We start from the raw sequence: 57,671 nt of genomic DNA, 5'->3' as shown, positions 1-57,671 counted from the left end.
TGAGGACGACTACGAAATCCTGAACTTATTAAAAGACGTACTGGAGAGGGAAGGCTATGAAGTCACAGCGCTGAATTACACCGAGTCCATCATTAAAAGTGTAACTCAACATAATCCCGATTTGGTAATGCTTGATTTTTTGCTGGCGGGCATTAACGGAGGTGAACTTTGTCACGAGATAAAAGCGAATCCCGGAACCGCGTTGCTGCAGGTCATTATGCTTTCTGCATTCCCCAGGGTACTCGATTCATTGGGAAACTATGGTTCGGACGCTTTTATTGCAAAACCGTTTGATATAGCAGTAGTGTTAAAAAAAGTGAAAGAATGCCTTGAAGACCGGATGGCACACGCATAAAAGCTACAATGATATACAATAATGAATTCGAATATCAAACCGGCCGGCTATTTTCATTTTATTATTCGATATTAAGCGTTCAGCATTCAACTTTTTTGCAGGCTGCTGTGTAACAACTGGCCAAAAAACTTTATTATCCAAATGCCAACTATCTGTAAATATTCCTAATACAAGATAATAAATAAGCCTCAATACAAATTTAACGCCGAAATTTAAACAGGTGTTATAACTTTACCCATACCATTACCACAAAATAAATGGCTCATTCGCTAACTTATATTCTTACACTTTTAGCTGCCGGCATTGGGCTGATTGTGCTGCTTACTACAAAATATAAGGTTCCTGCATTTTTTGCATTGTTTCTAGCCTGTTTGGTTGTGGGGCTCGGTATCGGCCTGCCTTTAAGCGGCGTGATAACAACGATGAAGGACGGTTTCGGCAATATTTTAAAATCGTTGGGGCTGATAGTTGTATTGGGCACAACGCTGGGCCTGCTGCTTGAATACACCGGTAGCACAACAGTGATGGCAACTTATTTGATAAAGAAATTAGGTAATAAACACGCTCCCTGGGCCATGAGCCTGACAGGTTTTATAGTTGGCCCGCCCATTTTTTGCGACTCTGGATATATTGTACTTAGCGGACTAAATCGCTCAATGGCGCGGCGGACAGGCATCCCAATAACCATCATGTCCGTCTCCCTCGCTACGGGTTTATATGCCGTACATTGTTTAATTCCGCCACACCCCGGTGCTTCGGCAGCGGCAGCCACCATAGGGGTTGATTTCGGCAAGCTGATTCTAATTGGAATCGTAGTAGCCATCCCAGCCATGATTGTTGGCAATTTATGGGCGAAATATGCGGGTAAAAAAACAATTGAACACGTAACAGATGAAGTTTTTGATATCGATGATGAACACGCACGCCCGTCACTGATAAAAGCTTGCCTGCCCGTTTTTGTCCCGATAGTTTTAATCGGTATAAAGTCGTTTTTAACAGCGGGCGCGCATACTTACCCGGCCTGGGCTACGTTTTTACTTACCCTGGGCGACCCAGTAACGGCCCTTTTGATTGGGGTGCTGCTGGCATTTAACTGCAAACGCGGCTGGAAAAAAGGCGAATTGAGTAAATTATTGCAGGAAGGGGCAGAAAAAGCCGGCGGCATATTGGTTATAATTGGTATGGGTGGCGCGTTTGGCGCTATTTTAACCTCGGCAAATATCGGTGCACATTTTAGCCAATCGCTGGCACTGGGCAGCATGGGTATTTTCTTTCCGTTTTTATTGACGTCGGTTTTAAAAACGGCACAGGGTTCATCAACGGTTGCCATAATTACCGCCGCTTCAATAATGCTGCCCTTGCTGCCTGCATTGGGGCTGAATACCGAAAACGGCAAACTGTTTTGCGTGCTGGCTATGGGTGGCGGATCTATGATGATATCGCACGCTAACGACGCCTATTTTTGGGTGATCGCAAAGTTTTCAGGGTTGGAAATGAAGACCATGCTGAAGGTTTATTCAACTGCTACCATATTGATGGGCACCACAACGATAATTATGGTTTATATTTTATCAAAGGTTTTATAACATGCATATCCTCATCGCCCCAAATGCTTTTAAGAACAGCCTTGATGCCGGACAAGTAGCTCTGGCAATTGAAAAAGGCTTAAAGCGAAGCAAACTGGATTGCACCACCCAATGCTTTCCCATCGCCGATGGCGGCGATGGAACAGGAACCCTCATTGTTGAAAGCTGCAATGGTAAAGTAGTTTGGAAAGAAGTTACCGACCCGCTTGGTCAGAAAATCAAATCCTCTTTCGGGTTGATCGACTATGGCAAAACAGCGGTAATTGAAATGGCGGATGCATCGGGTTTGCGGCTGCTGAAAAAGGAAGAGCTAAACCCTTTAAAAACCTCATCATACGGAACAGGGGAATTGATAAAATTCGCTTTGGACGAAGGCGCAAGCCGAATAATTATAGCCATGGGCGGCTCTGCAACTGTTGATGGCGGCTGCGGAATATTAAGTGCTTTAGGTATTCGTTTTTTGAATAATGGCGGGGATGTATTACAAGCCGTCCCCGAAAGCCTGGTTAATATGGCTAAGATTGACGCATCTGACCTTGATAAAAGATTAAGCAATTGCGAAATAGTTATTCTTTGCGATGTTGACAATAAGCTGCTCGGCCCACAGGGAGCGGCAACCGTGTTTGGCCCGCAGAAAGGGGCATCGATTAAAGATGTCCCGTTTTTGGCGAATTTTCTGGCGAATTTTGCAAAGATATCTACCGCTCAAACCGGCAAAAACATGGCCGATATTAAACATGGCGGCGCGGCAGGCGGCGCCACGGCTGGCCTGAATACCTGGCTGAACGCGAAACTGGTAAACGGTATAGAATATTTTTTAAAGCTCACCAGCTTTGCCGAAGCGCTGCAGCACGCAGACTTAGTCATCACCGGCGAAGGCAGCATTGACCGGCAAACACTACAGGGTAAAGGACCTTACGGGGTTGCATTGCAGGCGAAGCAGGCTGGTTTAAAAGTTATCGGCGTAGGCGGTGTTATTCCGTCTAAACCGGATGAAGAACTCGATCGATTTTTTGACCAGCTGATTTGTATCAATGAGCCTGGTACCGATCTGGCTACTGCGATGGCCAATACCAGGGAAAATCTTGTTAAAACCGGCAACAAAATTGGTGATATGCTGGCTTAAAAAACCAGGCTTTGCTTTCGTCTTTGGTGGTATTGTCGCCAATCATGGCGTAAATTTACACGCAAAAGCGTTCCATTTTTGCACATGGAACACCCGGAACGCTGTGAAACATGCTGATTTTCAGATATTTTACTTTTGCCTTGATTTACAACGTAGAGACGTAATGTGTCTCCCGCTGACAGGTTGCAAACATGCGCAGTGACTACCAGTCAGCGGGAAACGGGAAGCATCCCGTCTCTACAGGGGTTCGTTTTAATTACCTCCCTATTTTTCCAACACCACCAAACTTACCGCAAACGGCTTCAACTCAATTGTATCGCCCTTAACAGTGCTCTCAATAGCAGCGTTATCACCCGACGCCGCATCAATGGTGCTTACTTTGGCGCCTGCAAAGCCTGCGGGCAATTTAATAGTTATCGTTTTGTTCCGTTTGTTAAGTACCAGTACTTTTTTGCTCCCTGCACTGCTCACAAACCCCTGCGCATGTACATCGCCATTACCGTTATTACCTATACCCGTTTCTACCAGTTTATCGCCCGCATGGATGTTATCCTTTATGAGCTTCAGCACCCAAAAGCGTGCATTCGGTTTGCTGTTGGTGTAGTTGATCATGCTCACATCCGGGTATTGTGTGGGGAAACCGACCAGTTGCGATTCGCCGATATAATCAATCCCCTGCCTGGTCAGATCGATGAAGAAGTAAGCATAAACGGATGCCGACAGGTTCCAATATTCCTGGGTTATCGGCTGCGCGCGCATAGCGTTGCTTACAAACGTACCCAGCTCGTTGATATCCGTTTTGGTTTTTGGCGATAGGCGTTTGCGGACGCTTTCAATAAAACCCACCTTTTCTAAAAACAGGTCGGCCTTATCAAACAGCGTATACTCGTAGGCGTCGAATTTCTGCCCGTCGTTTGCATTGGCGTAACAGTGGTATGATATTACCTCCAGCGGGATGCCCGGCTTATGGTGTTTCGGATTTAAAAAGTATTCAAACCAGTATGGCTTTTCATAGGCCAGGCCAAGTCCGACAATTTTCGTTTTTGGCGATACTTTATGAATTGCCGTGTACATTGCATCATAAACTTTGGTGTACATCTCCGGGGTGAAATTATGCTCCAAATCCGGCTCATTTAACACTTCCCAATACTGAAACTCGTATTGATAGCCCGATTTATGATATTTTCCCAGTTCGTCGGTAAATCCGCCTTTGGTATACCAGCTGATCAAACGCTCGTAATAGCCGGTTAGTTCCTTCATGGTTGGGTCCCTGAATTGGGTGCCACCGCCGTAGCCCCAGCCAACTTCATTTGGGTCGGCAGGGTAAGTTACTTTTTTGTCGGTTTTAAACATCCATTGCGGTATGGTGCTAAAATTCATGATAATGGAATGCCCTTTCGTGGCTTCCAAAAAATCGATAGTCATGGGGTCTATCAAACTAAAATCCCAGGATGTTGTGGAGGCAGTCGGAGGCTCCAGTTCGGCTACAGCCAGCTTTGGATACGGAAACCACGGCACATAACGCACATAATCGGCTCCTAAGTCCTTCAACGCACCGAACGAACCATCGTGCATACTGGCTCCACGGCGCAGCATAGGGTTGCCCACAACCTGCAGCGTGGCAGTTGACTTTGAAACCATGGTGGTTTTATCCCATTTTACCGAGAGGTCCATATCCTGTGCCATGCCAATTTGTACTGCAAAAATCAATACGGCTATAAGTGTGAATTTTCTCATATGCTTTGTTTAAAATCAATCCGGTTTAAATTTTTGATCCCGTATTGCCCGGTGTACACAGCCGTTTTTCTTAGTCGCGAATAAGCGTCAAAGTATTATTGGCAAAGTTTTATTAATCAAATCTAATTATCTGTCGGCTACATCGTTAATAAATTATCCATGGTTTACTTAATTTTCGATAGTTAAGTATTAATCCTGCATTTCTTTATCTATCAACAATGTAATACATTTGCCCCTGACATTAAGCAAATCACTTTTAAAAATGCATAAATACTCTAAACAAACCCGTCATTTATTAGCAGTAGATTGTATCATTTTCGGGTTTGATGGAGAAACTTTAAAAATACTATTAATAAAACGTGGCTTTGAGCCCGAAAAAGGCAACTGGAGCCTTATGGGTGGCTTTGTGGAACAAAACGAAAGTCTTGACCAGGCGTCAAACCGCATATTAAAGCAACTTACCGGTATTGACGGTGTTTACCTGGAGCAATTGCACACCTTTGGCGATACAAACCGCGACCCGATTGAACGCACTGTATCAACCGCCTACTTTGCTTTAATCGACATTCATCAATACGAAACGCAACTCAGCAATGATTATCATGCAGAGTGGTTTCTATTGAAACAGGTACCAAAGCTTATTTTCGATCACCAGGAAATGGTTGAGGCGGCTAAAAGGCGCATAAGGTACAAGGCAGCCCTTCACCCTATTTTATTTGAATTGTTGCCGGCAAGGTTTACTATACCACAATTACAAATACTTTACGAAAGCGTGTTTAACACCACCATTGATAAAAGAAATTTCAGCAAAAGGGTTTTAGCTACCGGCTTATTGATAAAGCTTGCCGAAAAAGACAAAGCAGGTTCAAAAAGAGGAGCATATTATTACCAGTTAAACATGCAGAACTATTATGCTAAGTTCCAGGCATTTTTAAACTTTATCCCAAATCCGGATACCCTGATACTTTAATAATTACGAAAGTAAAAACATTAATTTTTTTTTCTAAATTTCGTTTTGTCAAAAAATAAGTGTTATTTCGACACTAAAAATAAAACCAATTATGACCACCCACCAATTTGTGATTGGCGTTGACTATGGAACGGATTCTGTTCGCTCGGTTTTAATCGATGCCGCTAATGGCGACGAAGTTGCCACTTCGGTATTTAATTACCCGCGCTGGCAGCAGGGATTATATTGCAATGCCGCCGAAAACCAATTCAGGCAACACCCGCTTGATTATATTGAAGGGCTGGAAGCGACAATTAAGGATTGTTTAAAGAAGGCTGGCCGGGACGTTGCAAAGGCCGTTAAAGGCCTGGCGGTGGACACAACAGGTTCAACCCCCGTTGCTGTTGACAAAACCGGCACCCCATTAGCTTTAACGCCTGGTTTTGAAACCAACCCGCATGCCATGTTTGTGTTGTGGAAAGACCACACCGGCGTTAATGAAGCGGCGCAGATAAACGACCATGCTACAAAATTCGATACAAATTATTTAAAATATGTGGGTGGCATTTACTCGTCCGAATGGTTTTGGGCTAAACTGCTGCGCACCTTAAGGGCCGATGACCAGGTTGCGAAGGCTTGCCATAGTTGGGTAGAGCACTGCGACTGGATACCGTTTTTATTAACCGGCGGAACCGATGCTGAGCAAATAAAACGCGGCCGCTGCTCAGCTGGGCACAAAGCCTTGTGGGCCGAAGAGTTTGGCGGGTTACCGCCTGATGAATTCTTTTCATCGCTCGACCCGCTATTATCCGGTTTTACCGAACGTTTATTTAAAGATACTTATACATCCAACGAAGCAGCAGGTACTTTAAGCCCTGAATGGGCCCAAAGGTTAGGCCTCTCAACCGATGTGGTTGTTGGCGTAGGCGCGTTTGACGCCCACATGGGTGCCGTTGGCGGGCAAATTGAACCGTACCACCTGAGCAAGGTAATGGGTACCTCAACTTGTGATATTTTAGTGGCTCCGGCTGCAGACATTGAAGGCAAGCTTATCCGCGGTATTTGCGGGCAGGTAAATGGCTCGGTAATTCCGGGAATGGTGGGGCTTGAGGCAGGGCAATCGGCTTTTGGTGATACTTATGCCTGGTTTAAAAATATTTTGGCCTGGCCGTTGAATGCTTTGACGTCGTCAACCCTTATCGACCAAAAAACAGCCGAAGCTTTGAAAGATGAACTTGTGGCGAAGATAATTCCTGAACTAAGCAGACAAGCGGCATTGTTACCTGTTGACGAAGATAATGAACTTGCGATAGATTGGTTTAATGGCCGCCGCACACCCGACGCCGACCAAACACTTAAAGGTGCAATAACCGGGCTGGGGTTGGGCAGCGATGCCCCGCGTGTGTTCCGCGCATTAGCCGAGGCCACCTGCTTTGGCGCAAAAAGTATTGTAGACAGATTTGTAGAAGAAGGCATACCGGTGAAAGGGCTGATCGGCATTGGCGGCGTTGCTAAAAAATCGCCCTATATCATGCAAATGATGGCCGATGTATTGGGTATGCCTATCCGGATACACCAGTTTGAGCATACCTGCGCATTGGGTGCAGCCATGTTTGCAGCAGTGGTGGCGGGTATTTATCCGACAGTTGAAGATGCGATGCAGGCAATGGGCCGTGGGTTTGATGCAGAGTATTTTCCGAATGAAGGCTTGCAAGAGGTTTATCAAAAGAGATATGAGCAATATGCCGGGTTGGGGAAATTTATTGAGGGCACTAAATAAATAATTATCGCGAATTTCGCGCAGGGCGGTGCCCTGCGCTGACGAATTTGACCCTTTCAGGGTCAGCAGTAATTGGTAGAACCCAAAGCTAAAAGCCCTGAAAGGGCGAAATCCACCAGCACAAGTCGCAGGCCTGTGCGATAACGAATTGAAAATATACTAATGAGCAAATATCAGCGTATAAAACAAAGCGCGTACGATGCAAACATGCAGCTGCCCAAACTGGGGCTGGTGCTGTTTACCTTCGGCAATGTAAGCGCCGCCGACCGTGAACTTGGTGTTTTTGCTATAAAGCCGAGCGGCGTGCCTTATGAAGAGCTTTCGCCTGAAAAAATGGTGATTGTTGATTTCGACGGCAATACCATCGAGGGAGACTTAAGGCCTTCGTCGGACACAAAAACCCATGCTGTGTTGTATAAAAATTGGGCGGGTATTAATGGAATAGTGCATACCCATTCAACCTATGCAACGGCCTGGGCACAATCGCAGCGGTGCATACCAATATTTGGCACCACCCATGCCGATCATTTGACGGTTGATATCCCCTGTGCGCCGCCGATGGATGATGAAATGATAAGGGGCGATTATGAATATCAAACCGGCTTCCAGATTATCAATCATTTTGAACAAGCCGGATTGGACTATAGAGAAACAGAAATGGTGCTGGTAGGTAACCACGCCCCTTTTACATGGGGCAAAACTGCCGAAAAAGCGGTTTACAACAGCGCGGTATTGGAGTCGGTAGCGCAAATGGCCTACTTAACAGAGCAGATAAACAACAACGCACCCCGATTAAAGGATTCGTTAATAAAAAAACATTTTGAGCGCAAACACGGGCCGGATTCTTACTATGGACAGAGTTGAGTTAGCAGTTTTGAGTAAGCAGTTGGCAGTAGATAACTAAGTAAATGGCTTTTTCAATCACTAATTCACTAATTCGCTAATTCACCAATTATAAAAAATCGCTAATTATAACATGATAGATCTTAAAGCATTTGAAGTGTGGTTTATAACCGGGAGCCAGCACTTGTATGGAGAAGAAACTTTAAAACTGGTTGCAGAGCATTCTCAGCAAATTGCAAAGGGTTTGGATGGTGCGGCAGGTACGCCTGTTCGTGTGGTTTACAAACCGGTTGTTAAAACCCCGGAAGAAATTTACGCCACCCTCCAGGATGCAAATACCACTGCAAATTGCATCGGTATCATAACCTGGATGCACACCTTCTCCCCTGCCAAAATGTGGATTCGCGGCTTAAGCATCCTGCAAAAACCAATGCTGCACCTGCATACGCAGTTTAACCGCGATATCCCGTGGAGTTCTATCGATATGGATTTCATGAACCTGAACCAAAGCGCCCATGGCGACCGCGAGTTTGGTTTCATCGTATCACGCATGCGTAAAAACCGCAAAGTTGTGGTTGGCCATTGGCAGGACCCGGAAGTATTGGGCCAAATAAATGCCTGGGCAAGGGCCGCAGCCGGCTGGCACGACTGGCAGGGCGCAAAATTCGCCCGTATTGGCGACAACATGCGCTATGTTGCCGTTACCGAAGGCGATAAAGTTGAAGCAGAACTAAAATTTGGGTATTCAGTAAATACCTACGGCGTTGGCGATTTGGTGAAAGTTATTGACAGCATTAGCGATGATGCGATTAATGAATTGCTTACAGAATATGAGGCAACTTACACCATGGCTGCTGATTTGCAAAAAGGCGGGGCCAAGCATCAATCAGTTTATGATGCAGCAAAAATTGAGCTGGGCTTAAAGAAGTTTTTGGAAGAAGGCGGCTTTAAGGGCTTCACTGATACTTTTGAAGATTTACACGGCATGATACAGTTGCCGGGTATTGCAGCCCAGCGGTTGATGGCCGCAGGCTATGGCTTTGCCGGCGAGGGCGACTGGAAAACTGCCGCGCTAGTGCGTGCCTTTAAGGTAATGGGCAGTGGCCTTAAGGGAGGCAATGCATTTATGGAAGATTACACCTATCATTTCGACCCAAATAATCAGTTGGTCTTAGGTTCACATATGCTGGAAATTGATGCTTCATTGGCTAATGGCAAAGCTGCCCTGGAAGTTCACCCGCTTGGAATCGGTGGCAAAGCCGACCCTGCAAGGCTTGTATTTAATGTGGCAGGTGGCGCGGCATTAAACGCTTCGATAGTAGATATGGGCAACCGTTTCCGTTTGTTAATTAACGAAGTGGAAGCCGTTGAGCCGCAAAATGATTTACCTAACCTGCCTGTTGCGCGTGTACTTTGGAAACCGTACCCGGATATGAAAACCGGTTGCGCAGCCTGGATTTACGCTGGAGGCGCGCACCATACCGCTTACAGCCAGAATTTAACAGCTGAACACCTGCAGGACTTTGCTGATATAGCAGGATTGGAATTTATACGCATTGGGAAGGAAACTAAACTGGACCAGTTACGGAATGAATTGCGGTGGAATGATGCGAGTTATAAATAAACACGATTAAAGGATTGCCAGGATTTGCAGGATTAGCTTTTCGAAAACTTTTGGCTGTTAAAACTGTCATAGTTGTATGAAGTATTTTAATTTAAGTTTGATTTTAATCTCGTTGCTGGCGGCGGCGTGCACATCAAATAACACCAAAACCGAAAGCAAGGATGCTGATAGCCCGGATTCTTCAACATTGAAGACTGCGACGGCTACCGACACCTCGCGTTGTTTTTTATTAACTGAAGGCACTAAAAACCAGGACAGCACAACTATTGAGCTTGCTATAAAAAATAATAAAGTAACCGGCCAGATGAACTGGCTACCTTATCAAAAGGACAGCCGCAAAGGAACGCTTACAGGCACTGCAAAAGGCGACACCGTTAACGCTGTGTGGAGTTTTATGCAGGAAGGCATGACAGATACCATCGGTTTGAAATTGGTGTTGAACGGTAACAGGCTAATGCAAAAACCGCTGACATTTGACGCAAAAACAGGCCGCGAGCATACCGATGAAAAGGCTGGATATACGGTTGTTTATAAGGAAACGGGCAAAGCAAAGAAATAAAATAGCCTCGTAGAGACGCAATGCTTCGCGTCTCCCGCTTGCAATCTGCGAGGTGCCTAAACAGCTTTTTTAAAATCCGCAAAAAAAATCCCGGCCAACCTTACGCCAACCGGGATTTTTCACTATTAACTCTGTTAACACGCTTTCAACGCTTTGCCGTTGGCTTGCAAATCAGTAAGTTTAATAACCGGCGCTTCGGGTTTCTTTTCTTTGATTGCGTTGCGGTATTTATCAAGGTTGATGAGCAGCACACTAAACAAGATGATCGCCAATCCGGCTATTTGCAGCACAGAAATATGTTCCCCTGCAAAAAACATCCCCAGCAAAAGTGCGATAACCGGGTTAATGTATGAGTGTGTGCTTACCTGTGTAACCGGACGCACCTGCAACAGCCATATATACGCACTGAACGCACCGATGGAACCGAATATTATTAAATAAACCAAAGCCATCCACGCCTGCGTTGGTACGTGTTGAATGTTAAAGCTGCTAACCTCGTGGTGAGCAAAAGCTGCAGGTACAAAGGCAAGGCCGGCAATAATCATCTGCCAGGCGGTATTTAAAAGGGCAGGGCTGCTGCTGCCTTTCCTTTTCGAAAACAACGACCCTGCCGACCATGCAACTGTTCCAAGCAATAACAGGCCAACCCCGAAAAGCATTGAAGGGTTATAATTACCGCCAAGGGCTTTACTTAGCTGCTCACCAAACAATAACATAACACCCGCAAAACCAACTAGCACCCCTAAAATAACGGCCTTGTTTTTAAAATTGGTGCAGTAATTTACTTTGTCCATCAAAACAAACCATATGGGGCTTGCCGAAACCAATATGGCAACCATGGCGCTGGGTAAAGTTTGCTCAACCCAAATTACGATGCCTGTTGCCACAAACAGGGTAAGCAAACCACTGATGCCCGAGTTGATAATGTCCCGTTTTACCCAAATTTTATCACCCTTAATAGCGCTGTAACCGAGCAATAATAAGCCCGCAGTGGTGAAACGGAATGCTCCCATCAACATAGGGGGGAAACCGTTTACAGCCATTTTTATAAAAAAGTAGGTTGAGCCCCACACGATATAAACCGTTGCGAATGCAATTATCACCAATAATGCAGGCGCTTTTTGCTGAATTGTTTTCATGATTGTTGATTTTTATTTAATAGTGAATCTATACTCCATTTATAATCTGGCAGACTTGCCAGTAACAGGCTTGCTGCGCTAACCGTAAAAACTGAATAGCCCAGCGGCGACTCAATCCCAAACGATATAGCCATTGAAATGCCGAAGGCGAGAGCCAGCAAGCCACTGCCTACAGCAGCAACCCTGGTAAAAAATCCGGTTAACAGCATCAGTCCGAATAACCCCTCGCCTAAAGTGGCAATCGCTGCAAAAACAGGTATTAGCCCAGCAGGAATAAAGGCCATTGTCTGGCGGGCATAATCTATAAAATGGGCCCAGTCGCCCCAGCCTACGTGCGGCTGGCCGTGTTTGCCAATGATACCAAGGCGGTCGGCAACTTCCCACAGGTAGCTGAATGTCAGCCCTGCCCTTAGGTATACCGATGAATATTTTTTGATGAGTTGCATATTATTTTTGTTTGCTGATGTAAAATTAATACATCATTGGACTATCTTTATAGTCCAGAAAACACAAACAAGGTAGTCCAGTATGCAATTTCCTAAGGGCCTCATAATCATCGACAAAAACTCGCATGTGCCGGTTTATTTGCAGATAGCAAACGGCATTATCAGCCACATAAGGCGCGGCACGTTAAAGCCTGCATCGGCACTGCCGGGAAGCAGGATACTGGCTGCCGATTTGCAGGTACACCGCAAAACGGTGGTAGCAGCTTACGACGAACTGTATGCCCAAAACTGGGTTGATGCCTACCCGCGTAAGGGCATTTTTGTTGCCAAAAACCTGCCTGATGTATCGCCAAGGAAAATCAAAGATGAGTTACAGCAAAACGCTTATCCAGATAAAACATTTTTTGAAGTACCGGTCAGTTCTTCACCGTTTTCACAGCCTTTCCAAAAAAAGCCAGAACATAACCTGGTTTTTGATGATGGCTTCCCCGATACGCGCCTTGCTCCTATTGAGTTAATGGTACGCGAATACCGCCGTTTTGCCCGGTATCATTTCACGTCGAAATACCTGTTGTACGGCCCCGAACAGGGTTCAGAAAACTTACGGAATGAACTTGCCCGTTTTTTTGGCGAAACACGCGGCTTGCAGGTTAAACCCGAAAATATTTTGATAACCAAAGGCGTGCAGATGGCCTTGTATCTCATCGGGCAGGTGTTAATCAGTAAAAACGACATTGTTATTGCAGGAGACCCCGGTTATACCGTAGCCAGCGAGATTTTTGAACTGGCCGGCGCTAAAGTACAGTTGTTACCGGTTGACGAAAACGGCATCAATGTTGACGCTATCGACGACATCTGCAAAAAGAAAAAAGTCAGGCTGGTTTATGTAATCCCACATCACCATAGCCCAACAACCGTAACCCTCAGTGCCGAGCGTCGCATGCAATTGCTCGAACTGGCACGCAAACATAAATTTGCCATTGTTGAAGATGATTATGACTTTGATTTTCATTACGCCAGCAGCCCTATATTGCCATTGGCAAGTGTTGATTATTGCGGTTCGGTTGTTTACGTAGGTTCATTTTCAAAAACAATTGCACCCGGCATCCGCATGGGTTTTATGATAGCACCTGTAAATTTAATTGTGCAGGCTACCCGTTTCCGTAAACTGGTTGACCGGCAAGGCGAGCAACTGATTGAAGAAGCCATGGCCACCCTGATAAAAAACGGAGACATAAGCCGTCACCTAAAAAAAGCCAACAAAGTCTACCACGAGCGGCGGGATATATTGTGCCGTTTACTACAGGAAAAATTAGGCGAATACGTGAAGTTCAAAATACCTGATGGGGGATTTGCTATCTGGATGGAATACTTAAGAGGGCTAAAGCCAGCAGAAGTAGCAGCAAAGGCGGCAACCATGGGGCTCACCATAAGCGACGGCACCGATTATTATCATGACCCTGCCTATCTCCAAAATCACGTAAGGATTGGCTTTGCATCATTAAACCCGATAGAGCTGGAGCAAGCTATTGATATACTAAAACGAGCCATTATAGCGATTAGTTAATTATCAATAAAAACTCATTCTTTTTTAGATTCTCGAAAAATAACCAGGAATAATTCTCATCTTTTTTAACACTTAAGTACTTTGTATTTGTTAGCAATTTTTGACAACGCGTAACCGGACGTTGCCTGTTATAGCTGTCACTTATTTATTATCTTTGCCAGCATCGTTACATACTTATGGAGCAAACCCAAATTGTTAAGGGACTTAATGTAAATTTCAGGGAAACAGGTGAAGGTAAGCCGGTTGTTCTTCTGCACGGCTGGGGCTCAAACCTGGAGGCTTTTACAAGGGTACAGCAAAACCTGGAAAGTGAATTTCACGTTTTTTCAATCGACCTGCCAGGTTTTGGTAAAAGCCAGGAACCTAAAGAGGTATGGGGTGTTTACGAGTACACCGCGTTTATCGAAGAATTTTTCAAGCTTAAAAACATCAGCAATCCAATTTTGGCTGGGCACTCCTATGGTGGCCGGATATCTATTGTTTACGCATCGCGCAACCCGGTTTTAAAGCTGGTTTTGTTGGATAGCGCAGGCATTAAACCGCACCGTCCCTTAAGCTATTACATAAAAATTTACACCTACAAATTTGTCCGGGCGGTACTGCCCTATTTGGTTGGCCGCACAAAGGCCAACGAGATAATTGAAAATTACCGCAAGCAAGCCGGGTCGAGCGATTATAAAAGCGCATCGGCTATTATGCGGCAGGTGCTGGTAAAATCGGTTAACGAAGATTTGAAGGCAGAAATGCCAAACATAAAAGCCCCCACCCTGCTGGTTTGGGGCGAAAACGACACGGCCACCCCTGTCAGCGATGCCAAAACAATGGAAAAGCTGATACCCAACGCCGGCCTGGTGGTGTTAAAAAATGCAGGTCACTTTGCCTTCGTTGAAAAACTGGGCGAGTTTTTAATAATATTGAATAATTTTCTGCAGCCCGATAAGAAGAACAGTTAATGGAGAACATACTATTTTTTGCCGCACTGGCAGTAATCCTGGTTTATGCTTTTGCCAAATTAAGGTTCGAACTGCACATGATGCAGCTCAACTCGTACCGCAACGAACGCTATTTTAATTGGCTTAAAACCAACCTGGTAATTACAACCCGCGTGCTCGAGGCTATTGCGTTGGTTATCACAGGCGTGTTAATCCTGCTTGCAGGTGCAACTGTGGCAACTGTAGCAATCATCCTTTTATTTGCATTACTGGCCTATCTCCTTTTCATAAAAAAACAGAAAAAGCCGGTAGTGTTTACCAAACGGGCGCAAAGGTTGTTCGCGCTTACGTTTTTACTTTCAATAATTGCAGGTGGCGTTTACTACATACTAACCGGCAAAGCGTTGTGCACCCTTTGGGTAGGCGGTTTTGCACTGTTGTTGAGTTTCGCAATCATCGCGATAGCAAACGTTTTAATAGCCCCGGTTGAAAAAGCGGTTAACAACTGGTACTATAACGATGCAAAAAAAATACTGGAAAGCAGGACTGATTTAATTATAATCGGCATAACAGGCAGCTATGGCAAAACCAGCACCAAGCACTTTTTGCACCGCATGCTCAGCGAAAAATACAATGTGCTGATGACGCCCGGCAGCTACAACACCACCATGGGCGTTATAAAAACCGTGCGCGAGCAATTGCAGGCCACCCACCAGGTTTTTATTGTGGAAATGGGCGCCAAACAGCCAAACGACATCAAAGAAATCTGTGATTTGGTACACCCGCAAATTGGCATACTTACCGCGGTTGGCGAGCAGCATTTGGAAAGCTTTAAAACTATCCAGAATGTGCAAAAAACCAAATTCGAACTGATCGATGCTTTACCATCCGGCGGGCTGGCTGTGTTAAATGCCGACTACGAGTTTATTGCCAACCGCCCGGTGAGCGACAGGGAAACTGCCCTTTACTCCTCGGATAATGAAAAGGTTGACTATTATTTAAAAGATATCAGTTACTCTGCCCGCGGCTCGGCGTTTTCGGTTTATCATAAAGGCGAAAAACTGGCTGCTTTTGATACCAAATTGGTGGGCAGCTACAACCTGTCGAATATATTAGCCGGTTATATTGTAGCCCGGCATTTGGAAGTTCCGGATAGCAGCGTTGCTTTTGCCATAAAGAAACTGGAACCGGTACAACACAGGCTTGAGGTTAGGGTTCATTCAAATGGTGTTACTGTTATTGACGATGCTTTTAACTCAAACCCGGTTGGCTCAAAAATGGCGCTGGAAGTTTTAAAAGCAATTGAGGGGCAACGCAAGATAATTATCACTCCTGGTATGATTGAGCTGGGCGAAAAACAGGAATATTATAATACTTTATTGGGCGAACAGATTGCAGATAGCTGCGATTATGCTATACTTGTAGGCAAGAATATTACATTACCAATTATGGCCGGGTTAAAAAACAAAAATTATCCCGACGAAAAAATATATGTTGCCCAAAACTTTAAGGATGCCGTTAACCATTTAAACGGCTTTACCAAAGCGGGCGATGTATTGTTATACGAAAACGATTTACCCGATACATACGAACTTTAGAACCAATTACACAGCTAGAAAAAATGAAAATTAAAGTTGGCGTTATTTTTGGCGGTCGGTCGGTTGAGCATGAAATATCAGTTATTTCTGCACAGCAGGCCATCGCAGCATTTGATAAAAACAGTTACGACATTACTCCCATCTACATTACCAAAACCGGCAAATGGTATACAGGCGACGCGCTTTTAACTGTAGATAACTATAGAAATACCGACTCGCTTTTAGCGCAGTGCACCGAGATTTATTTAACGCCAACCTTTGGGGATTTCACCATCAACGCTGTACAAAGTTCGATATGGAAAAGCAGGGAATTGGGTAAAATTGACATTGCGTTCCCTATCATCCACGGCACTAACGGCGAGGACGGCTCGCTTCAAGGACTACTTGAATTGAAGGGTATTCCTTACGTTGGCTGCGATGTACTTTCATCGGCCATCGGTATGGATAAGATAATGATGAAGATGGTGCTGAAAGAAAGCAAGCTGCCCGTGGTTGACTATACCTGGTTTACCGACCGCAGCTGGCACATGGATAAAGACGCCATTATCGAGAACATCAAAAAAATTGGTTTCCCGGTTATCGTTAAACCATCAAACCTGGGCTCGAGCGTTGGGGTTTCAAAAGCGGCCGACGAGGCCGCGCTGATTGAAGCTGTAGAGCTTGCCGGGCGTTTCAGCAGCCGTATTTTGGTTGAGCGGATGGTAGTTGACCTTAAAGAAATCAATTGCTCTGTATTGGGCGATTCGGCCAATCAAACTGCATCAGTATGCGAGGAACCGCTTGGTGCAGGTGATATCTTAAGCTATAAAGACAAATACGTCAGCAATACCAAAGGAGGCTCATCAAAAGGCATGACGAGCACTAAGCGCCAGATACCGGCCAATATCCCCAAAGAACAAACCCAGCTGATACAGGAACTGGCTAAAGAAACGTTCAGGATCTTATCCTGCTCGGGTGTATCGCGTATCGACTTTTTGGTTGATAAAAAAGACAACAAGGTATACGTAAACGAAATAAACACCATCCCCGGCTCATTATCATTTTACCTGTGGGATGCCACCGATAAAAACTTTGCACAACTGCTTAAAACACTTATCGACGTGGCCTTAAAACGCCAGCGCGAACGCGATAATTTAGTGGTAAGCTACGGCGAAAATATATTTAGCATGGGTGGCGCAGGCGGATCAAAATCGGGCAAATCGTAAAATTGTAATCAAATGGCTGCCAAATACGTATCCATAAATAATGAGCTTGTTTTAGCAGCCGATGCCAAAGTTGGCGTTGGCGACCTGGCCATGCACCGGGGCTATGGCATTTTCGACTACTTTAAAGTGGTTGATGGTCGCCCGGTATTTATGGAGGACCATTTTAACCGGTTTTACAACTCGGCGAAAGAAATGCACCTGGAGGCAACGCTTAACCGGGACGAGCTGAGAAAAACCATAGCTGAGCTAATGGAAAAGAACAATATGCCCAACTCGGGTATAAAATTGTTACTTACCGGCGGCTACTCAGAAGATGGTTACAAAATGGGCAAACCAAATTTGATCATCCTGCAATACCCCCTCAGTTTTAAGGAAGGGAACCAGGTAGAAACAGGGTTAAAACTGGCTACTGTGAATCACCAGCGGCAGCTGCCATCAATTAAAACCATTGATTATTTAATGGCTGTTAGGCTTCATCCTTTTATGAAAGAAAACGGCTTTGATGATGTTTTGTATCACAACAACGGCACTATTACTGAATGCCCGCGGGCCAACTTTTGGATTGTATCTGGTAACGAAATTATAACCGCTGCTAATAATATTTTGCGTGGCATAACCCGCAGCAAGGTGTTGAATTTTAAAGTAGATGGATATACCATCCTTGAAAGAGACTTTACCCTGAATGACCTTGCAAATGTGCAGGAAGCCTTTATAACCAGCACAACCCAATACGCCTACCCTGTTGCAGCTATTGATGGCAAAGAGATTGGCGATAGGAAGATTGGGCCAGTTACCCGGCAGGTGAAGGAGCAACTACTCCAACTAATATGCGATAGTAACTAAATTTCAAATAATCTTCACGGTTAAAAACTAAATTATTAGTTTTGATTTATGAGAAGATTTTCGGCCATTTATATCCTGCTGTTTGCCATCGGCGTTAATACTTTAATTGCTCAAACTCCAGCCCAAAACTCATCCGAAACAGCTGGGATAATAACCAGTAAAGAACCAGAGAATTACCTTGCCCCGATTAAAGCGCTCAGCAATATTAAAGCCGACGCTTCCGATTTTTTAGGTTTAAGCAATTGGCGGCAGGCCATGATGACTTATTACTCATACCTGGGCGACTACCAGCAAACGCTGGTTTACAGCGGCGCTGCATTTCATGACCGGGGTTTACCCACAGGAGCTGGTTACGATACCGCGTTTATTAAACGACATAAGTTTGTTGATGCGGCAGATTATTTAACCACGCACGCAACGCTGCACCAGGTTGTCATGATTAACGAGGCCCATCATCTCCCCTATCACCGTGCATTTGTGCTGCTGATGCTTAAAAAGTTTTACAATGCCGGTTACCGCTACCTGGCAATAGAAACGCTTGATGACACCTTAATAAACCAAAAGCAATATCCGGACTATACTACCGGCACTTATACAAGTGAACCCATTTTTGGCGAAATGATACGCGAGGCCCTGCGCCTGCATTTTAAGCTGGTTGCTTATGAATCCACGGAAAAATGCGACAACAAAAGCAAAGACCCAAACTATTGCAGCCGTTTCCGCGACTCGGTAATGGCCCGGAATTTAAACAAGATTTTTATTACCGAACCCAAGGCTAGGTTATTGGTTTATGCCGGCTACGACCATATACACGAAGGCAGCGAAAACAGCTGGAAAAAGATGGCGCAGTTTTTTACAGAGCTAACCGGCATTAATCCATTCACTATCGAAACTACCCGCCAGGTTGAGCATCTGGACCCGCAACGTAACCCAAAAGAATTTGCAGCGGTAAATAATCTAACTCATATAAACAGACCTGTTATTGCTCTAAACGATAGCGGCGCCTGGCATACGCAGTTTGTGGATGCAACGGTGATTTTTCCGCAGTACCTGGTAAAGGGCAAGCGACCAGTTTACAACAGTATCGGCGGCATGCGGAAGCTTTATAGCCTTGATAGTTTGCATTTAAAGCCAGGGCAATTTGTACAAGCCTTTTACGGCAACGAAAAGCCAGGCAAACGTATACCCGCAGACCAGTTTATTGTTGGTGATGATGAATATGTGCTTTACCTTTTTAAAGGACAATATAGCCTGGAGATAAAAGACGGTAACGGGGTTTTACTGGAAAAGAAAACGATTGAAATAAAGTAAACGATTGCAATAAGTGTAGGGGCGTATAAAACATCCATAGCCGTTAACCTAAGGAAATTATAGCTTCGCAAGCGGCTAAGGCCCCTCCTAAACGGCGAAGCCCTCATGTAAAAATCCTCCCCGGTAGGGAGGACTTAAAAAAAATTGAACGTGAGCGAAGCTAAAATCTCCCCTACCGGGGGAGATTTAGAGGGGGCAATAAGTCAGCACCGCTTAAGTTAACGGCTATGGTATTGCTTACGCCCTTGCCAAGTTTGCACTAAACTATTCACTTTTTCGCTGTGGGCGAATACAATTCGCCCTTACGGTTTGTATTATTTTATATTGCTGTTTTACTTCTTCGGCAACAAATAACAACATTCCTATTCTTTGTAAGGAATATTAAACGCCTGCGACAAACATCTGTTAACAGTTAAAAACCGTTTATTAAACAAAAACTATTTATGGAAAAGTTTGCATTATTAGCCCGGGTTGAAGCAAAACCGGGCAAAGAAACCCAGGTGATTGAATTTTTAAAAAGCGCCCTACCACTTGCGCAGGATGAACCCCAAACGGTGAGATGGTATGCTTTACAACTAGGGCCCTCAACGTTTGGCATATTCGACACCTTTGAAACTGAGGAAGGCAGGGATGCCCACCTTAACGGCCAGATTGCCGCAGCCCTGATGGCTAATGCATCGGAACTGTTATCAACAGCCCCGGTTATTGAAAAAGTAAACTTGTTGGCGATTAAGTAGGGCTTTGTACGAGGCCAATAATCTTGACTCAGAAGTCTTAAGTCGAGTTTTCGTCATTTTCGACTTAGGACTAAGGACTTTCGACTTGAGACTATTTAGCCTTATTAAGAATCTCCGGGCGGACAAGTCCTCCCGGAGATCTTGACAGCAGGTGATTATCACATGAGGCCCCGGACCAGGTCGACAGGGTGAAATTCCAAACTCAATATTATAGCTTAACGGAACAGGGTTTTTTGCCCGAAATCAGCTATCTAAAAAAAATTTAAAAAAACTGAAACTTTCAAAAAATTGTTACCGTATAAGTACACTCATTGAGCGCCCTGCTCATCAATAATTTATCAAATCAAAAAGACTCCTGGCGCGAGGCCGGGAGCCTTTTATTGGAACTAATATAAAAATTAATTTTTATATAGCCAATTACCGATAAGTTAACAGGGCTTGAGATTTTAGTTTAAATAGTTAATATGAAGGATGGAGTTTAGTAGCCGGCAAACAGATGTTTACCGGCTATTTTTTTGGAAGTACTATTTTAATCCCACCAGATTGAATATACTTTAATACCTGGGGCAATGTGCGAGATATTTGATGATCTATCGTACATTCTTCCTTCATATATTTCGTTCGGCCTTAATAATTTAAACATATTTTTTACATCATCCAAAGTATAGTCTCCGAAGAGGTAAATTGTATCACTGTAGAACCAGTCGGTGTCGTCGACATCAGTTATCCTGACAAAAACGCCTTCAGTTTTGTTAGTTTTTTCTATCTCTTTCAAGGTATCATAAAATTCCCGCAGCGAAGGTGGATCCGGATAAATGTTTACGCCTATTGATGCATCATCCTCATTCCCTTCAAAAAAGTCTTTGATACTTACAAATACATCTTTTTGAGGAAACCCGAGTTCCTTTATTTTTTCCAGGAGCATCGCTCGTTTATTCATATAACTAAATTAAGTAATAAATTTCTTTTCCAACCCAAAGGTTCTTCAATAAATCTAATCTTCACCAATTCCAATTTTCATTTTTCTCCGAAATAATCAGCATATTTACGTGCTGACCTGTTAACTGACCATCATGAAGAAACTATACGTTCTGCTATTTTTATTTTTGCCATTTGTTACCCTTGCCCAAAATGCCGATTCGGTTTGGTTTGTAAATAACTATATCAAAAAGGAAGTAAGCATCCCGATGCGCGACGGGGTAAAACTGTTTACTTCCATCTACCAGCCTAAATATCAATCCGAAAAGCATCCTATTTTAATTACACGCACCCCCTACTCCTGCGCTCCCTATGGCACGGCTTACCGTCAATACTGGCGCAGCTATATGATGCAGTATGTTAAGGAAGGCTATATTTTAGTTATCCAGGACATACGCGGCCGCTGGATGAGCGAAGGAAAATTTGAAGTAGTAAGGCCTTTCAATCCCAATAAAAAAACTAATAAAGATATTGACGAAGCGAGCGATACCTACGATAGTATCGACTGGATGGTAAAAAATATAGAAGACAACAACGGCAACGTTGGTGTAACAGGTATTTCATTCCCCGGTTTTTATGCTACCGAGGCTGCTTTGAGCGGACACCCTGCTTTGAAGGCAGTTAGTCCGCAAGCGCCGGTTACCGACAGGTTTTTTGGCGATGACGACCACCATAATGGTGTGTTATTTTTGATGGATGCGTTCGATTTCCATGTTGGATATGGCTTTAGTCAGCCGCGACCGGCTCCTACCACCAAACCGGCTAAAACTTTTGATATCAGCGGTGCAGATAATTACGCCTGGTATTTAAAAATGGGCGCCCTGCCGCATTTTACCAAAGTAACCGGCGACAGCCTGGAATTTTGGGACAATATGATGAAGCACCCCAACCTCGATGCCTGGTGGAAAGCACGTGATGCGCGCTCCGGCTTTAAAAATGTAAAACCGGCCATGCTGGTTGTCGGCGGTTTGTTCGACGCTGAAGACGGCTACGGTGCATGGAACACATACCAGGCGCTGCTTAAAAAAAGCCCCGAAACTACCAGCAAACTGGTGATGGGGCCATGGTATCATGGCCAATGGGCAAGTAAGGACGGCACCCGGCTGGGCAACGTCCGGTTTGACAGTAATACAGCGGAATGGTTTCAGAATAACATAGAAGTACCTTGGTTTAATTACTATCTGAAAGGTAAAGGTTCACTGGACGAAATAAGCAAGGCGACCATTTTTTTCTCCGGAGAAAACAAATGGCGGAAATTTAAAGAATGGCCACCCCAGGACGTTACGCCAACCCCTATCTACCTGGAAGAAAATGGCAAATTATCGTTTACCAAATCGGCAAAGGGGCAGTCGTTTGACACCTACATCAGCGACCCGGCTAAACCGGTGCCTTATGCCGACCAAATACATTTTAACCGCACCCGCGAGTATATGACGGATGACCAGCGCTTTGCTGCCCGCCGTACCGATGTGCTTACGTTTAGCACCGATACGCTGAAAGAAGATATTACCCTTGCTGGTCCGCTTGTGGCCGACCTATTAGTTAGCATATCAAATACAGATGCCGATTTTGTGGTAAAGCTGATAGATGTATTGCCCGAAAAAACACCGCGTAACCCTGTTACACGCTACCCTATGGGTGGCTACCAGATGCTGGTGCGCGGCGATATTATGCGTGGTCGTTACCGTAACAGCTTTGAAAAGCCGGAAGCATTTGTGCCCGGCAAACCAACACAGGTGAAATTCACACTGCCTGATGTTGCACATACCTTTAAAAAAGGCCACCGCATTATGGTGCAGGTACAAAGCAGCTGGTTCCCGCTTGCCGACCGTAACCCGCAACAGTTTGTAGATATTTACCAGGCAAAAGACTCGGATTTTGTGAAAGAGACCATTAATATTTATCATGATGAATCGAAGCTGGTGTTGCCGGTTTTGAAGTAAAATACATGTCATTGCGAGCGAGGAACGAGCGCGGCAACCGCGAACTTTACAGGGCGGCCATGCATAGTACGCGGTTGCTTCTTACCTCGCAATGACAAAAAATTGAGACGCTCGATATAAAAATGTCAATCTAAATAATAGCAACAATGAAAAAACATTACGTCCTGTTAGCCCTGCTTATTCCTGCAATCAGCTTCGCTCAAAATGCCGATTCGGTTTGGTTTGTAAATAATTACACCAAAAAAGAGGTGAGCATCCCCATGCGCGATGGTGTAAAGCTGTTTATATCGGCCTACTTGCCCAAGGATAATACAGAAAAGCATCCGATACTGATGGAGCGTACTCCCTACTCCTGTGCGCCGTATGGTAAAGACAAGTACCGCCCGTTTTGGGTTAACCACCTGGTAGAATACTGTAAAAAGGGCTATATAATGGTAATTGCCGATGTGCGTGGCCGCTGGATGAGCGAAGGTCATTTTATGGACGTACGGCCCTATAACTTTAACAAGAAAACTAACAAGGATATCGATGAAGCCAGTGATACCTACGATACGATCGACTGGATGGTGAAAAACCTGGAGAACAATAATGGTAATGTGGGCGTATTCGGTATTTCGTATCCCGGATTTTATTCAACCATGGCATCATTGAGCGGGCACCCGGCTTTGAAAGCTGTCAGCCCGGAAGCACCGGTTACCGATTGGTTTGTGGGCGACGATTTTCACCACAACGGGGCATTTTTCCAGATGGATGCTTTTGCATTTTATTCGGGTTCTGGCTTTGGTGCACCTCACCCTAAACCAACTACCGTTGCCGCAAAAACTTTCGACTATCCTGATTTCGACAATTACTCTTTTTACCTTAAAACCGGAGCAATATCAAGTTTGACTAAACTAACCGGCGATAGCCTTGAGTTTTGGAACCAGATTATGGCGCACCCCAATCGGGATGATTTTTGGATGTCAAGGAATGCACGTGTCGGCATAAAAAATGTAAAGCCAGCCATGCTGGTTGTGGGTGGTATTTTTGATGCCGAAGATTGTTTTGGCGCCTGGAACACTTACCAGGCTATCGATAAGCAAAGTCCGCAAACAAATAACCGCCTGTTGATGGGCCCATGGTACCACGAACAATGGAGAAATAATGATGGCACGCATTTGGGCAATGTGCAATGGGACAGTAACACCAGCAAATACTACGCTGATAATATAGAGATACCGTTTTTTGAATATTACCTGCGCGGGAAAGGCACGGTCGAAAGTATCAGCAAAGCCACAGTATTTTTCACCGGCGAAAATAAATGGCACCATTTAAAGCAATGGCCGCCCGTTGACGCCACGCCGACTAACCTGTACCTGGAGCAAAAAGGCAAACTATCTTTTGATGCTATCAGCACTTTTGCGCCCGCATTCGACAGCTATGTAAGCGACCCGTCCAAACCTGTTCCTTACACCGAAGACGTGCATTTTAACCGCAGCCGCAATTACATGACAGACGACCAGCGTTTCGCTGCCCGTCGCCCTGATGTGCTGGTTTACGAAACACCTTTGCTGGATAAAGATATTACCCTCGGCGGTCCCGTTGTAGCCGACCTGTTGGTTAGCATCAGCAACACCGACGCCGATTTTGTGGTAAAATTGATTGATGTTTTCCCCGACAACGCGGGCCACGATGACGTTGATATTTATGCTGAAACCGATGCGCCTAACCGCGTACCAATGGGTGGCTACCAGATGCTTGTGCGCGCCGAAATAATGCGCGGCAGGTACCGCAACAGCTATTCAGCACCCGAAACATTTGTACCTAACAAACCCACACAGGTAAAATATACGTTGCCCGATGTTGCCCACACCTTTAAAAAGGGACATCGCATTATGGTTCAGGTACAAAGCAGCTGGTTCCCGCTGGTTGACCGTAACCCGCAGCAGTTTATCGATATTTACCATGCAAAAGACGAGGATTTTGTAAAGGAAACTATTAACATCTATCAAAATCAGTCGAAGATAATTTTGCCGGTGGTGAAATAAGGGTTGGAGATTAGAGATTAGAAAATCGGCTTTAAGTCTTACTAATCTCTAATCGACCAATCTCTAATTACTTTAAAGCTTCTGCAATAGCTTTTTGCGCCAATGGCTCCATCGCTTTATACCCTTCAAGGGTTGGGTGTATACCATCTTTAGCCAAATTTACAGGCAGCCCCTTTTCGCTGTCGACCATTTTTGAATAGTAGTCGAGGTAAACGATATGGTTTTTATTTGAATATGCCCTTAGCATGGCATTAAGCTGTATTACCTTTTCGGTTGGAGTTATTGCAGGGCGCCAGGGTAGTTTGTTGGCCGGCAGGACCGACGATATCACTACCTTAATATTGTTAGCCTTTGCAAGTTCAGCCATCGAAACTATGTTGCCAAAAACATCCTCCAGTTTTTCAGGGCCGTTATTTTGGGCGATATCGTTTATACCGGCAAGTATCACTACAACCTTGGGCTTAAGATTTATTACATCCTGCCGAAAGCGTACCAGCATTTGGCCGGTAGTTTGTCCGCTTATACCACGGTCGATATAATTATTGCCGGCAAAAAAGGTAGAGTCATTATTCACCCAGAAGTCGGTAATTGAATCGCCCATATAAACGGCGGTGATTTTACCAGCAACGGCAGGTTGCAATTTATGGTTAGCATCGTCGTAATGGCCGATATTAGGCCAGTCTTGCGCCCGGGCGCCAATTGCAAAAGTCATCAATAAGGCAAAAAAGAGTGTTTTGTTCATGTAAATTGGTTATTTTAATTTAAATGTAAAGTTTAAACGCAAATAAAGAAACTTTTAGCATATGCGGAATAGAATGCGCAATTTGTAAAAAAATATATTTTTCAATTAAACCATTGGCAGGCGAGCTGGTCATACAATCTTTTTAACCCGGCTTTAAAGTATAATTAAATGTAGAGTTATGGCATCTACCTATGCAAAACACACCTGTATTATACTTTTTGCCAAAACTGCTTTTTTGTTTGTTATTATTGCTTCAATGCAGGGATGCAAAGGCAACAAACTGACATACAACAGCAATTGCGATGAAGGCATAGCGTTTAAAAAGGTAAGGTTTAATGAGTTGGTAACCCATATTAAAGCTTACGACCAGCAGTACATTGAGGTTTCTGGTACCTACATGGAATCAAAAGAACAATCGGCGTTGTATAACGACAGTTTGTTTACCGACCACTCAAACAAGCATGCCTTATGGATAAATTTTAGCCAGGATTGTCCGCTATACCTTAAAGGAACCCGTACAGGTTTATTTGAACCCACCAACGGCGAATTTGTATTGGTAAATAACAAAAAGATAAAGATCCGCGGCAAAGTAGATTTGCATAATACCGGGCACCTTGGGCAATATTGCGCTGCTATTGACAGGATTAGTCTCGTTGAATTTAAATAAATCCGATTTTATATTTCGAGCTGTAAGCCATCGTAAGCCAGTTCAATACCACGCGGAAGTTCCCTGGTTATATCAATGTGCCTGCCCAGCCTATGACTGATGTGGGTAAAGTAGGTAGTTTCGGCCCCCATTTCCCCGGCGAATGCTATGGCCTCGTCAAATGTAAAATGTGAGATGTGTTCCTGTCTTTGTAATGCATTTACAACTAGGATACGGCTTCCCTTTATCTTTTCTTTTTCTGCACCAGAAACGGTTTTTGCATCGGTGATGTATGTAAAATCCTTCAGTCTGAACCCCAATACCGGCAGCTTATAGTGTAAAACTTCAATCGGTATAAAGTGCACGTGGCCAATATCAAATGGCTCGGCGCCTATGGTATGCAGGTTTAGCTGCGGGATGCCCGGATATTTAAATTCCTCGAAAATATAATAGAACTCGCGTTTAAGCGCTGCCTGTACCCGTGCATCGGCATACACATCAACAGGGCCCTGCTGGCGGTAATTGTAAGCGCGGATATCGTCAAGCCCGGCTATGTGGTCTTTGTGCTCGTGAGTGAACACAATGGCATCCAGCCGCTGCACATTGGCACGCAGCATTTGCTGCCTGAAATCGGGCCCTGAATCAACAACAATAACCTTTCCTTTATCCTCAATTAAAATAGAGGTACGCAGGCGGTTATCCCGCGCATCGTCCGAGGTGCAAACCTCGCAGTTGCAGGCTATTACAGGTACACCCTGCGAAGTTCCGGTTCCTAAAAAAGTTATCTTCACAGTTCCAGTGTTGTTTGTTTAAGCTGCTGGTGAAAAGCTATTTGCTTATCGTCCAGTAAATTATAGTCCATTTCAAGGTCACGCGCCAGCTCGCTTATGGCCAGTATCTTGCTTTCCAATCCCGAAAATTTGTTTACTACCACTACTTTACTGTTTAACAACAGGCATGCCCCGGTTTTAAAGTTACCCTTCTCGTAACGTACCCGGTAACCTGCCGTGCGCAGCAGTAATTCCAGTTTCTCGAGCGTGTGGTTTGTTATGGTAAGCATGGAATTCAAAAGTAGGAAAAAGTCCGGACGTCCGGAAGTCGGTATAGCCCGAATAACAAAAGAAAAGCCGGAATCGTATCAGGCGATTGCAACAAAAAAAATCTTTCCTGACTTTACCGACTTTTCCGACTTTCGGACTATATTGTACCTCGATAATCCTGATACAACTTAACCTCCTTTATTGAACAATGGACCAAAACCCGAATAGGTTTCTTTCGCTTGATGTATTTCGCGGAATGACAATCTGCTTTATGATTATTGTAAACACGCCCGGCAGCGGTGCTACAGCATTCGCCCCGCTTGAACATGCCGCCTGGTTTGGCTTTACCCCTACCGACCTTGTATTTCCATCGTTTTTGTTTGCGGTGGGCAACGCCATGAGCTTTGCCATGAAAAAATTTGCCGGTCAAAGCAACTCAGCTGTGGTGTGGAAAATCATCAAACGCACCGCATTGATATTTTTATTCGGGTATTTAATGTCGTGGTTCCCTTTCTTTTTACATGACAAAGCCGGCTGGCATTTTGCTTTATCACCTATCAGCCATACCCGCATTTTGGGCGTGCTGCAGCGCATAGCCCTATGTTATATGTTTGCTTCGTTGATGGTGCATTTCATCAAATCAGTAAAAGTTATTGTAATTATCAGCGTTTTGCTTTTGTTTGGCTACTGGTTCCTGCTCCTTATTTTTGGCGATCATGCGCAGCCTTATGGCATGTTAACAAATGCCGGCACCTATCTTGATAAATTCCTGTTAGGCGACGATCACCTTTACCACGGCGAGGGCGTAGCCTTCGACCCTGAAGGCTTTTTAAGCACCTTGCCGTCAATTGTAAACGTTATCTGCGGCTATTTTGCCGGCCGTTATATCCAGGAAAAAGGCAAACGATACGAAACCATATCGAAGCTGATGCTTTGGGGTGCGTTGTTTATCTTCATCGCCCTTTGCTGGAACATGACCTTCCCTATCTCTAAAAAATTATGGTCGAGCCCATTCACCTTGCTAACTGTCGGTCTGGATTTGATGATCATATCGGCCCTTATTTACATTGTCGAAATACGCGAATGGAACAAAGGCAACTGGACGGCATTTTTTACCACTGTGGGTAAAAACCCATTGCCGGTTTATCTATTTTCGGAACTGTTTGTGGTTTGTTTGTTTATGATTCAAATAACCCCAAAAAGCAATTTTTACGGGTGGATTAACGATGTAGTATTCCAGGTTGTCGCACCCGGGGCCATTGGGTCGCTGCTATTTGCCATTTGCTATATGCTGGTTTGCTGGTGCTTCGGCAAGATATTGGATAAGAATAAGATTTATTTGAGGGTGTGAGTTGGTGAATGGTGAGTGGAGAATGGTTGATTAGTTTGAAATCTGTAAAATTTGTCATTGCGAGCGAAGTACGAGCGCGGCAACCGCACGCTTGCATAATCTTCGTACAAAGACGATACCATTCATTTCGCTCTGTAAAGTTCGCGGTTGCCGCGCTGCACTCGCAATGACATAGTTTTAATTGTTACACTATTATAGCCATGAAAAAAATTATAGTATCGTTATTACTCGTCGTGCTGGCTATTGCCCATACCTACGCCCAGCAAACAAAAACCTATGCCGAAAAGCTTGGTTGGCCCAAAGGTGCCCGGGTGCTAATATTACATGTAGATGATGCAGGTATGTCGCACGACTCGAACGAAGGCGCCGAGATGGCTGGCCAGGGTGTGGCTACCTCAACCAGCATTATGATACCCTGCCCCTGGGTGTCTGACTTTAAAAAGTATCTCGACAAAAACCCAAATACCGATGCAGGCCTTCACCTTACGCTAACATCCGAATGGAATAACTACCGCTGGGGGCCATTGGCCGGCAAACAGGCGGTGCCTGGCCTGGTTGATAAAGAGGGCTGCTTTCCAGCTGCAGTTGTTGGTGTTTATTTTAGCGCAAAACCGGATGAGATTGATAAAGAAATACGCGCCCAGCTTGACCGCGCCGTAAGTATGGGCATTAAACCCACCCACCTCGACTCGCACATGGGGACGCTATTCGCCAAGGACTCTTTTTTGGAGAAATATTTGAAACTGGGCATCGAGAAACAAATCCCCGTGATGTTTCCGGGCGGCGATGATACTTTTTTCCGCTCTGAAGCAAAAGCCGCCGCCATAGCCGACTTAAAAAAACAAGGCAAATATGTTGAAGGGATGACTATTCCTGATTCCACCCCGCTGGTTAAAGCAAAAGAGACCGGGGCCATGCTTTGGAAAAATGGCCTGCCTGTATTGGACGATCTGCATAACTCCAGCTATGATTGGGTAATGCCCGATATTGACAACAAAACCGATAAGGAAATACAAAAATTTTACACCGACCATTATATCGAAAGCATAGGCAGGCTTAGCCCAGGATTAACAATGGTTATAATGCACTGCACCAATCCATCCGAATCGTTCAAGAACATCTGCAACGAAAGCAAAAAGCGCAAAGGCGACCTGATGGCTATGATGGACCCGCGCCTGCGCAAGTTTTTGAAAGATAATGGCTTTATTTTAACCACCTGGCGGGAAGTGATGGAGCGAAGGGTTAAGGCCGGAAATGTGGAGTAATCAGAACCGGGATTAAGCGGATTAATGGATTCACGCGATTCTGTTCAGTTATTAATAGATTTAAGCTTTTATTTTTATCACAATGTCTAACGAAAATTCAGTAAAAATCCTGTTCAGCTTTTACAGCGATATTTTGGACGAACATACCAACGAAACAATGTGGGCTGAAATGGTTGACAAAGAAAAAGGGCTTTATAAAATTGACAACATTCCTTTTTATGTACCTGTATTGGCTTCCGGGGATATTGTACTGGCTGAATTTGATAACGCTTCAGGCATGCTTACCTATGTTGAAACAATTGAATATTCGGGTAATTCAATCGTCCACATTATTATTATGGATGATGAATTGGAAATAATTACATTGATCAAACTGTTCGAAGAACTTGGTTGCCCATCAGAAGGTTTAAACGATAAATATCTTGCCGTCGAAATCCCCTCTGATATTGACTATCTGCCAATTAAAAACAAGCTCTCAATAATGGAAGACGACGAAGTAATAAGCTATGCAGAGAGCTGCCTGTCTGAAAACCATCAATATAAAGACATGGACTTCACAATCTGACCATATAAACAAAATGAAAACCCTGCTTTACCAGTTTATCAAACAACATTTACTGGGGGTGGTAACTACAGTAAATGCTGCAAAAAAAACCGAAGCCTGGTATTAATCTTCGGGCAGATTTTACAACTTCCAAAAAGTTGCAAAATCTAACCTCGCCAACGCAAAAAACTAATCTCTAATCTCCAGCCTCTAATCACTAACCTCTACCGCAAATCAACAACCTCAACACCCTTATGCGCTTTAACATCAAAGGTAAACATGGCATCGGCAACTGCCGGATTGGGTACAAAACTTTTTAAAGTATAAGTATACCTGTTACCGTTTTTATCAAATATCAGGGCGCTATAAATTTGACTTTTAGCCTTGTCAATCTCCAGCCTCACTTTAAAAAAGCCTTTTTTATCGTCTTCCGGGGTAAGGTCAATTTCCTGGTAAATATTACCTCCTATCTTTTTTAGACCTGTGTACAGGTATTTGTAGCCGTGTTCGTAAATAGTAAATATTTTGGCCGGATTTAGCCCTTCGCCGCTGTTATCAACGTTATTTACCTGTACCTCGTTATCCTTTTTAAGATAGGTCCACTGGGTTTTGCCATCGCTGATAATTTCCTGCTGAGCAACATTTTTTGTCGCCGCATCTGTACCGTAGAGGCTCACTTTAAACTTATTCAATTTTGATTTTGCTGTAAGTGTCCCTGTTTGGGTTTCTTTTACGCCAGCCTGCTGGTTATCAAGAGTAAACACAAAATCGGTTTTAACCACGTCGTACATTTTGTATTTGGCGCTTACCTTGCTTAAAATGGCTTTGGCGTCTGCGTCTTTTTGGGCCGATGCGTAACCGGCGGTCAGTACTGTTAGTATCGAAAATATAAGTAGTTTTTTCATTTTTCTTCCGGATCGGATCCGTATAGTATTAGAGCGTATTTTTAAAAAATTGTTTCAACGATTATCAAATCGTACATAATTAAGAATAAAAATTAAGATAAAGGTTTAATTGTTGTTTTCCACATCGCAGGGTCCTTTTCAAGAGACCCTTCGGGGACGATAAGTTTAATTGCCGCCTTTTTGCAGCGTTTCCAGGTGGCGTTCGAGGCTGTATTCATCAGGATATAATACATCCCTGGCCTTGCTGCCTTCAAACGGCCCCACTATGCCGGCGGCTTCCAGTTGATCGATGATCCTGCCGGCACGGTTGTAACCCAGCTTCATTTTGCGTTGAATTAACGATGTAGATCCTTGCTGGTGCAGCACTATCAGGCGGGCTGCATCTTCAAACATCGGGTCGCGGTTATCCGGGTCAAAGTCTTTAGGACTGCTTGTCTCGCCTTCGCCAACATACTCAGGCAGCAACATTGCCGATGGATAGCCACGCTGGTTACCGATAAAATCTGATATCCGCTCTACTTCATGTGTATCTACAAAAGCGCATTGCAAACGTATCAGGTCGCTGCCGGTCGATAGCAGCATATCCCCGCGACCAATCAACTGGTCGGCGCCGCCGCTATCCAATATGGTGCGCGAATCAATTTTCGACAATACCCTGAATGCCAGCCTCGACGGGAAGTTGGCCTTAATGGTACCCGTAATAATATTTACCGACGGCCTTTGTGTGGCAATTACCAGGTGTATACCCACAGCACGGGCCAACTGTGCAATACGGGCTATCGGTACCTCAACTTCCTTGCCTGCAGTCATCATCAAATCGGCAAACTCATCAATTACCAGCACAATAAAGGGCAGGTAACGGTGTTTTTCGGGGTCGCTTATTTTACGGTGTACAAACTTTTCGTTGTATTCTTTTAAGTTACGTACCTGCGCGTCCTTCAACAAATCATAGCGCTGGTCCATCTCGATACAAAGGGAGTTAAGCGTATTAACCACCTTTTTTGTGTCGGTAATAATCGCATCGGCCTCATCAGGCAGTTTGGCCAAAAAGTGCCGCTCGATTTTTCGGAACAAAGTTAACTCCACCTTTTTAGGGTCGACCAATACAAACTTTAATTCAGAAGGGTGTTTTTTATACAGCAGCGAAACCAATATGGCATTGATGCCAACCGATTTACCCTGCCCGGTGGCACCTGCAACCAGCAAGTGGGGCATCTTGGCCAAATCGGCAATAAATACTTCATTGCTGATGGTTTTACCAAGCGCAATCGGCAAATCCATCGTTGTATTCTGGTACTTTTCGGTAGATAAAACCGACCGCATGGAAACCATTTCAGGGTGCTGATTGGGCACTTCGATACCTATAGTGCCTTTACCCGGCATCGGCGCAATAATACGGATACCCAAAGCGGCGAGGCTCAAGGCAATATCATCCTCCAGGTTTTTTATTTTAGAGATTCGCACACCCGGTGCAGGGATAATTTCATATAAGGTAACTGTCGGGCCAATGGTAGCTTTTATCTTATCAATCTCGATATTATAATGATTCAGCGTTTCAACAATTTTGTTTTTGTTGGCCTCCAACTCGTCGGAGTTTACACTTATTTTATTTGAGCCATAGTTCTCCAGCAAATCAAGCGGCGGATATTTGTACGATGCAAGGTCGAGTTTATGGTCATAAATACCGAACTGGTCGAGCAGGCTTTTGGCCTTTTCATCATCCGCTGTTTCAATGTTTAAAACAGGGGTTGGCCTTTCCACCCCAACCGTAAGCGGGATATCGCTTTCTGTAACATCCCGGCTCATCTCAGGGTCGGGAGTTAGTATTAACGGCTCATGAAAAACCGGGTTTTGTACAAATTCCTGTTGTTTAAGCGTCTCGGGGTTAACTGTTTTTTCAGCATTTTCCTTTATCCTGTTTGCGCGGCCAGGCCATTCTTTAGGAATCGAAATTTCTTCTTCTTCCAGTTCAATCGGCTCCGGTACAATGTCGCCGACAGGCGCTGTCTCTACCGTTTTTGGCTCGCGTTTAGGTATTTTAAAGTCGATGTTGTACGCTATGATCAATACTGTTAAAGCAAGGAAAACAAGTATACCTCCAGTCCCGGTTTGGCCTATTTGAGCATCGAGCAGTTGATTAGTATAGAAACCAAACCCTCCCTCGGCATAGTGTGGAGCATTACTTAAAAATGCGTGAAAAAAACCTATGGTAACCGAAATAAATATTAAAGCGAAAAAGCCATAGGCCAGCGTTTTGCTTAGCGGCAACAGGCGCACCTTAAAAACCATGCGGTAGCCGGCTATAAAGAATATAAATACAAAAACAAACGATGCCAGCCCGAACCACTCGTATATAAACTGGTTTGACACCAATGCGCCTAGTTTACCGGCCCAGTTTTCAACTACCGGGCTTTTTACATGGTTTTCCATCAGCTCTTGTGTGGTGCGGAACAGGTTATGCCAGCCGCCGTTGGTGGGCGATACGTAGCTTTGGTCTTCCTGCCAGGTAAAAAGGTAGGATGTAAACGCCACCAAAAAATATACTGATAACAGCAGTAGAAATAACCCGGAAATTTTTATTAACTTGCTGTTCAGCAGGTCGCGCGAGTAGGGATTTCCCACTCTTTGTTTGATAGGCCGCTCCTTCTCAGCCTTTGATGCTGGCTGGCGTGGCTGATTCTCTGGCTTGAAACTATTTGATTTAAATTGATTTCCTTTTACCGGCATTCTGATATACCCCTGATATAGTGCAAATATAAAGTTAATAGATTAAACAACTTATTTACGTTGATTTTTTAATTTTTTAGTAATATTGGAAGGTGTTAGGAAATAAACGCTAAATTGGGTTAAAAAATTCTCCGACTAATTACATTTACCTTGGTATCGCAAGAAAAATATAGAGAATGGGTGTTGAGAAACTGGAACAATACATAACTAATGCCGACCTGGACAATCTTGATGCTTTGCTGCGCGAAAACCCCGCGCTGGCAAAAACCCGAACCAGTCACCAGGTTTCGCCGTTGATGCTATCCTGCTATTACAAAAAGCCGGAAGTAACCGACATTATTTTAAAATATCTTGATGAAATAAACCTGTTCGAAGCATCTGCCGCAGGCCGGTTTGATGTGGTTGCTAACCTGGTCTACGCCCACCCAGATGCCATAAATTTTTATGCCGAAGATGGCTTTACCCCACTTGGCCTGGCCTGCTATTTTGGGCACGCCGAAATTGCGCAATACCTGGTATTAAAAGGCGCCGATGTAAATATGCCGTCGAATAATGGTTTCCGGGTATATCCGCTGCATTCTGCCGCCGCCGGCAATTATACCCAAATTGCCCGCATGCTAATTGAAAATAACGCGCTTATTAACGTAAAGCAGCAAGCCGGTGCCACTGCCCTCCACTCGGCAGCACAAAATGGCAATATCGATTTGCTGATATTATTGCTGGAACATGGAGCTGATGTTACTGCCCGTATGGAAGGCGGCAAGCTGGCCGCCGATTTGGCAAGGGAAAAGGGGTTTGTTGAGATAGCTGAGGCTTTGGATTAAATTTTTTCTCCCGTAGAGACGCAATACTTGCGTCTCCCCCATGCAAATCAAATTAACAAGAATCCGGGTTCATTTTGTGTTATTGGTCCGAGACGCAAGTATTGCGTCTCTACGAAAATTGACATCTATTTCCCATAAAAATCAACCGCAGCTTTTGCAATCTTTGCGATTGTGCCCTCCCTTGTCGCCTCATCATCTGTTGAATTGCATACAAATACCGAAATAGCCAGGTGCTTACCGTTCGGCAGCGTGATTATGCCAACATCGTTGGTGGCCGGCGACAAACCTGCATCATTTGTTGGTGACGTACCGGTTTTATGAGCTACCGGCATTGTTGCAGGCAACAGTCCCTTCAATCGTTTTGGGCCGGTACTGGTTTCGAGCATTATTTTATATAGAAAATCAGTACTGCTTTTCGAAACGATGTCATCTTTGTAAAATCTATCCAGCAAAATGGTCATTTCAACAGGCTTACACCAATTGGTATATTGCAGCTCCCATGACGAAGCCATATCGGCCTCGGTTGCCCTTACAGCAATTCCCCTTATACCCAACCGGAGCATATAGTCCTGCACGGTTTTGGGGCCATCAATTTTTTTCAGCAGCATATCGCAGGCTATGTTGTCACTTTGCGATACCATGTAACCCAGCAAATCGGCAATGGTAACGTCAACATCGCCATCCGGAAATTTGTCGCGCAACGGGCTGTGGGTATTTTTCACCATGTCCCGCTTTTTAAAATGGATTTTCTGATCGAACTTCAACACGCCCGAATCAACCAAATGCAACACGGTTAACGCAATCGGGAACTTCATTACGCTGTGGAGCACCAAACGGGCGCCGCCATTAACGGAAAGTGTGTCGCGGCTTTCCAGGCCCATCAGCGATACCCCAACTATGCCTTTTATAGGTTTAGTGATCTCTTTTATTTGCTGGCGAAGGTCGCCTTGCTGCGCCTTCAGGTATACCGGAATTAAAAAAATCAGTGTTAAAGTAACTGAGTATATAAACTTTTTCATACTTAAAATAGCGTCAATATGTAAGCGCCAGGAACCAAGATTAAGAAAAAATTATATAAAATAGAAAGATATTTTTTCTCTTGATTCTTGCTGTTTTGATTCTTGACTCTCTTACTAACGCAATTATTTTGTATGAATTTTAATCCAGTCGGCAATTATTTTCATGGCTGATGGAGCCATGGTTTCATCAATCTTTTCGTATTCCGAAACATCGCCTGTGGTTGCAGTTTGCAATAAGTGGTTTAGGCCTTCTAAAGGTCGAACCTCGACATTTTTATTACCGTTTTTGGTAAGTATCTCTTTTATCAAACCCAAATTGGCAGTTGCGTCAACCTGGGTATCCTTAGTACCGTTTACGGCCAGTACCGGGCATTTTACCTGGGCAAGGTCTTTTTTCGCATCATAAATTATAAAATACCGCATCCATGGCAGGTTGTATAAACTGTTGTATTGTTTAAAAACATCCGGTCCGTTTAAATCGGTAGTACGGAGCGCTTTATGCGTTTCTGGGGTTTGGGCCTTTTTCCAGGCATCAAAAACGAGCGTAATTTTCGCATCCAGCGCGTCCACCGATCCTGATAAAGCAAACAGTGCCAATATGTCATCATTCAAATCGGCAAAAGCTTTAACTGAAACGCTATCGATTCCCAGTTTTTTAAGCTGGTAAGCATTTTGCTCGGTATTTATCCTGGCGCCGCCAACTTCTGATGCGCCCCACATCACAATAAAACTTACATCTTTGCGCCGTGCTGCAACCATTGGGGCAATCATACCACCCTCGCTATGACCGATAAGGCCCAGGTGCTTTTTGTCGACGTCGGCACGTGTCTCCAGATAATTAAGACTAGCCTCCACATCGTGTGAAAAATCAAGGCTGGTGGCGTTTTTTATATCACCAAGTGTGCTTTTGCCTGCGCCTCTGTCATCAACCCTTAAAACAGCAATGCCATTTTTAGTGAGATAATCCGCCAGCACCCAATACAGTTTGTGACCGAAGATTGTACCGTCCCTGTCCTGCGTACCGCTACCGCTAATGATGATCACCGCCGGGTATTTACCATCGCCATTGGGGCGGGTAAATGTTGCGCCGTAATGCAGGCTTTTATCCGTGTTATCGTATTCAACATCCTGGCTGTAATACCCAAAGGGTGGTTTTGGTGTTTGCGACCGTATCTTATCTTTTCCCAAAGCTGCCTTTTCATCCGCAGTAATATGTTTTAAATTCAGCGGCGTACTGCCCCCGCCCTGCGAATAAGTGCCGGTGATGTCGTTCTTGCCATCCCATAAACCTTTATAGCCACCGCCGATAGCTGCGATTTGTATGTTCAGGCTATCCCCTTTTAATGTCGCCTTACTGCAGGCTATGCCGAATGCTTTTTGGTCCGGGCTATCAAAATTAGCAGAGTAGCCATTTACTGTTTTGGTAATGTTAAAAACGAGATGCAGGTTTACGCCGGCCACAGATATGGTCCCCATCCAGCTGCCGGTTATATCCTGCGCCATTGCCTGGCCTGTTGCAAAAAAAGCCATGGTGCAAATAAGTAATTTCTTCATTTAGTTTTGGTTGGTTTGATGATTTTTAAAATAGATGTATGAGTACGTAACCGGCACAAGCGTAAGCACCGCTATGCTGCCAATAAACACGATGGTTGATAATGTTGCCGGCAATAACAGCGTAGCAATAGTTACTACAATGCCACCGACAAACCACAACCTGCCCGCCAGCCGATGCGTTGTGCGCCAGTTATCTTCACTTTCCAGCGTCCAGGGCGTACGTATTCCTGCAAAATAATTTGGTTTAATGCTATTCATTACGTTGCCCATAAATGCAAAGAATAACCCGGCCAGCGGTAATATCAATTTATCGATGGCAAAGCCATGATGAACAGTGGCAAATATGATGGCAATATTTAGTGCCGACAAAAACAAAACAACGGCAAAACCTATTTTCCTGAACGTCTCCTCGCCCACCTTTACTTGTTTTTTCGGGTCGATAGCCGGCAGGAACTTCAAAAGCAGGTACACCAATAAAGCGGTGAATAACAAGATACCCGCCAATAGTATCATTTCGCTTTTATCGCCGTACCGGTCAACTTTGCCACTAATACCATAATGAACAGGAACAATTGCAGGCAATGCTTCATAAACTGTTGCCAGGTATGCGGCGGGCAGCACCCAAACTACCAGTGCGGCCAAATCCATATATGTAAACTTTTTCATCGTGATTTATTTTATTTTTTAGGTGATTGTAAACTAATAATCCATTTAAGCATTTCGTCCATTACAGTAGTATTCAGCGAGTAGTAGATAAACTGCCCCTCTTTAACTGATACCACCAGGCCTGCCTGCCGCAGCAAATCCAGATGATGCGAGATGCTGGGCTTTGAGATATTAAACTGGTCAGCAATCTCGCCGGCTGTAAGGTCTTTCTCCTTTAGCAGTTCAAGTATCTCCCGGCGGGTGGGATCGTTAAGTGCTTTAAACAACGAGTTCAATTTTCTTTGGTATTTATATATATAGACAAATGTCTAAATACTTTGTTACAAATGCAAAGTATTATTTTATACTGCTTATCACCCAGGGGCTTCATCTAAATTTAAAGCAAGATTCCACCCTGAAAAAGTAGATCTGCCGATTATATCAAAAACACATTATCCAATGTTTTTTTTGTTTGCATTACTATAATTCTATAAAAATTCGTTACTTGTAGGTATCAATCAAAACAGTATCATGCAACGAAGAAATTTCCTAAAAACCGGCTCGCTGGCGGGGTTAACTTTGGCAACCCTTGGCGCGGCTTCATGCAGTCCGTCATCTTCAAAAAAAGAATCAACCGGCGATGCCGCTGCTAATAAGACTGACGACTTTGCTTTAAACGAGGTAACTATCGACACCCTTCAGGCGAAAATGAAGAGCAAGGAATATACCTCGCGCTCCATAACAGAGATGTACCTGAAACGCATTGATGAAATTGATAAAAACGGACCAAAGCTAAATTCGGTTATAGAAGTAAATAAAGATGCACTTAACATGGCCGATGCCATGGACAAAGAACGTGCGGCCGGCAAAGTACGCGGACCGCTGCATGGTATACCCGTTTTAATAAAAGATAATATCAACACCGGCGACAACATGCACACCACCGCCGGAGCATCAGCCATCGGCGATAACTTTGCAAAGCAGGATGCTTTTATCGCCCATAAACTACGCGAAGCAGGCGCTGTGTTGCTGGGTAAAACCAACTTAAGCGAGTGGGCCAACTTCCGCAGTACACACTCCACCAGTGGCTGGAGCAGTCGCGGCGGTCAAACCAAATCCCCGTATATTTTAGACCGTAATCCCAGCGGCTCGAGCGCAGGTTCGGGGTCGGCGGCATCTGCTAATTTGTGTGCTATTGCTATCGGTACTGAAACTGACGGGTCGATTGTATCGCCATCGTCCGTGAATGGGCTGGTGGGTATTAAACCCACTGTTGGTTTGTGGAGTCGCTTCGGTATTATCCCTATATCAAAAACACAGGATACCGCCGGGCCGATGGCACGTACCGTACGTGATGCAGCCATAATGCTTGGTGCATTAGCAGGCGAGGACCCGCAGGATGTGTATACCCTAACCAGCAAAGGCAAAGTTGAAGCCGATTACACCAAATTTTTAAATGCCGACGGCCTCAAAGGCAAACGCATCGGTGTAGAAAAAGACGGACTGAAGGTTAACCCGGCTATGGATGCCATATTTAAGGAAGCCATTAACACGCTAAAAAGCAAGGGCGCCACAATTGTTGAGGTTGAGCTATACAAACAGCTAAAAGAGATTGGCAAAAATTCGTTTACTGTGTTACTTTATGAGTTTAAAGATGGCCTGAACAAATATTTGAGCGAAGCAAATTCGAAAATAAAATCGCTGGCAGAGGTAATAGCTTTTAACAAAACCAACGAGGCTAAAGCCATGCCATTTTTCAAACAGGAAATACTGGAGCAAGCCAATGCCAAAGGCGGCCTCGACGCGAAAGAATATCTTGATGCCGTTGAAAAAACTACTACCATTACCCGCAACGCCATTGATAAACTGTTAAAGGATAACAAACTCGACGCTATTACAGCCCCAACCAATGGTTTCGCAGTATGTATTGACCTGGTAAATGGCGATTATGATAACGGCTTCGGTTTTTCGAGCCCGGCTGCGATGGCTGGCTACCCACATATAACTGTGCCTATGGGTTACGCGTATGGGTTGCCGGTTGGTATTTCATTTATCAGTTCGGCCTACAAAGAGGCTGATATTATTACCCTGGGTTACGCTTATGAGCAAGCATCGAAAAAAAGGGTGAAGCCGGAGTTTAAGGAGGTGGTGGGGTAGTTGATTATTTGGATTGGGTTAGGATAGGTTGATTGAGTTGAGAAACTTTTAGCAAAATAAATCTGGCTACTTATCCGATTTGAGCCACTATTTACTACTTTTATCGCGTTCATATCATGAACTATGAACCATCAACTATCAACTAAATGGAATTTGGCCGCGTAACGCCAGGGGAATTAATGGAAGTAGATTTTACGCTTCCGCCAGACACTGATTTAACTGTAAAAACCCTGGCGTCGGCTAAGAATAATCAGCCATTGAGGGTTCATGTGGGCTGTGCCAAATGGGGCCGCAAAGAATGGCTGGGTAAAATCTATCCGCCAAAAACCAAAGACGCCAATTTTTTGGATGAGTATGTAAAGCATTTCGACAGTATCGAGCTTAATGCAACATTTTACAATGTTTACCCGCCAGAAACCATCGCTAAATGGAAAGAAAAAGCGGCGACTAATCCCAACTTTAAATTTTGCCCAAAGTTTTCGCAAAGCATTAGCCATTTCCGCAGGTTAAAAAATGCTGATGATATAACCACCAAATACTATGAAGGCATTATGGCCTTTGGCGACAAACTTGGCCCGTTGTTTTTGCAAGTAGCTGATAATTTTACACCAAAAAGTCTGCCTGAGCTAAAAGCTTACCTGGAACAGTTACCGAGAGATGTCCCGGTATTTTTAGAGCTGCGCCACAAGGAATGGTTTGCTGATGCAAGTAACCGCGTAGCCGTATTTAACATGCTGCATGATTTGCAAATCGGTGCGGTAATAACCGATGCATCAGGCCGCCGTGATGTGGTGCACATGGAACTACCCACGCCGCATGCCTTTATCCGGTTTGTGGGCAACAGCCTCCACCCTACCGACTATGCCCGCTGCGACGAATGGCTTGAGCGCATCGCGCAATGGAAACAAATGGGTTTGCAATCGGTTTGGTTTTTTATGCACCAGCACGACGAACGTTACTCGCCCGAGTTGTCGGATTACGTTGTTGAGCAGTTGAATATAAAACTAGGCTTGAACCTGTTGAGACCAACGTTTATGGATAGGGATAAACCGGTACTTTTTAATTTGGATTAATTTATTTATGATTTCACCGATTATTTAGTGATTACACCGATTGGTATTGACCAATTAATCGGTGTAATCTTTTCTTAATCGGTGAAATCCCAATTCTATTGAGATATCATTCCTGAAATTACGTTAATGCTCAACGCCAATATAGCCGTATTAAATGCAAACGACAGCAATGAATGCACCAGGTTGAAACGCCGTATTTTGCGCGAACTGATAGATACGTCGGAAGTTTGAAACGTCATGCCGATAACGAACGAGAAATAAACAAAGTCAAGATAATCAGGCGCATCCCTGCCGGGAAAATCCAGTCCGCCCGGTTCCCTTTTCTGGCCTGCGTCAGTATCTGTATCGTAATAAAGATGGGCGTACAGCAGGGTAAAAATAGTATGTACCAGCCACCACGAGACCACCACAGCAAAAATGGCCAGCAGTATATGACTACTCTCGCCACCAGAGTGCCCCTTTGCCGATTTTAACAGCATAACTATTGCGCCTAAGCTGGCTACAGCAGCAGCAATTACAAACAGGAACAAAACTGTCCGGCTCGAATCTTGCAGTTTGGCAATTGCCCGTACTTCTTTGGGGTGTGAAGTGGCGATAATTATCCAGTCGAGCAATATTACGGACAAGGCAAAACTTATCCAGGTAAATAAAATCAGCGATGGCAATTGCAATCTGTCGTGAATACAAAAAAATGAAATTGCTGCAACTGCCAGCGCAATAAATAAGCGGTAATGCGCGTCGAGGCGGTAAAAAAATCGTTTGTCTGGTTTAAGGGGTTTGGCCATAATTTTTGAGTCCGCAAGATTAATAATTCCCTAATATAGTAAGTTTTAATAAAGAAATTAATCTTCAAATACTTCGATAACGCGGCCTACCTGCCCATCTTCCAATCTCACCTTAATCCCGCGCGAATGGAATGCAGAACTGGTTAATAAATCCTTTACAACACCCCGTGTTCGTTTACCGGAGCGCTGGTCCTTTTTTAGGATGATGTCCACTTCAAGGCCGGGATAAATATCGTTTCGGTTTTGTCCGTTCATTGTTTTGTCTTATCCTTGTTATTAAATCTTGCCAAATAAAGGTCACTTAGCATAATTCGCAATTATTTTTTTAAAAACCTGTTCATTGGCTGGGTCAAACCCGCCAACCCTGCTAATTAATTCTCTTTTATTATTGACAAAATAGACTTGTGGAATATATCCAAGATTATACTGTATTTTTATTTTTTCTAAATCGGCAGCATTGCCGACAAGCTGTTGCCATGGCATTTTTTGCAACTCCAGCATTTGTTTCCATTGTTCCTTATTCTTGTCAATCGAAACACTTACCATTCGGAAATTACGGTTGTTTTTAAACTCATTAAAAGCCTCCTTTAGCGCTGGTATTTCCAGCCTGCACGGACCACACCAACTCGCCCAGAAAACAATCATATTCAGCTTTTTAGTAGTATCGATCATTTCCGATGATTTATCATCCTGGCCAGTTAATAAGGCGTTTGGTTTTAAATCGTGTTCGCCGGGGCGGTTTTTCAGAAATTCGCTAACCTTTTTACCTAAATAACTATGCTGCAACTCGTCATCAAATTCGTCATATAATTCCTTCAATTCAACATTTGTTAAACTAAAACGCCAGTTATACAAAGCGAACATTGCAGGGTAGGCATGCTGGTTATCAGCAATGAGTTTTCTGTAGCGGTTGATCTGTTTTTTTCGGGCGACGCTGTCTTTATTTATCATTGTGATGGCGAGGTCGACATTCTTAAAGTGAAAATCATTTTGCTCTCCGGCCGTCATTGAAATACCAGCATACCTGTTCGCCGACAAATCGCCGGAAAATATTATTCTGCCAGGCTCGATATAAAAATCACCGTATAAATCCGGCTTGTTTATATGCGGCGAATATGGATTAATAATTGCCAGACCATTTCGTTTACTGTCTGCATCGGTGAAACCAATACGACCGAACTGGGATTGGATGACAGTATCTGCATGGATACTAAATTCAAAATGGTTATTTACCACGCGGGCTGAATCAATAGCAGGGCTACGTATAGGATAGGTTTTGTAAAGGAAAACCATTTTGGTGTTCATTCCTTTTATATCACCTACAATATTTAGCGTTTTATTGTCTGGTTTACACGAAGCGACAACGGTTATTGCCAGTAATAAGAGATTGAGTGGATTATTTTGAAGGCGCATAAAGTTTCGGTTAATTATTAGACCAAATTAGCCTTTAATAATCAGAAAACCAATTTCTCCACCGCCTTTTCCACCTTCCCAAAATCAAAACTGCCTACCAATTTATCAAACGCCGCTGTAATTTCAGCATTCATCAAATCGCCAATGCTGCCTTCATGGGTATGGTTAACTTGTTTATCCGGGTTAAAATTGCCTTGTTCAATAGCTGCACCAATTTGTTTATAAGCATCGCGGAAAGGTGTTCCATTTAACACCATGCGGTTTACTTCTTCTACACTAAACAGGTAGGCATATTTGGGGTCATTCAATATATCGGCATTTACAGTAATATTTTGCAGCATAAAAGTTGCCATGTGCAGGCAGTTCTTCAAGTCGGTAAATGCCGGGAACAACAATTCTTTTAACAATTGCAGTTCGCGGTGATAACCTGATGGAAGATTAGTGGTCATCATGGCCACATCGGTAGGCAGGGCCTGCAGGCGGTTGCATTTGCCGCGCATAATTTCCCAAACGTCAGGATTCTTTTTATGCGGCATAATGCTGCTGCCGGTGGTGAGCGTATCCGGGTAACTTACAAAAGCAAAGTTTTGGCTTAAATATAGCGCCTGGTCCATGGCCATTTTCGCAAGTGTGGCCGCGATAGACGATAATGCCTGCGCTATTATCCGCTCAGTTTTACCGCGGCCCATTTGTGCGTAAACCACATTATAGTTTAAACTATCGAACCCTAAAAGTTCGGTAGTTAACGTACGGTTTAGCGGGAATGACGAACCGTAACCTGCAGCGGAGCCTAAAGGGTTTTTATTGGTGATTTTATAAGCAGCCAAAACTAGCTCCAAATCGTCCGCCAAACTTTCGGCATAAGCGCCAAACCATAAACCAAACGACGATGGCATAGCAACCTGTAAATGGGTGTAACCCGGCAGTAATATGTCTTTATGTTTTTCGCTCAGCTCAATCAGTAAGCGGAAAAGTTTTTCAGTTTCTTCAACAACATCCTGTAACTCGTGGCGAAAAAATAGTTTCAAATCAACCAGCACCTGGTCGTTACGGGAGCGGCCGCTGTGTATTTTTTTGCCGGCGTCGCCAATGCGCTGGGTCAGCAGCATTTCTACCTGCGAGTGCACGTCTTCTACTTCAGGCTCAATAGTAAAATTGCCCTGCTCTATATCTTTGTAAATATTTTTTAATTCCTGTTGAACTAACTGCAAGTCATTAGCGCTCATCAGGCCGATGCTCTCCAGCATTTGAGTATGCGCAAGCGATCCAAGCACATCAAAAGCAGCCATCTGCAGATCAAACTCGCGGTCGCGACCTACCGTGAAGTTTTCAACCAACTCATTAACAGTAACAGATTTTTGCCAGATTTTTGCCATTTTGATTTACGAATTACGATTTACGATTTACGATTTAAGCCGCTCGTAAACTTAATTTCCCCTTAAAGTATTTAATGCAGCGACAATAATAGAAAGAAGTTCGTTGCCTTCCTTATAAATGGGGTCTATTTTTTCTTTTAGCTCCGGATTTAATTCTATCAATAACTCCAGAAAGAACAAAGTTTCATCTAATTCTTCCTCAACTATTTTCAGCTTGTTTATGAAATCATTCTTTGACTTTGCACGACATGCGGCCCTGTAATTTGCGCCTGTTGAACTAGCACTTCTGTTTAACTGGTCGGCATAGTTTTATTAACAATGTTGTAAGGCAATGCAAGTACCAACCTTGCATTTGCTAAAGCATAGTTTTTTGTTCTTTGTTTGAGTTCTTCTTTTGTCATGATTATTTGTTTTAGGTTATAGGCTAAAATTAAACAATCACGAACAAAATCGTAACTCGTAAATCTTAATTCGTAAATCTTAAACTATGCTTTCCAGCATCTTAATATACAATTCAATCCCTTCCCTAATCTCGTCCACATACACAAATTCATCAGCAGTGTGCGACCGTGCCGAATCGCCGGGACCGACTTTAAGCGATGGAATATCGAGCAGCGATTGATCGGATGTGGTTGGCGAGCCATAGGTTGTGCGGCCCAGCGCAACGCCTGCTTTTACTATCGGGTGCTCTTTATCAATTTTTGACGGTTTTAGGCGGATGGAACGCGGCGTAACATCGCAGCTTACATGCTGGCGGATAATTTCCAATACTTCTTCGTTTCGGTATGCGTCGGTCACCCGCACATCAACCGTAAACGTACAGCTTGCCGGCACCACATTATGCTGCGACCCTGCATTGATAATAGTAACCGACATCTTTATCGGCCCAAAAACCTCCGATTCTTCGGGGAAACGGTAAGTGCGGAACCATTCAATATCTGCAAGGGCCTTGTAAATGGCGTTCTCACCTTCTTCTCGGGCGGCATGACCGGCCTTGCCGTGGGCCACGCAATCCAGTACCATTAAACCGCGCTCAGCTATGGCCAATTGCATTAAGGTAGGCTCTCCTACTATGCCGAAATCAAGCTTGCCCAGTTCGGGGATAATCAGTTCGAGACCGTTGACACCTGATATTTCTTCTTCGGCCGTGGTGGCCAGGCAAAAATTGTATTTAAGGTTTTCCCTTTCATAAAAGTAAAGGAATACATTTATCAGCGATACCAGGCAGCCCCCGGCATCATTACTGCCAAGGCCATAAAGCTTGCCGTCTTCAATTTTAGCATCATACGGGTTGCGGGTATAGCCAGAGTTTGGCTTTACCGTATCATGGTGCGAGTTGAGCAGAATAGTAGGCTTTGCGGCATCAAAGTATTTATTATATGCCCAAATATTGTTGAGTTTGCGGTGTGTTTTCACGCCATTATCCCGCAAAAAATGCTCAATTACGTCAGCAGTAAGGTTTTCTTCTTTACTGAACGAGGGTATGGATATCAATTGTTGCAACAGGGATACCGCCTGTTGATATAGTGTGTTTGTATCTGTCATATAAATGCAGCTGCAAAATTAGCGTTTTTTACGAGGCAGATTTGCAAAGTTTAAAAACTTACAGTTCGAGAACGATTTCTTAACAAGAGGTAAAAGTGATATATCGTCAAAATTCCGGCTGGGTCATTATATTTTTACATGTCAGTCACACATTTCAGCATTTTAAATCTCTATTATTGCGGCTTAAAACAAGAACTCCAACGATGAAAAAAATATTTGTGCTAGCCACCCTGCTATCTGCCCTGGTTGTTAAAACTGCCACCGCCCAAACTTCCAAAGTTTATATAAGCAACGGCTACAAATTAACACTCACCAATAACGATGCCACGCTCGATACCGCAGAGCTAACCCGGCTGGTTAAAACATTTTATATTGTTTACCCCAAACTGGCAGGCGAATATAACCCCGGAACACTTAAAGAAGTAACAATGGCCGTTGATACCAGCTATAAGGGCGTCGCCGCAACCGCAGACGGTAAAGTTACCATCGCTTCAAGCTGGCTTCACAAACGCCCTGAAGATATTGACGTGGTTACCCACGAAGTGATGCACATTGTACAGGATTATGGCGAAACAGTTGGCCCGGGCTGGCTTACCGAAGGCATTGCCGACTATGCACGCAACAAATTCGGTGTAAATAACCCTGCTGCAAAATGGGTATTGCCTGAATTTAAACCAACGCAAAACTATGATAATGCCTACCGCGTTACTGCCCGTTTTTTAGTATGGATTGAAGAAAAAAAGAAACCCGGACTTGTAAAAGAACTGGACAGCCAGCTTAGAAAACATACCTACACCGATGCCGCCTGGAAACAGCAAACCGGCAAAACGGTTGATGAGTTGTGGAAGGAATATGCGGGTAATCCGGCTATTTGATAGTTATTTATGTTACTTTGGGTCGGTTACACATGAATTGTGAATGGAAATATATTTCAAAATTTGGGGGTTAATCGGTACTCATTTAATAAAGGGAATTTTTATAAGTGTGCTGGTTATCATACTGGCCCGGAAGTTTTTTAAAAATATCGATTTTAATAACGCTTTATCCATTATTAAATGGATATTGATATTTTATGCTATTTTAAACCTGGCGTCTTTCGTCGTATTGGTCTTTTTAATAAATGGCTATTCTTTCTGGAACGAGGCCACGGGGCCATATAATTTCGCCTATTGGTTGATGCTATTGGGTTCGTTTTCCCCATTCTTTTTATTTTTCAAAAAGTTGGATCGCAATGTTTATTTAATACTGCTCGTCGCCATTTTAACAAACATAGGATGGCTGCTCGAATCATTTGTTATACATATTATATCCTTTCATAGAGACTATTCCGGTGACGTTAATGGCCTTGCTCTTTTGCTTCCTTTCAATCATGAATTAGTCGCCATAACAGAGGGCTTTTTCTTAGGGTGTTTGGTAATAATTATTGGCAGCTTGCCCATTTTTAAAAGAGCCAAGGGCGAGTAAAAACCACATTAAAGCGTTCCATTTGTACCGGCGAGAGCAATTTCTGCATGTTACCGGTCTGGCGTGGGCGAATTGCATTCGCCCACGCCAGAATATTCAAATCCTATGGACGATGGTCTATCAACTAATCCCCGCCCTCTATCTTTGAATGTTTCCTTGTATCGTTCATAGTAACGTACAGAATCAGCGACAGTACAATGCAAATGGTAACATACCAGTAAAACCATTCGGCGTGATGGTCATTTTTAAACCAGAGAGCTATGTACTCGGCGGTACCGCCGAATAATGATACAGCTATGGCGTATGGGAACCCTACACCCAGGGCCCGCACATTTGCCGGGAACAGCTCTGCTTTTACCACAGCATTAATGGAGGTATAGCCGCTAACGATAATCAGCGCACACATAATCAAAGCAAAAGCTATCCAAACATCTTTGGTATGCGTAAGCGCTGTAAGTATAGGCACAGTGGTTAAAGTCCCCAACACACCAAAACCTATCAGCAATGGCTTTCGGCCAATTTTATCAGACAATAAGCCAAATACAGGCTGCAGCAGCATAAACCCTACCAATGTAAGTGTTGATATGAGTGTGGCGCTGTTTTTCGAAAACCCTGATGTGTTTACCAAAAACTTTTGCATATAAGTGGTAAAGGTGTAAAACGCAACAGTACCGCCAACCGTCAATCCAATAACGGTTAATACCGCCCTTGGATGTTCTGCCAATGCCTTGATGGTGCCCCGGTTTGAGCGAGTTTTAACATCCTCATCAATAGTTACCGATTCCTGCAAACTGCGCCGCAAATACATAACCGTTACCGCCAGCACCGCACCTATGGCGAAGGGTATCCGCCAACCCCATGTGTGTAACTCTTTGTCTGTTAAAAAAGCCCGTTGCAATAACACCAATACGCCCAATGCCAGCAACTGCCCCATTATCAGCGTAACGTATTGAAAACTTGAATAAAACCCACGGTGTTTTTTTGTGGCCATTTCGCTAAGGTAGGTAGCGCTGGTACCGTACTCGCCGCCAACGCTAAGGCCTTGTATTATGCGGGCCAGTACCAGGATAAAAGGTGCCGCAACGCCTATTTGCTTGTAACCAGGCGAAATCGCAATAATCAATGAACCTACACTCATTAACAACACCGACAAAGTCAATGCAGCCTTGCGGCCCTTCCGGTCGGCATAAGTCCCCATTACCCAGCCTCCAATTGGTCGCATTAAAAAACCTATAGCAAAAATACCTGCTGTGTTTAACAGTTGTACAGTTTCGTTTTCTTTTGGGAAAAACGAGCCGGAAAAATATAAAGAGAACGCAGTATAAACATACCAGTCGTACCATTCAACCAAATTACCTAATGAACCACCTATGATGGATCGGATGCGCCCGCCGGTTGTTTGGGGTACGTTTGTGGGTTGGTTTTGCATAATTTAGCTGGTGCCGTATTGTTTAAGTTTCGCCATAAATCTATAATTTTTTAACAGGATAATAATACCGGTGAATAAAATTGTCGGGCAGGTGCATAGCTGGAATTTTTATTTAATTTTAGGCAATATAAACCCTGGTTACAATTTAAATAATGGATGATAATTTCAAGTTTCGGGCATCAATGCGGTCGGACGAAGAACTTCGTGAGCGCGTTAACAACCGCGAAAAATATTTACCTGAAACTGTAGAAGCTTCGGTCGAGGAATTAAAAATACGAGGCTTTGAGTTCTCGGAAGACGAGGAGCGTGTAATAGCGGAAGACATGCAGGCCCGTAGAGACATTGTTGCGGCAGCTAATGGTAATTCGGGAGGATTTAACAGGATCGACAAGGGCTTATACATTGAAGACCCGGACGCGCCGGAGTACTATACAAAAAGAATTATTGTTATTTTCTCGATGCTCTTCAGCGTATTGTTTGGCTCGATATTGATGGCCATTAACCTGAGTAAAACGCAAAATGCAGCCAAAGCAGTTTTGGTTGTGCTGTATGGTTTTGCGTTTACTGCAGTTGTGGCAATAATCGCCGCGAATTATAACATTAACACCGGCATCGCTATCATATCAGGCTATATTGGCGCCTATACTATGGAACTTTTATTTTGGAACCGTTACATCGGCGCAACAACTTTATACCGCCCGAAACCATTCTGGATTCCTTTGATTATTGGCCTGGCATTTAGCGCTGCACTTATATACCTTATTATTAAATACGGAAAAGTATGAAAAAGCTATTACTTCTTTTGTGCCTGCTTCACATTGTTGTGGGACTAACCTACGCCCAGCAGAAAAAAGTCCCTTACGGCAACAACCCTGCCGCCGGCAGGTATTATAACATACGTGGTATTAAAATGTATGTTGAAGTTTATGGCCAGGGCAAGCCACTACTACTAACACATGGCAACGGTGGCAGTATGTCGGCATTTGCTAAAAACATCCCATACTTCGCAAAAAAATATAAAGTAATTGCGGTGGACAGTCGCGCACATGGGAAATCGACTGATGGGCGCGATTCATTAAGCTTTGAGATGATGGCCGATGATTTTGCAGCATTATTGGATACCATGCATATTACCAAAAGCTACGTACTTGGCTGGAGCGATGGCGGCATAAACGCCATATTGATGGCTATGCGGCACCCAGATAAAGTAATAAGGTTTGCCGCCACCGGTGCCAATTTATGGCCCGATTCAACTGCATTAACTCCTGCCACATGGAAAGACATGCGTGATTATTATGGCAAAAACAAGGATAAAAAGTGGACCACCGCCAAAGAAAAAAACAACTGGAAAATATTTATGCTCGACTGGCTGCAGCCAAACGTAAAACTTTCGGCGCTAAAGACCATCAAATGTCCGTCGCTTATCATCTGCGGCGACCACGACCTGATACCCATTGAGCATACGGCTGCCATTTATGAAAACATTGCCAAAGCCTATATGTGGGTGGTACCCAACTCGGGCCACGGTACGCTGATTGAGCATACCGATGAGTTTAACAAAAAGGTAGACGACTTTTTTATGGGAAAGGGTTTCTGATATCGGTATCAAAAAAGCAGCCCCTCTCTAAAAAGAGAGGGGGCCTAACAACAACAACTCAGCATATTGCATTAAAAGTCCGCTCCCTCTCACTGGAGCAGATTATTTGCCGCAATTTTTTTTATAGCATTTATTAAGGTGCATAGCCTTCCTGGTTGGGATAAAGCTTTTTATCTCAATAAAATATCAAATCAAACTTTTATATGTAGTATCACCCCGTCTTTCGACCGGCTGACTGCCCTTCTTGTCCGGGCCATGGGGTGAACTGTTTATCGATAATCTCGCCGATTTCGTCAATCGGGATTATCTCTGTTCCAAAAAGGTGTTGTACGCGTTTCCATATCCCATAATCGTTTTTAGTGATGATGTGGCAGGTTGCGTAGTTAAACACACTAAAGGTATATTTATCCGCATTGTTGCGTAATATCCTAAAGGTTTGGTCGCGTATGATTACTTCTATTGCACTCATGGTTTAGTTAAGACAAATTTAACCCGTAATGCATTAGCACACAAATAATTAAGGGGGGTATTTTAACCCAATTTCAGGGGGGTGTTTTAACGGGGTGGGCTTGGGTTATTTAACGGTGTGAAAAAGAAAAGACATTAAAAAATTTGTCATTGCGAGCGAGGAACGAGCGCGGCAACCGCGAACTTTACAGAGCAGATTGAACGGTAGCTGAACTGCACTGCGGTTGTGCACGGCGTGCGGTTGCCTCCGCTGGTTAGCGGATCGCAATGACATGTCGGGCGTTCTAAATTATTTATCCACTAACTTCATTGCCCCATCGGCATAACGCATGCCTGTGTTTGGATATTTATCCATAACGGCCTGTATATCCTGCAAATCGCTAACAGGCAGATCAATATCAACAGCGGCTGCGTTTTCGCGCAGGTATTTTGTTTTTTTGGTGCCGGGGATAGGGATAATATCTTCACCTTGCGCCAGCACCCAGGCAATAGCCAATTGTGCGGGTGTACATTTTTTTTGAGCGGCCAGTTCGGCAAAAGCGGCAGCAAGGTTTTGGTTGTTGTCTTTATAGTCATCACCAAACCGTGGCAGCGTTTTACGGAAATCTGTACTGCTCAGCTCGTCAAGGTTCAGGGTATTGGTTATCAATCCGCGGGAAAGCGGGCTAAATGGCACCAATGAAATACCCAGTTCGCGGCAGACAGGCAAAATACCTGCTTCCACATCGCGCGTTAATAATGAATATTCGCTTTGCAGGGCCGCTATCGGGTGTACGGCATAAGCCTTACGTATCGACGCGGCCGAGGCTTCAGACAAACCCAGGTAACGCACTTTCCCTTCTTTCACCAATTCAGCCATCGCCCCTACAGTTTCTTCAACAGGAATATTAGGATCGATACGGTGTGCGTAATATAAATCTATAGTATCAATGTTTAACCGCTTCAAGCTGAGTTCGCAAGCTTGTTTCAGATAAGCCGGCGAGCAATCGACATATGAACCGGAAGCACCGGGGTATGCGTCGTTCCCCTCCCGTTGCCTGAAGCCAAATTTAGTAGCTATAAAAATTTTGCTGCGGTTTGATGACAGCACTTTTGAAAGCAGTTCTTCGTTTTTGCCATTGGCATACACATCTGCTGTATCCCAAAAGTTTATACCCAGGTCGATAGCGAGTTTTAAGGTGGCAATTGATTCTTCATCGTCGAAAGTACCGTAGCCGTGGTTCATGCCCATGCAGCCCAAGCCAATTGCTGATAATTTTTCGCCGGTTTTGCCAAGTTCCCTGGTTTTCATAATTGGTGTTTTTACAAATATAGGAATAGCATAACCATTGAAAAGACGTAATATTTGTCATACTATTCTGTCCAGTTTCATGCAATTGTCAAAATGAGCGCATAAACACGTTTTTATTAAATACATGTTTAAACATATATTATCTTTGACCCAACAAAAAATAAAAACTCTAAAAAGAAAAAAACAATCATGAAAAAATTATTCATTATAGCCGCAGCCGCTTTACTTAACACTGCAGCTTTTGCGCAAACCACCTGGAATGTTGACCGTGCACATTCAAAATTAACTTTCACCGCGACCCACTTATTGGTATCTGACGTTGACGGCGAATTCAAAGATTTTTCGGCCAGCATCGTAGCTGCAAAACCTGATTTCAGCGACGCTAAATTTAGCCTTACAGCTAACACAGCTTCAGTAAATACCGGTGTTGACCAACGCGATGGTCACCTTAAATCGGCAGATTTTTTTGATGTTGCAACTTATCCAACGTTAACTTTTACTACAACAGGCGTTACTAAAACTTCGGAAAATAAGTATAAGCTTAATGGTAACCTTACCATACATGGTGTTACCAAACCGGTTAGTTTCGACCTATGGTACCGCGGTACTATTGCCAGCCCAATGGGCGGCAAACCTGATGCAGGTTTCCAGATTACAGGTACCATTAAACGTGCCGATTTTAACCTGGGCGCCAAATTTGGCAACGCCATGATCAGCGACGAAATTGCTGTTAAAGCAAACGGCGAGTTCGGACAAGCAAAATAAGCGATTAGAGGTTGGAGATTAGTGAATGGGACTTGTGTTGATGGCTGGATAGTCTCCAACCCCTAATTAATATCTGAGCAGCGTTGTGGGAACATGGCGTTGCTTTTTTGTTTGAAATACTATGACAATTACAGCTTTTAATTTGATTTAGTCTGTACTGATTTGCTTTTATTAAGATTATACAGATAATTAAAAAGCTGAATTTGCGGATAGTAAAGGATACAGCCTTTTGTGGTATATGTTTTATTATTTGTAGAAACAGTGAAGTCTTTTTGCGGTTCGTCAATACTACAACCACGCGTATTTGGCAATGAGGAAATTAATGACAAAGCCAGGATGTTTTTGAAGTTTTCAAATTCCGCTGGTAAAAGATATCGTGACCACTTAATCTCTTTTCCTGAATTATGCTTAAATGGTGATGGATATTTTTTATAAATTATTCTCCGCGTGCTATCTACAATTACTTCTAAGCTCCCGTCAAACACATTAGCATAGTTCAACTTTAAAAATCTAAAGTTATTAATAGGCTGCCTTAATTTTTCCAGACTAACAAAAACCAGGGGGTTCTCCCAATTGTCGGGCTTCAATTGCAGTTCGCCATGAAACACATTTTCTACTATTATAGTATCCCTATTAATTTCAAATATTTTATAGGGGTGAAAAATCACCTTATAACCATGGCTATTATTAGGACCATACCAATTATAAGCCTCTTTAATAAACAGTGTATCATTTTTTATTCGATAAATTGAATACGGGTTTGAATGCCAAATAGAAGTAATCCATGTGCTGTCGCTTAATAATTCCAGATTTTCCATTGTTTTACTGATATATACCTTGCCTGGCTGCGGCGTCAACTTTTTTTGCATCTGCGCAATTACGCATGTTGGGCTAATAATAATCAGGTACAAAAAAATTGACAAACATCTTTTGGCTATCATATCAAATTAGATTTACTACATAGATGCTCATTGTGTCCATTTTCCATAAGTGTTACTTGAAATCTTCCTTGCATAACTTTCGGACTCGTTTACTACAACGTTTTAGTTGATTTATATTTCGACTATCAAAGTTTTGACGGTGTATCTCCTACACAACTTATATATTTGGCTCAACCAATTAGTCCTGCCCAATGAAAAGACTGCTACTACCACTGCTACTCTGCTACTGTTTTACAACATCCGCCCAGGAAAAATCCATCTACCACAAAGGCTGGGTCGATTTTAACAAGAACGGCAAAATGGATGTGTTTGAGGACCCATCGCAAACCATAGATAAGCGTATCGACGATTTGCTGAGCCAGATGACGGTAGATGAAAAAACCTGCCAGCTGGCTACGCTGTACGGCTATAAACGGGTATTAAAAGAGGAAATGCCCACACCATCGTGGAAGAACGAGGTCTGGAAGGACGGCATCGCCAATATTGATGAGGAACTGAACAACTTAACTTCAAAAACTGATGATGCGCCAACACAGTACTCGTACCCTTACAGTAAGCACGCATCAGCCATTAATACTATACAAAAATGGTTTGTCGAGGAAACCCGCATGGGTATTCCCGTCGATTTTACCAACGAGGGTATCCATGGGTTAAACCACGACAGGGCGACATCATTGCCTGCGCCTATCTCTATCGGCAGCACATGGGATAAAGCATTGGTGCGCCGCGCCGGGCAGACCGTTGGTATGGAGGCTAAGGCGCTTGGTTATACCAATGTTTATGCGCCGATATTGGATGTTGCCCGCGATCAGCGCTGGGGCCGCGTAGTAGAAACATACGGCGAAAATCCATTCTTAATTGCTGAACTGGGCAAACAAATGACGCTGGGTATACAGGAAGAAGGCGTTGCATCAACCTTAAAGCACTTCGCAGTTTATAGCATGCCCAAAGGCGGGCGCGATGGCGCTGCCCGTACCGACCCGCATGTTGCGCCGAGGGAAATGTACCAGCTGTACCTCTACCCTTTCCGCAGGGTGATACAGGAGGCGCACCCGCTGGGCGTAATGAGTAGCTATAACGACTGGAACGGTGAGCCTATAACCGGCAGTTACTATTTTTTAACCGAACTGCTGCGCCAAAAATTCGGCTTTAATGGTTATGTAGTTTCCGATAGTGAAGCAGTTGAATATCTTTACAGTAAGCACCATGTAGCCGGCGATATAAAGGAGGCCGTGCGCCAGGCGTTTGAAGCCGGACTAAATGTACGCACCAACTTCAGCATGCCGCAAACATATATTATGCCCCTGCGGGAGCTTTACAAAGAAGGTAAAATCAATATGAAAACCCTCGACTCGCGGGTGGCCGACGTGCTGCGCGTTAAGTTTAAACTCGGTTTGTTTGATGACCCTTATGTTAAAGACCCAAAAGCTGCCGACAAAATTGTGCATACCGAAGCCTCATCTGCAATGGGTTTGCAGATGAACCGCGAATCGATGGTGCTGTTGAAAAACGCAAGCAACCTGCTGCCGCTTAACAAATCAGCTATAAAAAACATATTGGTAACAGGTCCGCTGGCGGCTGATAAAAGTTATGCCACCAGCCGGTACGGCCCATCGCACAACCCTGTAACCAGCGTACTGGACGGGATAAAGAATTATGTGGGCACCAGCGCAACCGTTAACTATTCCAAAGGCTGCAACATTGTTGACGCTACCTGGCCCGAAAGCGAAATTATTGAAACCCCGCTGACGGATCTGGAACAGGCATCTATTGATTCTGCCGTTAGCGCTGCAAAAAAAGCTGATGTGGTGATTGCAGTAGTCGGCGAGGATTCGCAGCGGGTGGGCGAAAGCCTGTCGCGCACCGGGTTAAATTTGCCAGGTCGCCAGCTGAAACTGGTACAGGCATTGCAGGCAACAGGCAAACCTGTAGTTATGGTAATGATAAACGGGCAGCCCCTAACCGTAAACTGGGAAAACAAATTTGTGCCGGCCATACTGGAAGCCTGGTTCCCCGGCCCGGAGAGCGGTAAGGTTGTTGCAGAAACGCTGTTTGGTGATAACAACCCCGGCGGTAAGCTTTCCATCACCTTCCCGAAAACAACAGGGCAATTGGAGCTTAATTTCCCCTTTAAACCTGCCTCGCAAGCCGGTCAAGGAGGCGCCAACAGCTGGGGTAACACCAGTGTTAACGGTGCATTATTTCCTTTTGGCTTTGGTTTAAGCTACACCACTTTTGCCTACGACAACCTGCAGGTATCGCCCGAAAAAGAAAATCAACAAGGCGACATCACCGTCACCGTCGACGTTACTAACACCGGCCAGCGCAAAGGCGACGATGTAGTACAACTTTACCTTAAACAGGAAATTAGCAGCGTTACCGTATATGACTACGACCTGCGCGGCTTCGACCGTATAACCCTTGCCCCCGGCGAAAAGAAAACCGTAACCTTCACCCTGCACCCCGATGACCTGGCCATCCTCGACAAAAACATGAACTGGACGGTTGAGCCGGGCAAATTTATGGTGATGGTAGGGCAATCATCAGAGGATATTAAGTTGAAGAAGGAGTTTGAGGTGGGGAAATAGATGTGCGAATTTTTGATGTGCGGATGTGGAAATAATTTGAAGATGAGTTGATTTGAAGATTTGAAAATGAAAAGCGTTGAGTGTTTTTCGCCTTTTTGCCCTTGTTGGTGTTGTCACCATGGGTGTTCGGAAGATTATTCTGGGGCACTTTTGAGGATTGCGTCAAGTTTATAAGGGTCGCCGCCACAGATAATAACGATATCCTTCATTAAGGACTTTTCCAGGTCATTAA

The 57,671-nt window shown here is 44.1% G+C and carries 52 protein-coding genes and 1 pseudogene (1 of these 53 running past the window's edge); 30 read left to right on the top strand and 23 right to left on the bottom strand.

Features of this window, described 5'->3' with window-relative positions; translation table 11 throughout:
- The 3 genes from NAF19_RS09450 to NAF19_RS09440 form a co-directional block, all read left to right on the top strand.
- Nucleotides 1-355 carry the 3' portion of a response regulator gene (locus tag NAF19_RS09450; protein ID WP_252789798.1) on the top strand. The gene continues 23 nt to the left of window position 1, outside the view, so only the last 355 of its 378 coding nucleotides appear in the window; the start codon falls outside the window, past its left edge; its stop codon occupies nucleotides 353-355.
- 257 nt (nucleotides 356-612) lie between these two features.
- Nucleotides 613-1,941, top strand: coding sequence for a GntP family permease (locus NAF19_RS09445; protein ID WP_252789797.1), 1,329 nt, complete (start codon nucleotides 613-615; stop codon nucleotides 1,939-1,941).
- 1 nt (nucleotide 1,942) lies between these two features.
- Nucleotides 1,943-3,067 (top strand): glycerate kinase, encoded by a 1,125-nt coding sequence (locus NAF19_RS09440; RefSeq protein ID WP_252789796.1) that lies wholly within the window; start codon nucleotides 1,943-1,945, stop codon nucleotides 3,065-3,067.
- A gap of 264 nt (nucleotides 3,068-3,331) precedes the next feature.
- On the opposite strand, the gene NAF19_RS09435 is transcribed toward NAF19_RS09440, so the two are convergent.
- Nucleotides 3,332-4,804, bottom strand: a complete 1,473-nt coding sequence (locus NAF19_RS09435) for a glycosyl hydrolase family 39 (RefSeq protein WP_252789795.1) — start codon at nucleotides 4,802-4,804, stop codon at nucleotides 3,332-3,334.
- Between the two features lie 262 nt (nucleotides 4,805-5,066).
- Between NAF19_RS09435 and NAF19_RS09430 the strand changes: the two genes are divergently transcribed.
- The 5 genes from NAF19_RS09430 to NAF19_RS09410 all read left to right on the top strand — a co-directional run bounded on the left by NAF19_RS09430 (nucleotide 5,067) and on the right by NAF19_RS09410 (nucleotide 10,559).
- Entirely contained in the window at nucleotides 5,067-5,774 is a 708-nt protein-coding gene (locus tag NAF19_RS09430; RefSeq protein ID WP_252789794.1) for an NUDIX hydrolase, read from the top strand.
- Nucleotides 5,775-5,865: 91 nt separating this feature from the next.
- A complete protein-coding gene (locus tag NAF19_RS09425; protein ID WP_252789793.1) occupies nucleotides 5,866-7,533 on the top strand; it encodes a ribulokinase in 1,668 nt (555 codons plus the stop codon).
- 162 nt (nucleotides 7,534-7,695) lie between these two features.
- Entirely contained in the window at nucleotides 7,696-8,397 is a 702-nt protein-coding gene (locus tag NAF19_RS09420; protein ID WP_252789792.1) for an L-ribulose-5-phosphate 4-epimerase, read from the top strand.
- Between the two features lie 112 nt (nucleotides 8,398-8,509).
- Nucleotides 8,510-10,000 (top strand): L-arabinose isomerase, encoded by a 1,491-nt coding sequence (araA, locus tag NAF19_RS09415; RefSeq protein WP_252789791.1) that lies wholly within the window; start codon nucleotides 8,510-8,512, stop codon nucleotides 9,998-10,000.
- A gap of 76 nt (nucleotides 10,001-10,076) precedes the next feature.
- Entirely contained in the window at nucleotides 10,077-10,559 is a 483-nt protein-coding gene (locus tag NAF19_RS09410) for a hypothetical protein (protein ID WP_252789790.1), read from the top strand.
- A gap of 134 nt (nucleotides 10,560-10,693) precedes the next feature.
- Here NAF19_RS09410 and NAF19_RS09405 read toward each other — a convergent pair whose 3' ends face one another.
- The gene (locus NAF19_RS09405) at nucleotides 10,694-11,698 is read right to left on the bottom strand and encodes an EamA family transporter (RefSeq protein ID WP_252789789.1); all 1,005 of its coding nucleotides are present in this window, start codon (nucleotides 11,696-11,698) and stop codon (nucleotides 10,694-10,696) included.
- Nucleotides 11,695-12,144: a TQO small subunit DoxD gene (locus NAF19_RS09400; protein ID WP_252789788.1), complete on the bottom strand. Its 450-nt coding sequence runs from the start codon at nucleotides 12,142-12,144 to the stop codon at nucleotides 11,695-11,697. Before NAF19_RS09400 ends, NAF19_RS09405 begins: the two co-directional genes overlap by 4 nt.
- An 82-nt stretch (nucleotides 12,145-12,226) precedes the next feature.
- Between NAF19_RS09400 and pdxR the strand changes: the two genes are divergently transcribed.
- From pdxR to NAF19_RS09365, 7 genes are all read left to right on the top strand, one after another.
- A complete protein-coding gene (gene pdxR / locus NAF19_RS09395) occupies nucleotides 12,227-13,711 on the top strand; it encodes a MocR-like pyridoxine biosynthesis transcription factor PdxR (protein WP_252789787.1) in 1,485 nt (494 codons plus the stop codon).
- A gap of 176 nt (nucleotides 13,712-13,887) precedes the next feature.
- Nucleotides 13,888-14,664: an alpha/beta fold hydrolase gene (locus NAF19_RS09390; RefSeq protein WP_252789786.1), complete on the top strand. Its 777-nt coding sequence runs from the start codon at nucleotides 13,888-13,890 to the stop codon at nucleotides 14,662-14,664.
- Nucleotides 14,664-16,241 (top strand): Mur ligase family protein, encoded by a 1,578-nt coding sequence (locus NAF19_RS09385; protein WP_252789785.1) that lies wholly within the window; start codon nucleotides 14,664-14,666, stop codon nucleotides 16,239-16,241. Before NAF19_RS09390 ends, NAF19_RS09385 begins: the two co-directional genes overlap by 1 nt.
- Before the next feature lie 23 nt (nucleotides 16,242-16,264).
- Nucleotides 16,265-17,446: a D-alanine--D-alanine ligase family protein gene (locus tag NAF19_RS09380; RefSeq protein WP_252789784.1), complete on the top strand. Its 1,182-nt coding sequence runs from the start codon at nucleotides 16,265-16,267 to the stop codon at nucleotides 17,444-17,446.
- A gap of 12 nt (nucleotides 17,447-17,458) precedes the next feature.
- Nucleotides 17,459-18,289 (top strand): aminotransferase class IV, encoded by an 831-nt coding sequence (locus NAF19_RS09375; protein WP_252789783.1) that lies wholly within the window; start codon nucleotides 17,459-17,461, stop codon nucleotides 18,287-18,289.
- A 48-nt stretch (nucleotides 18,290-18,337) separates the two neighbouring features.
- Complete coding sequence (locus tag NAF19_RS09370) at nucleotides 18,338-19,600, top strand: hypothetical protein (RefSeq protein WP_252789782.1); 1,263 nt, start codon at nucleotides 18,338-18,340, stop codon at nucleotides 19,598-19,600.
- Between the two features lie 443 nt (nucleotides 19,601-20,043).
- Entirely contained in the window at nucleotides 20,044-20,337 is a 294-nt protein-coding gene (locus tag NAF19_RS09365) for a putative quinol monooxygenase (protein ID WP_252789781.1), read from the top strand.
- A 529-nt stretch (nucleotides 20,338-20,866) separates the two neighbouring features.
- Here NAF19_RS09365 and NAF19_RS09360 read toward each other — a convergent pair.
- Nucleotides 20,867-21,277 (bottom strand): YfbO family protein, encoded by a 411-nt coding sequence (locus tag NAF19_RS09360; RefSeq protein ID WP_252789780.1) that lies wholly within the window; start codon nucleotides 21,275-21,277, stop codon nucleotides 20,867-20,869.
- Nucleotides 21,278-21,410: 133 nt separating this feature from the next.
- Here NAF19_RS09360 and NAF19_RS09355 point away from each other — a divergent pair, with 133 nt between their 5' ends.
- Together NAF19_RS09355 and NAF19_RS09350 are read left to right on the top strand one after the other, a co-directional pair.
- Entirely contained in the window at nucleotides 21,411-23,258 is a 1,848-nt protein-coding gene (locus tag NAF19_RS09355) for a CocE/NonD family hydrolase (protein ID WP_252789779.1), read from the top strand.
- A gap of 146 nt (nucleotides 23,259-23,404) precedes the next feature.
- A complete protein-coding gene (locus tag NAF19_RS09350) occupies nucleotides 23,405-25,285 on the top strand; it encodes a CocE/NonD family hydrolase (RefSeq protein WP_252789778.1) in 1,881 nt (626 codons plus the stop codon).
- 67 nt (nucleotides 25,286-25,352) lie between these two features.
- On the opposite strand, the gene NAF19_RS09345 is transcribed toward NAF19_RS09350, so the two are convergent.
- Nucleotides 25,353-26,027 (bottom strand): SGNH/GDSL hydrolase family protein, encoded by a 675-nt coding sequence (locus NAF19_RS09345; RefSeq protein WP_252789777.1) that lies wholly within the window; start codon nucleotides 26,025-26,027, stop codon nucleotides 25,353-25,355.
- Nucleotides 26,028-26,205: 178 nt separating this feature from the next.
- Between NAF19_RS09345 and NAF19_RS09340 the strand changes: the two genes are divergently transcribed.
- A complete protein-coding gene (locus NAF19_RS09340) occupies nucleotides 26,206-26,694 on the top strand; it encodes a hypothetical protein (protein WP_252789776.1) in 489 nt (162 codons plus the stop codon).
- Between the two features lie 8 nt (nucleotides 26,695-26,702).
- Here NAF19_RS09340 and NAF19_RS09335 read toward each other — a convergent pair whose 3' ends face one another.
- Together NAF19_RS09335 and NAF19_RS09330 are read right to left on the bottom strand one after the other, a co-directional pair.
- Nucleotides 26,703-27,464, bottom strand: a complete 762-nt coding sequence (locus NAF19_RS09335) for an MBL fold metallo-hydrolase (RefSeq protein WP_252789775.1) — start codon at nucleotides 27,462-27,464, stop codon at nucleotides 26,703-26,705.
- A complete protein-coding gene (locus NAF19_RS09330; protein WP_252789774.1) occupies nucleotides 27,461-27,733 on the bottom strand; it encodes a hypothetical protein in 273 nt (90 codons plus the stop codon). The genes NAF19_RS09335 and NAF19_RS09330 overlap by 4 nt, the downstream gene beginning before the upstream one ends.
- A gap of 188 nt (nucleotides 27,734-27,921) precedes the next feature.
- Here NAF19_RS09330 and NAF19_RS09325 point away from each other — a divergent pair, with 188 nt between their 5' ends.
- The 3 genes from NAF19_RS09325 to NAF19_RS09315 all read left to right on the top strand — a co-directional run bounded on the left by NAF19_RS09325 (nucleotide 27,922) and on the right by NAF19_RS09315 (nucleotide 30,894).
- Entirely contained in the window at nucleotides 27,922-29,064 is a 1,143-nt protein-coding gene (locus tag NAF19_RS09325; RefSeq protein ID WP_252789773.1) for an acyltransferase family protein, read from the top strand.
- A gap of 200 nt (nucleotides 29,065-29,264) precedes the next feature.
- Nucleotides 29,265-30,329: a polysaccharide deacetylase family protein gene (locus tag NAF19_RS09320; RefSeq protein WP_252789772.1), complete on the top strand. Its 1,065-nt coding sequence runs from the start codon at nucleotides 29,265-29,267 to the stop codon at nucleotides 30,327-30,329.
- A gap of 82 nt (nucleotides 30,330-30,411) precedes the next feature.
- A complete protein-coding gene (locus NAF19_RS09315; protein WP_252789771.1) occupies nucleotides 30,412-30,894 on the top strand; it encodes a DUF4265 domain-containing protein in 483 nt (160 codons plus the stop codon).
- A gap of 203 nt (nucleotides 30,895-31,097) precedes the next feature.
- Here the strand turns inward: NAF19_RS09315 and lolA1 are convergent, their stop codons facing one another.
- Both lolA1 and NAF19_RS09305 read right to left on the bottom strand, forming a co-directional pair.
- On the bottom strand, nucleotides 31,098-31,778 hold the full coding sequence (gene lolA1 / locus NAF19_RS09310; RefSeq protein WP_252789770.1) for an outer membrane lipoprotein periplasmic chaperone LolA1: 681 nt from the start codon (nucleotides 31,776-31,778) through the stop codon (nucleotides 31,098-31,100).
- Nucleotides 31,779-31,943: 165 nt separating this feature from the next.
- Nucleotides 31,944-34,505, bottom strand: a complete 2,562-nt coding sequence (locus NAF19_RS09305; RefSeq protein ID WP_252789769.1) for an FtsK/SpoIIIE family DNA translocase — start codon at nucleotides 34,503-34,505, stop codon at nucleotides 31,944-31,946.
- A gap of 176 nt (nucleotides 34,506-34,681) precedes the next feature.
- Here NAF19_RS09305 and NAF19_RS09300 point away from each other — a divergent pair, with 176 nt between their 5' ends.
- Nucleotides 34,682-35,329: an ankyrin repeat domain-containing protein gene (locus tag NAF19_RS09300; protein ID WP_252789768.1), complete on the top strand. Its 648-nt coding sequence runs from the start codon at nucleotides 34,682-34,684 to the stop codon at nucleotides 35,327-35,329.
- 125 nt (nucleotides 35,330-35,454) lie between these two features.
- On the opposite strand, the gene bla is transcribed toward NAF19_RS09300, so the two are convergent.
- The 4 genes from bla to NAF19_RS09280 form a co-directional block, all read right to left on the bottom strand.
- Nucleotides 35,455-36,348 (bottom strand): class A beta-lactamase, subclass A2, encoded by an 894-nt coding sequence (gene bla, locus NAF19_RS09295; protein WP_252789767.1) that lies wholly within the window; start codon nucleotides 36,346-36,348, stop codon nucleotides 35,455-35,457.
- Between the two features lie 123 nt (nucleotides 36,349-36,471).
- Nucleotides 36,472-37,902: an alpha/beta hydrolase family protein gene (locus NAF19_RS09290; RefSeq protein ID WP_252789766.1), complete on the bottom strand. Its 1,431-nt coding sequence runs from the start codon at nucleotides 37,900-37,902 to the stop codon at nucleotides 36,472-36,474.
- A complete protein-coding gene (locus NAF19_RS09285; RefSeq protein WP_252789765.1) occupies nucleotides 37,903-38,568 on the bottom strand; it encodes an SdpI family protein in 666 nt (221 codons plus the stop codon).
- Between the two features lie 11 nt (nucleotides 38,569-38,579).
- Nucleotides 38,580-38,843, bottom strand: coding sequence for an autorepressor SdpR family transcription factor (locus NAF19_RS09280; RefSeq protein WP_252789764.1), 264 nt, complete (start codon nucleotides 38,841-38,843; stop codon nucleotides 38,580-38,582).
- Between the two features lie 235 nt (nucleotides 38,844-39,078).
- On the opposite strand from NAF19_RS09280, the gene NAF19_RS09275 reads away from it, so the two are divergent.
- Both NAF19_RS09275 and NAF19_RS09270 read left to right on the top strand, forming a co-directional pair.
- Entirely contained in the window at nucleotides 39,079-40,704 is a 1,626-nt protein-coding gene (locus NAF19_RS09275) for an amidase (protein WP_252789763.1), read from the top strand.
- A 146-nt stretch (nucleotides 40,705-40,850) separates the two neighbouring features.
- The gene (locus tag NAF19_RS09270; protein ID WP_252789762.1) at nucleotides 40,851-41,777 is read left to right on the top strand and encodes a DUF72 domain-containing protein; all 927 of its coding nucleotides are present in this window, start codon (nucleotides 40,851-40,853) and stop codon (nucleotides 41,775-41,777) included.
- Nucleotides 41,778-41,872: 95 nt separating this feature from the next.
- Here the strand turns inward: NAF19_RS09270 and NAF19_RS09265 are convergent, their stop codons facing one another.
- The 6 genes and pseudogenes from NAF19_RS09265 to NAF19_RS09245 form a co-directional block, all read right to left on the bottom strand.
- The gene (locus NAF19_RS09265; protein WP_252789761.1) at nucleotides 41,873-42,562 is read right to left on the bottom strand and encodes a DUF1345 domain-containing protein; all 690 of its coding nucleotides are present in this window, start codon (nucleotides 42,560-42,562) and stop codon (nucleotides 41,873-41,875) included.
- A 57-nt stretch (nucleotides 42,563-42,619) separates the two neighbouring features.
- On the bottom strand, nucleotides 42,620-42,817 hold the full coding sequence (locus NAF19_RS09260; protein ID WP_252789760.1) for a YwbE family protein: 198 nt from the start codon (nucleotides 42,815-42,817) through the stop codon (nucleotides 42,620-42,622).
- A gap of 42 nt (nucleotides 42,818-42,859) precedes the next feature.
- On the bottom strand, nucleotides 42,860-43,975 hold the full coding sequence (locus tag NAF19_RS09255) for a TlpA disulfide reductase family protein (RefSeq protein ID WP_252789759.1): 1,116 nt from the start codon (nucleotides 43,973-43,975) through the stop codon (nucleotides 42,860-42,862).
- A gap of 41 nt (nucleotides 43,976-44,016) precedes the next feature.
- Entirely contained in the window at nucleotides 44,017-45,351 is a 1,335-nt protein-coding gene (gene argH, locus NAF19_RS09250; protein ID WP_252789758.1) for an argininosuccinate lyase, read from the bottom strand.
- Nucleotides 45,352-45,402: 51 nt separating this feature from the next.
- Nucleotides 45,403-45,594 (bottom strand): annotated as a pseudogene (locus NAF19_RS30730) (four helix bundle protein); the annotation flags it as partial.
- A 237-nt stretch (nucleotides 45,595-45,831) separates the two neighbouring features.
- The gene (locus tag NAF19_RS09245; protein ID WP_252789757.1) at nucleotides 45,832-46,896 is read right to left on the bottom strand and encodes a M20 family metallo-hydrolase; all 1,065 of its coding nucleotides are present in this window, start codon (nucleotides 46,894-46,896) and stop codon (nucleotides 45,832-45,834) included.
- 203 nt (nucleotides 46,897-47,099) lie between these two features.
- On the opposite strand from NAF19_RS09245, the gene NAF19_RS09240 reads away from it, so the two are divergent.
- Nucleotides 47,100-47,771, top strand: coding sequence for a basic secretory protein-like protein (locus NAF19_RS09240; RefSeq protein WP_252789756.1), 672 nt, complete (start codon nucleotides 47,100-47,102; stop codon nucleotides 47,769-47,771).
- Nucleotides 47,772-47,814: 43 nt separating this feature from the next.
- Entirely contained in the window at nucleotides 47,815-48,360 is a 546-nt protein-coding gene (locus NAF19_RS09235; protein WP_252789755.1) for a hypothetical protein, read from the top strand.
- A gap of 124 nt (nucleotides 48,361-48,484) precedes the next feature.
- Here the strand turns inward: NAF19_RS09235 and NAF19_RS09230 are convergent, their stop codons facing one another.
- Nucleotides 48,485-49,789 carry an MFS transporter gene (locus NAF19_RS09230; protein ID WP_252789754.1) on the bottom strand — a complete coding sequence of 435 codons (1,305 nt, stop codon included), beginning with the start codon at nucleotides 49,787-49,789 and terminating at the stop codon, nucleotides 48,485-48,487.
- A gap of 152 nt (nucleotides 49,790-49,941) precedes the next feature.
- Between NAF19_RS09230 and NAF19_RS09225 the strand changes: the two genes are divergently transcribed.
- Both NAF19_RS09225 and NAF19_RS09220 read left to right on the top strand, forming a co-directional pair.
- On the top strand, nucleotides 49,942-50,574 hold the full coding sequence (locus NAF19_RS09225; RefSeq protein ID WP_252789753.1) for a Nif11-like leader peptide family natural product precursor: 633 nt from the start codon (nucleotides 49,942-49,944) through the stop codon (nucleotides 50,572-50,574).
- Nucleotides 50,571-51,386, top strand: coding sequence for an alpha/beta fold hydrolase (locus tag NAF19_RS09220; RefSeq protein WP_252789752.1), 816 nt, complete (start codon nucleotides 50,571-50,573; stop codon nucleotides 51,384-51,386). Before NAF19_RS09225 ends, NAF19_RS09220 begins: the two co-directional genes overlap by 4 nt.
- Before the next feature lie 211 nt (nucleotides 51,387-51,597).
- Here the strand turns inward: NAF19_RS09220 and NAF19_RS09215 are convergent, their stop codons facing one another.
- Together NAF19_RS09215 and NAF19_RS09210 are read right to left on the bottom strand one after the other, a co-directional pair.
- Nucleotides 51,598-51,855 (bottom strand): hypothetical protein, encoded by a 258-nt coding sequence (locus tag NAF19_RS09215; protein WP_252789751.1) that lies wholly within the window; start codon nucleotides 51,853-51,855, stop codon nucleotides 51,598-51,600.
- Nucleotides 51,856-52,143: 288 nt separating this feature from the next.
- Nucleotides 52,144-53,145: an aldo/keto reductase gene (locus NAF19_RS09210; protein ID WP_252789750.1), complete on the bottom strand. Its 1,002-nt coding sequence runs from the start codon at nucleotides 53,143-53,145 to the stop codon at nucleotides 52,144-52,146.
- Between the two features lie 189 nt (nucleotides 53,146-53,334).
- On the opposite strand from NAF19_RS09210, the gene NAF19_RS09205 reads away from it, so the two are divergent.
- On the top strand, nucleotides 53,335-53,910 hold the full coding sequence (locus NAF19_RS09205) for a YceI family protein (protein ID WP_252789749.1): 576 nt from the start codon (nucleotides 53,335-53,337) through the stop codon (nucleotides 53,908-53,910).
- Nucleotides 53,911-54,047: 137 nt separating this feature from the next.
- Here the strand turns inward: NAF19_RS09205 and NAF19_RS09200 are convergent, their stop codons facing one another.
- Complete coding sequence (locus NAF19_RS09200) at nucleotides 54,048-54,728, bottom strand: hypothetical protein (protein ID WP_252789748.1); 681 nt, start codon at nucleotides 54,726-54,728, stop codon at nucleotides 54,048-54,050.
- A 314-nt stretch (nucleotides 54,729-55,042) separates the two neighbouring features.
- Here NAF19_RS09200 and NAF19_RS09195 point away from each other — a divergent pair, with 314 nt between their 5' ends.
- The gene (locus tag NAF19_RS09195; protein ID WP_252789747.1) at nucleotides 55,043-57,439 is read left to right on the top strand and encodes a glycoside hydrolase family 3 N-terminal domain-containing protein; all 2,397 of its coding nucleotides are present in this window, start codon (nucleotides 55,043-55,045) and stop codon (nucleotides 57,437-57,439) included.
- Nucleotides 57,440-57,671 lie beyond the last annotated feature (232 nt).

It is taken from the genome of Mucilaginibacter flavidus (assembly GCF_024055575.1).
GTDB lineage: Bacteria > Bacteroidota > Bacteroidia > Sphingobacteriales > Sphingobacteriaceae > Mucilaginibacter > Mucilaginibacter flavidus.
Note: the sequence above shows the minus strand (reverse complement) of the source record. Positions and strands in the feature narration are given on the sequence as shown.

What these genes read in the sequence shown, in the direction of transcription:
- NAF19_RS09260 (WP_252789760.1), bottom strand. Translation starts at nt 42,817, where the DNA reads ATGAACGGACAAAACCGAAACGATATTTATCCCGGCCTTGAAGTGGAC.
- NAF19_RS09220 (WP_252789752.1), top strand. Translation starts at nt 50,571, where the DNA reads ATGAAAAAGCTATTACTTCTTTTGTGCCTGCTTCACATTGTTGTGGGA.
- NAF19_RS09430 (WP_252789794.1), top strand. Translation starts at nt 5,067, where the DNA reads ATGCATAAATACTCTAAACAAACCCGTCATTTATTAGCAGTAGATTGT.
- NAF19_RS09265 (WP_252789761.1), bottom strand. Translation starts at nt 42,562, where the DNA reads ATGGCCAAACCCCTTAAACCAGACAAACGATTTTTTTACCGCCTCGAC.
- NAF19_RS09410 (WP_252789790.1), top strand. Translation starts at nt 10,077, where the DNA reads ATGAAGTATTTTAATTTAAGTTTGATTTTAATCTCGTTGCTGGCGGCG.
- pdxR (WP_252789787.1), top strand. Translation starts at nt 12,227, where the DNA reads ATGCAATTTCCTAAGGGCCTCATAATCATCGACAAAAACTCGCATGTG.
- lolA1 (WP_252789770.1), bottom strand. Translation starts at nt 31,778, where the DNA reads ATGAAAAAACTACTTATATTTTCGATACTAACAGTACTGACCGCCGGT.
- NAF19_RS09405 (WP_252789789.1), bottom strand. Translation starts at nt 11,698, where the DNA reads ATGAAAACAATTCAGCAAAAAGCGCCTGCATTATTGGTGATAATTGCA.
- NAF19_RS09320 (WP_252789772.1), top strand. Translation starts at nt 29,265, where the DNA reads ATGAAAAAAATTATAGTATCGTTATTACTCGTCGTGCTGGCTATTGCC.
- NAF19_RS09290 (WP_252789766.1), bottom strand. Translation starts at nt 37,902, where the DNA reads ATGAAGAAATTACTTATTTGCACCATGGCTTTTTTTGCAACAGGCCAG.
- NAF19_RS09200 (WP_252789748.1), bottom strand. Translation starts at nt 54,728, where the DNA reads ATGGAAAATCTGGAATTATTAAGCGACAGCACATGGATTACTTCTATT.
- argH (WP_252789758.1), bottom strand. Translation starts at nt 45,351, where the DNA reads ATGGCAAAAATCTGGCAAAAATCTGTTACTGTTAATGAGTTGGTTGAA.
- NAF19_RS09380 (WP_252789784.1), top strand. Translation starts at nt 16,265, where the DNA reads ATGAAAATTAAAGTTGGCGTTATTTTTGGCGGTCGGTCGGTTGAGCAT.
- NAF19_RS09210 (WP_252789750.1), bottom strand. Translation starts at nt 53,145, where the DNA reads ATGAAAACCAGGGAACTTGGCAAAACCGGCGAAAAATTATCAGCAATT.
- NAF19_RS09305 (WP_252789769.1), bottom strand. Translation starts at nt 34,505, where the DNA reads ATGCCGGTAAAAGGAAATCAATTTAAATCAAATAGTTTCAAGCCAGAG.
- NAF19_RS09435 (WP_252789795.1), bottom strand. Translation starts at nt 4,804, where the DNA reads ATGAGAAAATTCACACTTATAGCCGTATTGATTTTTGCAGTACAAATT.
- NAF19_RS09215 (WP_252789751.1), bottom strand. Translation starts at nt 51,855, where the DNA reads ATGAGTGCAATAGAAGTAATCATACGCGACCAAACCTTTAGGATATTA.
- NAF19_RS09425 (WP_252789793.1), top strand. Translation starts at nt 5,866, where the DNA reads ATGACCACCCACCAATTTGTGATTGGCGTTGACTATGGAACGGATTCT.
- NAF19_RS09400 (WP_252789788.1), bottom strand. Translation starts at nt 12,144, where the DNA reads ATGCAACTCATCAAAAAATATTCATCGGTATACCTAAGGGCAGGGCTG.
- NAF19_RS09240 (WP_252789756.1), top strand. Translation starts at nt 47,100, where the DNA reads ATGAAAAAAATATTTGTGCTAGCCACCCTGCTATCTGCCCTGGTTGTT.
- NAF19_RS09350 (WP_252789778.1), top strand. Translation starts at nt 23,405, where the DNA reads ATGAAAAAACATTACGTCCTGTTAGCCCTGCTTATTCCTGCAATCAGC.
- NAF19_RS09355 (WP_252789779.1), top strand. Translation starts at nt 21,411, where the DNA reads ATGAAGAAACTATACGTTCTGCTATTTTTATTTTTGCCATTTGTTACC.
- NAF19_RS09385 (WP_252789785.1), top strand. Translation starts at nt 14,664, where the DNA reads ATGGAGAACATACTATTTTTTGCCGCACTGGCAGTAATCCTGGTTTAT.
- NAF19_RS09195 (WP_252789747.1), top strand. Translation starts at nt 55,043, where the DNA reads ATGAAAAGACTGCTACTACCACTGCTACTCTGCTACTGTTTTACAACA.
- NAF19_RS09285 (WP_252789765.1), bottom strand. Translation starts at nt 38,568, where the DNA reads ATGAAAAAGTTTACATATATGGATTTGGCCGCACTGGTAGTTTGGGTG.
- NAF19_RS09245 (WP_252789757.1), bottom strand. Translation starts at nt 46,896, where the DNA reads ATGACAGATACAAACACACTATATCAACAGGCGGTATCCCTGTTGCAA.
- NAF19_RS09230 (WP_252789754.1), bottom strand. Translation starts at nt 49,789, where the DNA reads ATGCAAAACCAACCCACAAACGTACCCCAAACAACCGGCGGGCGCATC.
- NAF19_RS09235 (WP_252789755.1), top strand. Translation starts at nt 47,815, where the DNA reads ATGGAAATATATTTCAAAATTTGGGGGTTAATCGGTACTCATTTAATA.
- NAF19_RS09440 (WP_252789796.1), top strand. Translation starts at nt 1,943, where the DNA reads ATGCATATCCTCATCGCCCCAAATGCTTTTAAGAACAGCCTTGATGCC.
- NAF19_RS09270 (WP_252789762.1), top strand. Translation starts at nt 40,851, where the DNA reads ATGGAATTTGGCCGCGTAACGCCAGGGGAATTAATGGAAGTAGATTTT.
- bla (WP_252789767.1), bottom strand. Translation starts at nt 36,348, where the DNA reads ATGAAAAAGTTTATATACTCAGTTACTTTAACACTGATTTTTTTAATT.
- NAF19_RS09205 (WP_252789749.1), top strand. Translation starts at nt 53,335, where the DNA reads ATGAAAAAATTATTCATTATAGCCGCAGCCGCTTTACTTAACACTGCA.
- NAF19_RS09225 (WP_252789753.1), top strand. Translation starts at nt 49,942, where the DNA reads ATGGATGATAATTTCAAGTTTCGGGCATCAATGCGGTCGGACGAAGAA.
- NAF19_RS09315 (WP_252789771.1), top strand. Translation starts at nt 30,412, where the DNA reads ATGTCTAACGAAAATTCAGTAAAAATCCTGTTCAGCTTTTACAGCGAT.
- NAF19_RS09445 (WP_252789797.1), top strand. Translation starts at nt 613, where the DNA reads ATGGCTCATTCGCTAACTTATATTCTTACACTTTTAGCTGCCGGCATT.
- NAF19_RS09300 (WP_252789768.1), top strand. Translation starts at nt 34,682, where the DNA reads ATGGGTGTTGAGAAACTGGAACAATACATAACTAATGCCGACCTGGAC.
- NAF19_RS09360 (WP_252789780.1), bottom strand. Translation starts at nt 21,277, where the DNA reads ATGAATAAACGAGCGATGCTCCTGGAAAAAATAAAGGAACTCGGGTTT.
- NAF19_RS09420 (WP_252789792.1), top strand. Translation starts at nt 7,696, where the DNA reads ATGAGCAAATATCAGCGTATAAAACAAAGCGCGTACGATGCAAACATG.
- NAF19_RS09365 (WP_252789781.1), top strand. Translation starts at nt 20,044, where the DNA reads ATGGAAAAGTTTGCATTATTAGCCCGGGTTGAAGCAAAACCGGGCAAA.
- NAF19_RS09345 (WP_252789777.1), bottom strand. Translation starts at nt 26,027, where the DNA reads ATGAACAAAACACTCTTTTTTGCCTTATTGATGACTTTTGCAATTGGC.
- NAF19_RS09375 (WP_252789783.1), top strand. Translation starts at nt 17,459, where the DNA reads ATGGCTGCCAAATACGTATCCATAAATAATGAGCTTGTTTTAGCAGCC.
- NAF19_RS09325 (WP_252789773.1), top strand. Translation starts at nt 27,922, where the DNA reads ATGGACCAAAACCCGAATAGGTTTCTTTCGCTTGATGTATTTCGCGGA.
- NAF19_RS09370 (WP_252789782.1), top strand. Translation starts at nt 18,338, where the DNA reads ATGAGAAGATTTTCGGCCATTTATATCCTGCTGTTTGCCATCGGCGTT.
- araA (WP_252789791.1), top strand. Translation starts at nt 8,510, where the DNA reads ATGATAGATCTTAAAGCATTTGAAGTGTGGTTTATAACCGGGAGCCAG.
- NAF19_RS09330 (WP_252789774.1), bottom strand. Translation starts at nt 27,733, where the DNA reads ATGCTTACCATAACAAACCACACGCTCGAGAAACTGGAATTACTGCTG.
- NAF19_RS09275 (WP_252789763.1), top strand. Translation starts at nt 39,079, where the DNA reads ATGCAACGAAGAAATTTCCTAAAAACCGGCTCGCTGGCGGGGTTAACT.
- NAF19_RS09340 (WP_252789776.1), top strand. Translation starts at nt 26,206, where the DNA reads ATGGCATCTACCTATGCAAAACACACCTGTATTATACTTTTTGCCAAA.
- NAF19_RS09255 (WP_252789759.1), bottom strand. Translation starts at nt 43,975, where the DNA reads ATGCGCCTTCAAAATAATCCACTCAATCTCTTATTACTGGCAATAACC.
- NAF19_RS09390 (WP_252789786.1), top strand. Translation starts at nt 13,888, where the DNA reads ATGGAGCAAACCCAAATTGTTAAGGGACTTAATGTAAATTTCAGGGAA.